The sequence below is a fragment of the Pinibacter soli genome, from assembly GCF_029961145.1.
Lineage (GTDB): Bacteria > Bacteroidota > Bacteroidia > Chitinophagales > Chitinophagaceae > Pinibacter > Pinibacter soli.
Window position 1 is genome coordinate 807,401 of the sequence record NZ_JASBRG010000001.1, and the last position, 49,287, is coordinate 856,687.

Below are 49,287 nucleotides of genomic sequence, written 5' to 3' on the forward strand. Positions count from 1 at the left end.
ATAGAGAGCCGACCAAACCCTATACATTAGACGAAATCAACATTTAAATGATGCTGCTCAAGTCTTAAAAAAAATGTTTCATCACTATTGCAAAATTGAAAAATTCTAGATAAAATTGTTTAGAGCTAACCCCGTTTCTGTACCCTAACCGTTTTGTAATGATTGACTTGTTGCAACCTCTTACCATATTGGTGGTTGAAGATTCTCAGACGGATTTTGTGATCCTTTCTGAGTATCTTTCCCTTGCTGCCTTGTCAGTCAGAACAATTGTTCAGGCTAAATCTCTGCACGAATCCGTTTCACTTTTACATAAAAAATCTTTTTCGGCCGACCTCATTTTTCTTGATCTCACTTTACCTGATAGTCAAGGGCTGGAATCTTTCATTCAAATCAATGCGAAGGCTCCCGGAATTCCTATTGTGGTGCTGTCGGAGCTTGCAGACATACAGGTTGCTCTTTCCACGATTGCACATGGAGCCCAGGATTATTTATTGAAAGGAGAGTTTGATGAAAAAGTTTTAACGAAGACGATTCAATACAGTATTGAAAGAAAAAGGATCGTTGATGAGTTTGCTGAAAATCGCCTCCATTCGCAAAAGCTTATTGCCCGGGCCACCATTCAAACACATGAACAGGAAAGAAAAGAGATTGGCGCCGAACTGCACGAAAATATTAACCAGGTGCTGGCTACTGCAAAGCTTTGCATCAACCTTGCGATGAATGAAAATGAAAAACGCAACGATCTTTTAGAAAAAAGTGGCGAATACATTTCACGGGCCATTGCAGAAATAGGCAACCTTTCACAATCGCTCGTGCCCTCCGCATTGTTTGATATTGGTTTGAATGAAGCGCTTGAAGAAATGGTCGAAAAAATACACAAGCGCCACGGCCTGCAAATAAAACTAACAATAAGAAACGTCGCTTTTGACAAACTCGGTAACAGCGAGAAGCTAACTATATACAGAATAGTACAGGAACAGCTTAACAATATCCTGAAACACTCGCGGGCCAATAAAGCAGAGATTGAATTGCGAACAAGCAAAAACAATTTTTATCTTACCATTAAGGATAATGGCATTGGTTTTAACACTGAGAATAAATACCAGGGGCAAGGTTTGGGAAACATTGAAACACGCTTACAAATGCACGAGGGTAAGCTTTACATAACAACTGCACCGCAACAAGGCTATACATTGAACATTGAAATCCCTTTTGCGTAAAAATATTTATCACAGGATGATCTGGATTTGGTTTTTCTTGCTCACACAGTCGTTTTTTGAACGCCACAGTGACTCGGTTCATTGTGGCTATTTTTTATTTGCATCAATTTGATGGTGGCGTTGCGGGAAAGCTACATTTAACAGACCCGGTTACAAAATGTATGGAAGGCAGGAGGAAAGGCACCCCCCGCTGGCATGACAATCGAGAAAAAAATGTTTCATAAAGAATTCCGAATTCATCTCCGTTTTCTTTATCCTGATGTGTGACACTTTCTATTATGAAAGGTTGCACTACACTAAACATTGTTGAACATTCGCCCTGAATAGCTAGAATAGATTTCCATGAAATGTTGCTCGCGTTCTTGTTAATACAGTTTTCTACTGACTGCCGCAATAGTGTATCTATTATATCCCTGTAGTCAACCATCATTAAAGAGTCGCCTTTAACGATATACTCAACGTAATAGATTACAGAATTATTCCGAGTTGTTATTTTGCAATCTTTTACCAGATTGTTAATAAGTTGGCTAGCACTTTTTATTGTCCGGGCCTGGCTATAAACTGTGTAAAAAGTGATTAACAAGCATACGATGATGATAGCAGATTTTTTCATGACCTATTAACTTTCATTTTTGACAGTCGTGTTGTTTTCTTAAGCGACGCTCCCAAAAAGCAATTGAATTTTAGTACAAAACTTATTAACTAAAGCGACTTCGCTGCGAACATATAAATCCACGGTTGCATCATAATAAACGGAGCGCCTTTTCCATCACCTGAATTGAATATTTTTTTAGAAAATAGATTTACGAACTCAGGAAGTATATCGTCAGCTCCTAGCCTGACGCCCTTGTCATCTTCCACCAAAACAAATATGGGATGAACTACTCTCATTATTTTCGAGCAAGATCCATCCGTTTTAAGTATAGACTTCCATGAAATGTTAGAGGTGTTTTCTTCGTAAAATTCCAATATTTTCTCCTTGAACAAGGCATTGGTTATACTGCCCGCATCTATATCAATCAAAGAATCTCCTTGTATCCGATATTCCAAATAATAAATGGATGTGACAGACGGACTAGAGCGAACACAAAAATTAAGTAGTTTTTTGTTAAGCAATTCAGTTGTTGTAATAGTTTGACTGTGCAATGACTGCATTGCGAATAGAACGCATAGCACAGTTATGATTTTTTTATACATAATATGTAAGGTTGATACTCATCGAAACCATGAGGTTTTTTATTAGAAATTTTATAAAACGCCGCTTTGAAAGCGGCGCCTATAATATGAATTGGTCTGAAAAAGCTGTCACTTTTGAATCGTAGGAATATGTACAACCAACGGCTCCATCATTATCACAGTTCCTTTTGCATTAAAAACCTTATCAAAAAACATTTTTTTCACATCAAGAAAACATTGGTCACTACTGTAAGATGTATCGCCGCAACAATCAGTCAAAACAAATACGGGATGGATCACCTTGACTTTTTGCTTGCCAAATGCTTGCGCGTCGACAATAGACTTCCAGGAAATATGAGCCGCATTTGTTTTGTAAAATGCCAGTATATCTACTGTGAACAAACCATGTATCATGTTCGTAGTGTCCACTGCCTCCAGCGAATTACCTCTTATTGTGTACTCCATAAAGTAAGCAGCAGTTGAGCCCGGCCACACCCTACTACACTGGAGTAATTTATCGTTGAGGCTCTTTGCTGTTGTAATATTTTGGCTATATATGGACTGTGTTGCAACCAGTACGGATAACGCAAAGAGAATTTTTTTATTCATAATATTTTTAATGACATGTTATACCCTTCTGTCCGCTAGAATGTTCATAGTTTACTTGCTTGATATAATTCTGATCAGCGATCGGAAGTGCAAGGAATGCGCTTGTCTTTTCTAATCCTCCCCATGCAATTGCCCATGCTTCTCTGTCCGAAAGATAAGGGAATAATTGTTTCATGGCATCTTTCATCCAACCGATCATGTCATAAAACGAATAGGTTTCATGACCACCTGATACGCCTGGATAATCAAGAGTGAAACTAAATGTCCCATCGTTTTGTGTATAGTTACCAAATTCCGAGAAGTCGTGAAACTTCGCGCCCTTTATTTCTGTCAGGTACGCATGTATGACCTCGTGCATAATGGTAGAAGTTACATATTCATAAGATGAATGTGGTAATGTATTAATATTAAGCCCAATCTTAAAGGTAGCGGCATTAAGTGCCCCGCGAAACGTGCCAGTTCTTGCATCTGTTTGTCCGGCGATGGTGCTTTTCAATGTTGAATCTTCAAAAACAACAACGTCGTATTTATCGTCCACACTCCAACGTTCCATTATTCCTCTGAAAACATTTTTACAATCCTGATCATTTACAAATGCCATCGCATTAACCAAACAAAGATTTTTCAATTCTACTTTCATACTATCAGGTGCATAATCAGTATGATTGCCAAAACCAGCACCGCTTCCGGTAGGAATACCGCCTCCGATTTTGCTGCATAAGTCCCCCCAATCTTCTAAGCGCCTATCACAACCTATTGTCCTCGTGCCATACACAAACGTGCAAGTTGAACTTTCATCACATCCTTTCATAGCAACAAAAGGAACTGTTATAGTACCGGCACAAGTGCTACTGATAGGAGATTCGGGCCTGTTTGGTGAAAGCAAATCTAAATACTCATATTGCCCCATTCTATTTTTGCGCCACGCTTCAAGCAGGTTTCCGTTAAGATCATAGTAGTACTCATACGTTACAGGCTCTTGCATAACCGTTCCTGGCACGAGTCCTTCACCTGTCTTTTCATATACTGTTGTACTGATCTTTCTCGCAACCTGGTAATTGTCATCCCCACTGTCTTTTAAAATCAGAGTAACGTCGATTGGCAAGCTGCCTTTATACCCTGTTAATGTAGTTCTGTCTATTTTGTACGGTACGGCCAGCATTGGCTTGCAGCCGTTAGTTTTAAGCGTTGGGGCATCCCATATTATCACTGCATCAATTGGTGCGGGTGGTCTGGCTGTTAAAGGCGCGTCCGGCGTTATCGGAGTGGGCGTAATTGGCGTAGAAGGCGTGCCGGGCCGCTGTATCAAACCTATTGAGTTGGTACTAATTTTCCCTGGTGTTGATGCACTGTTATTAAAGTCTGTAGCCACATTAATATTATCAATTTTAACGCTGCTAACTTTTTCCAATAAGTTATTTTTTTTGAGCCAGTCCTGCGCCTTTTGTACAGCTTGTTCCTCCGGGGTTAATTGTTGCTGTACTGCGTCTACTGTTGAATGATCTTTGTTGCAAGAGATTGCAACAACTATGGAGGCAACGAATAATACAAGCGTTACCAATTGAAATCTTAATGAATGTTTTCCTTTCATTTTAATACGGTTTTTTAGTGTGTAAATTGTAATGCTGGTCAGGTCCGAGTAATAGCATTACTCAGCTAGTCACTTGTTGCTAAATCATTAAAAAATGGAGCGTTACTAACGAAAGGAGAACTGCGCAGTTAATATTTGGTTAGATTGAAGATAAACTTAATGTCACTGTTTCGCTTATACGAAATGACATATTTATTGCAAGAAAGGCCAAGTTGCTCTTTCACATTCTCAATTGCATTTACTTTGACTTTCAATTAAGTTTTTATTGAATTACAACAGCCATGTCTATGGCCATTTTTCATTTTAAGGTCTCTGATTTTCCTTCTTATTTACACACACGATTTTCTTTATCCAGTTTTGCATATAAATAAAAATCCCCGGATTACACCGGGGATCTGCGATTCACACCTCATAGAAATGAAATGGCTCTATTGCTTCGCCTCCCTTAAGGGAAAATGCTTAAAAATATTTCTACCAGGAGTCAAATGTAATTCCGTTGAACCTTTTGCGCTTCTAAGAAAGGATTTATTAATATCATGAAATGACAAAAACAAATAAAGTGTTTCAGAAAAACTGTTGCTGCATTGCCAAAGTTTATGCTTTTGGAAATGAGTTTACAGTTTTAACTGAAACACTTTTTAGATGTTTGTAAACACAATAAAATTGGGAAATCTGTTGCGCGGATGCGCGGTGTAAGTAAAGCGAGTGGCCGGTTGCGATCATGTATGGAAAGATCAAGCTTGATTTGCTTTGTTATCTTTTAATGAACCAGCTCAGTATTTTTAAGAACCATTTTTTGCGGCTGCTTTTTCGCCGCTTGTTTGTATCAGTTTTCTCTTGGAGAAACTGATACACTTTCTTCAACGGATCGGATAAAAATCGCAACGTTTTATTGTTGCCTCGCTCTGCTTATCTTACAGGCACTTGTGTTTGCAACGCAGCAAAATACTCTTTCAAAGTGATTTTACCGTTCATAAGTTCCATGTACAGAATGTCTGGATCAACTTGTGTAGTTTTCAAAGTAGCTACCAGTTCTTTGTCGAATAATAATTCTTTAATAAATGACATAATATTTAAATTTTGTTCAGTACTCAATACAGGAATCGAACCTATATATGAATGTTACTTCATCGTCCCCAGGACCAAAGAGTTAAATATGCAATTTGAAAATCGTTAAGTTAATTTGCAGGCTGCAAGTCGCTGAATATTCGCGTAAGACAATCATCTAAAGAAATTCGCAAGCTTTTTAAGAGTTTTAAAAAAGGGGCCGGCTGTAGAAACAGCAGCCCTCTAACGATTGCTTGCCATATGAAAAAATCTTCAAAAATCTCTTTAATGCGGTGAAGTCATTTTCAGTACTTCTCCTTTTTATCAAACCCTCTTTTTCTTTCTCTTCGTTTTCCGTTCGCTTTGTTTGATGATGTAAAAGTAGTGTGAGGAAAGTCGTGTTTAAAACCAAGTTTATTACTCTTTCATGACGCCAAATCTGGTAGATAATTTTTAGAACCCTTTACAGACGGGCGTTTTAACAAAAAAAACGCATGAAGCCCAACGGAATTTTTCGGCAGTTTTTAGTTGACTATTGTTAGTTTTTTAGCCTTTTAATACAAATTTTCGCCCCTTTTTACAACAATCAATAACTGCAACGATCACTTATTGGCCTGCGCCGTCTATTGATTTGCGTTTACGAGCAGTTGTCTGAATGGATCAGGCGTAAAGCCGATTGTTTTTTGAATAGCGCAGATAATGTGCAACACTGCTGTGGCCAATTTAAAGGCAATTCCACTTAAAGCTAATTCGTTGCACACGAGCAATTCTTTTACCTCTTCTATTTTTTTCAGCATAAAGTATTGCTCAATGGTTGTATCCCGATGGCCTTCAACTATGAAAGTCGCATCGTCATTGCGAGGCCTGAGGAGAAAGAATGTCTGCATTAAACAACCAAAGTCAGTGCAGTAGCGAGCGGCCGAAGCAATCTCTGGCAACGACTCATACGAGATTGCTTCGGCCACTCGCTGCTGTTCGATATTAATTATGTAAGGCAACCAGCCTTTCTCCGCAGGCCTCGCAATGACGATGCAGCCTTGTCTAATCTAACGAAACAAGAGAATTATTGAAGGCTTAAATAAGAAAAGAATATTACACTCAACCCACTCAGTTCTTTAATTACTTCTTCATTCCTTCTAATTGCTTTTGCATATTAAACATTTCATCACGCAATCTTGCAGCTTCCATGAAGTCGAGATCGCGGGCAGCTTTTTCCATTTCCTTTTTAATTTTTGCAATGGCTTTTTCCATTTGCGGAATGGTTTTGTATTGCTCCTGTTCTTCCGCAGCAACCGGCACCAGATCCTGGTCCCTCTGAATAGCATAAGGATCCATTGGATCATAGCCTTTAATGTCGAGCACCGACGTTTGTGCAAACACTTGTTCTTTGCTCTTTATAACTGTTCGTGGTGTAATGCCATGTTCAATATTATAGGCAATTTGTTTTTCACGTCTGCGAGTCGTTTCATCAATGGTGCGCTGCATACTGTCAGTCATCTTATCTGCATAAAAGATTACAAGGCCATCGACGTTTCTCGCAGCGCGACCTGCCGTTTGCGTGAGCGACTTTTCATTACGCAGGAACCCTTCTTTGTCTGCATCTAAAATTGCTACCAGTGACACCTCCGGCAAATCAAGGCCTTCTCTCAACAAGTTTACACCTACCAACACATCAATTTCACCGAGCCTCAACTGTCGCAATATTTCAACACGCTCCAGCGTATCCACTTCGCTGTGTATGTATTTCGATTTAATGTTAATGCGATGCAGATATTTATCCATTTCCTCTGCCATGCGTTTAGTAAGCGTTGTTACCAACACGCGATCGCCTTTTGTAACGCGCTTATCAATTTCATCGAGCAAGTCATCAATTTGGTTCACGCTTGGCCTTATTTCAATGGGAGGATCAAGCAAACCCGTAGGCCTTACTACCTGCTCCACCACTATACCGCCCGTTTGCTCCAACTCAAAATCGCCGGGTGTAGCGGAAACAAATACGGTTTGATTCAACATGTTTTCGAACTCATAGAAATTCAATGGCCTGTTGTCCAATGCTGATGGTAAGCGGAAACCATAATCCACCAACACCAGCTTTCTGCTTCTGTCGCCACCATACATACCGCTGATTTGTGGAACGGTTTGGTGACTCTCATCTATCACACACAAAAAGTCGTTCGGAAAATAGTCGAGCAAACAGAAAGGTCTTGTTCCCGGCTGGCGCCTGTCGAAAAATCTTGAATAGTTTTCTACACCATTACAATAACCAAGTTCACGCATCATTTCCACGTCATAATTTACACGCTCACTTAATCGCTGCGCCTCAATGAATTTTCCCACGCCTTTGAAATATTCAACCTGTGCGTTGCTCTCATCTTGTATTTCATAGATGATCTGCTGCATCATGTCTTTCGGAGCGATGTATAAATTGGCAGGAAAGATCGCTGCGTTGTCAATTTTCGCAATACGCTTGCTGGTGTTTACATCAATGCTTTCTATTTCTTCGATATCATCGCCAAAGAAAGTGATGCGATAACCATAATCCACATAGGGAAGATTGATGTCGATGGTATCACCTTTTACACGAAAACTTCCGCGGCCAAATTCTCCCTGGCTGCGCACATACAACGAGTTTACAAGAGAGTGAAGGAATCCCTGCCGCGAAATGGTTTGGCCCTTATGTAATCTTACAATACCGTTTTCAAATTCGGTTGGATTACCGATACCATAAATACAACTGACAGAAGCAACAACGATGATATCGCGTCTTCCGCTAAGCAGCTCTGCAGTGGCTTGTAACCTAAGCTTGTCAAGCTCTTCATTTATGGAAAGGTCTTTTTCTATGTAGGTATCACTCACTGGCATATACGCTTCCGGCTGATAGTAATCATAGTAGGAAACGAAATACCCTACGGCGTTGTCCGGAAAGAATTGCTTGAACTCCCCGTACAATTGCGCCACGAGTGTTTTATTATGAGTCAGAACGAGCGTTGGCTTTTGCACATTTTGAATAACGTTGGCCATGGTAAATGTCTTACCGGAACCTGTTACCCCAAGTAGTGTCTGGTATTTTTCACCATCTAACAATCCTTGCGTGAGTTGTGCAATAGCACCCGGTTGGTCGCCTGATGGCTGATATGGTGCATGAAGTTTGAATGGCATCTTACGAAGTTAAGGAAAAGTCCTAGGTGGCAGGAGCCACAAGGCAATTTGAAAATTTGAGGATTTGAAAATTCTTTTTGTGAAGCTTTTCGATTTTCAGATTAGCTATCCCAAATTCCGGGAAGCAAATACTAAATTCAAAATGATGCGCCTAAAGCATTTTCAAATTTTCAAATCCTCAAATTTTCAAATTAATGCCCTATCACACGCTTAATATAGCTTGAGAAGTCTACGATTATGCAATCATAATCTTCATTCATTAAATGTGAGGCCATTAAAAAATCCGCAGTTGACCTTGTAGTGGCGATAGGAATGTTCCATACACTTGCCAGGCGCAAAAGAGCTTTGATATCCGGGTCGTGTGGTTGGGCTTCCATTGGATCCCAAAAGAATATCAGCATGTCCAGGCTGCCTTCAGCGATAGCGGCACCAATCTGCTGATCGCCGCCGAGAGGACCGCTTAAAAATTTATTTACAGATTGATCCAAAGCATTCTCAATCATGGTACCCGTGGTTCCTGTACCGTATAATCTATGTTTTGCAAGCGTGGTCTTGTTATGCAAGGCCCATTCGATTAATTCCTGTTTCTTGTTGTCATGAGCAACCAATGCTATCCTTTTGCGGGCTCCAAGTGTTCTAGTAGGCATATATATATATCGTTTATACAATTAAGTTAAAAATCTACCGTTTCATCTTATGTTGTTACTTGTCGGCACGGTGTTTGTTAACATGTTATTCACAACCCATTAAATGAAATTCTTACTACCCTTTCTTATAGCAGCATTCTGTGCGGTTAACGGATATGCTCAGACTGCGCCATTGCCGGTACAGCCATCAGACTCTGTAACGAATAACCCCGAACTGATCTTATCTGCACCTCTTCTGAAAGAGAACAATACCGTTATTTTACAATGGCAGCCACAACTCAACGGCAAAGAAACAAGTTTTTATACAATTGAAAGAAGCAGCAATGGTTTAACATTCGAAACGCTTGCGATAACAAGATCTGTTGCTAAGCAAGATTATTATGAGTTCGTTGACGAATCGCCATTGACAGGAAGCAATTATTATAGAATAAAATATACAATTGCTGACTCTGCACGTTACTCTTCGATCCAATCTATAAATGTAAAAGGAAGCTTCTCTTGTAAATTCTACCCGAATCCTGTCGACAACCTTTTAATCGTAAAATCCGACAAAAATGTTATGCTGTACATAGCAGACATGAATAGTAAGATTCGCATTTCTAAATCGATTGCACAAGGAATTCAGTTCGTCGACGTATCAAATCTTGAAAAAGGTTACTACATTCTTACATTGATACAAAAGGATGATAATAAATGGATTACGGACAAATTAATCAAAAATTAAGTCAAGTTTTTTATAGTATTTTTACTAATACCGCTTTGTGGTATTGTGTATGTAATTAATAAAGCATATTATTGCATTGGTTTTTCATAGGATATTGGATTTTAAAAACGGGGTTGAATGTCTATTCTGACCCCTTTTTTGTTTTTATAACTTTCCATGGTTTAAAAAATACTCGCTCCTACTTCAAATCCACTTCATCTTACTATTTTTATCGCCACTATTTATAAGTCTATGTTTTCAAAGTTTTTTACTGCGTTCTTACTGACAGGTTTCGTTGTCGCCAGTTGCCATAATACTCATAAAGAAAAAGAAGAGGATAAAAGCAAACTAGAAGAAAAAGAGTGGAAGCCTGCGGGTTCGTTAAAAAATTATAAATGTGTTTTAGGCGCGAGAAAAATCATTACACTTCCAGATGGCACAACGGTCACCCTTGGGTCTTCCTCAACAATTACCGTTCCTGACGACTTCAATAAATTATCCAGGGAAATTGGCCTGATAGGCAACGCACTCATTGAAGTAGTGAAAGACAGCTCCAAACCTTTTATCATACATACGAGGCATTTGCAGAACACCACAACAGGCGGCACGTATTGGATCATTGCGCCAGCCTCGAGCGAAGGAGAAACCGTCGAAGTCGTGAGCGGCACCTTGCATGCAAATAAAGCCTATCCTTCTCAATTTAATGAACCAGAAATATTAAAAGCCGGTGAGATGGTAATGATTAATCACACAATAGATTTGATGGAGAAGGAAACATTTGACACAACAGAAATTAATAAATGGAAATCGAATGTTCTTGTGTTTAATAATGCCACGGTTTCCGAGTTTGCGAAAGAATTGGAAAATTGGTTCGGTATTTCTGTAACGCTAAATGGCGATTTCTCGAAGTTGCCTCCAATTACCTACACTTTTACTCAAGCAACCCTGCAACAAATCCTTGAAACCATCAACAAGAGCCATAACATTAAATATTCGTTGGAAGAAGAGAGTTTGGTGCTGAAGAAATAGAGAGCACACAGATGACACAGATTAGACTGATTAACACAGATTTAAATGAACGATTCGTGAATTTATAAAACAGTTGACTGAAGGCAAGATCACATTTCTTGAAGACTCCATTATAACCAATCAGCGTAAATCTGTCCAATCCGTGTCATCTGTGTGCGCCGTCAAAAAAATAATCCCACCTGGAAAGGCGGGATCTTTTACTAACTAACCCATCATTCAAAAACTTATTATGCAGACTGCATTTCTTTAACTTTTTCTCTGATTTTGCCTTCGATCTCGTTGGAAAGTTCTGGATTGTCTCGCAGCAAATTTTTAACTGCGTCACGACCTTGTCCCAACTTATCAGTATTATAGCTGAACCAGCTTCCGCTTTTCTGCACGATTCCAAGTTCAACGCCCATGTCGATAATCTCACCTACTTTGGAAATACCTTCACCAAACACGATATCGAATTCTGCAGCGCGGAAAGGAGGAGCTACTTTGTTTTTTACCACTTTCACTTTTACGCGGTTACCAATCGCTTCATCGCCGTCTTTAATCTGAGCGGCACGACGAATATCTAAACGAACGGATGCATAGAATTTAAGAGCGTTACCGCCGGTTGTTGTTTCAGGGTTACCGAACATCACACCGATCTTTTCACGCAACTGGTTAATAAATATGCAAATGGTATTTGTTTTAGAAATGGTTGCCGTTAATTTTCTCAGCGCCTGGCTCATCAATCTCGCCTGAAGACCCATTTTGCTGTCTCCCATTTCACCTTCCAACTCGCCTTTTGGAACAAGCGCGGCAACTGAGTCAATTACTACCACATCTAATGCTCCAGACAGAATCAATCTGTCAGCAATTTCAAGAGCCTGCTCACCGTAATCCGGTTGAGATATTAATAAATTATCTACGTCTACGCCTAATTTTTGAGCATAAGAGCTATCAAACGCGTGTTCCGCATCTATAATGGCACACATACCGCCTTTTTTCTGAGCTTCAGCAATTATATGCGTCGCAACCGTTGTTTTACCTGAAGATTCCGGCCCGTAAATCTCAACGATACGGCCCTTTGGCAAACCGCCTATTCCCAGCGCCACATCCAGTCCAATTGAACCTGTGGAAATCACCTCCTGAGGTCCTGTCGCCTTTTCGTTCATCATCATCACAGATCCTTTCCCGAAGTCCTTATCGATCTTTTCCATCGTAAGCTTCAGCGCCTTAAATTTTTCTGCATTTTCTGCGTTTGCCATATAATCTAGTATTTAGAGATCAAAATTATTGATTAGGTAAAGTTAGCACAAGATTTTTATTAACACTAATTTATTTAGCATTTCTCGCTAAAATATTTGGCCTGGCTTTTATCATAATCGGCCCAAACTTCACCTAATCCAATACGGTCAATACTTTCGCCTCAAAACGCACTGCCGAAATTTTCTATAAATAAAAATGATATTAATCACTTCTTATTAAAATAAACGCCACCTCGTAGCCCGCTGCAGTTTAATAATTTAGCGGCGTCATTTCTTTTACTAATTTTTATACGGCTATCAACTTTACATAGACATTATATGTATTGTATTTAATATAAATCCTGAAAAAAATTTCTGAAATGGGTCTTCATATCCTTGTTATTAATAGCGGAAGCTCCTCTATCAAATTTTCACTTATTGAGGTTAATACCCAGAAAACAATTATTTCCGGTCTCGCGGAAAAGCTGGGTCTTGAAAAAGCAATTCTCCATACAAAATACAATGGCGAAACCCAAACCATTGATCTTGAAAAGAACAATCATGAGACTGCCATGCAGGCGATTTTAAAAACACTGGGCGAAAAAGGCCTGGGCAAGGAGATCACAGCCGTCGGCCACCGAGTGGTGCACGGAGGAGAATATTTTTCTTCTTCCACGATCATCACTCCCGAAGTGCTAAAGGCTATTGAAAAGTGTGTGCCTTATGCTCCATTACACAACCCTGCTAACCTCATAGGAATTACAGGTGCATTGCAAGCCGTTCCCGAATTACCGCAGGTTGCAGTTTTTGACACGGCTTTCCACCAATCGCTTCCTCAACATGCTTATTTGTATGCTGTTCCGATGGAGTGGTACAAAGAGCATGGTGTGCGTCGCTACGGATTTCACGGAATAAGTTACCGCTTCGTGATGCAGGAGGCTGCGAAATCTTTACAAATTCCGCTTGAGAATAGCGCCTTTGTTTGTGCGCACCTGGGCAACGGCGCCAGTATAACGGCCATTCTTAACGGCAAAAGTGTTGACACCTCCATGGGCTTTACGCCTCTCGAGGGTCTTGTAATGGGAACCCGCTCCGGCGACCTTGATCCGGCGCTGATCGGCTACTTATCAGACGTATTGAAAAAAGACGCTCACGAAATAGTCGATATGTTAAATAAAAAAAGCGGATTGCTAGGTCTGTCAGGTCTCAGCAATGATATGCGCGAACTGGAAGCTGCTTCGGCAAAAGGCGACGAACACGCAAAAATGGCGATCGAAATATTTGTTTTCCGCCTTGCAAAATACATTGCTGCCATGTCTGTTTCACTGCCAAGGGTAGACGCTTTAATTTTTACCGGAGGTATAGGTGAAAATTCTGCTTCACTTAGGAAAAAGGTCTTGGAAAGATTGGCCGTGCTTGGATATTTTGTTGATGAAGCAGCCAACAACGAAACGACCCGTGGCAAGTCTGGCCTCATTTCCAACCAACAAAGCAAAAAAGCAATTGTTATCAATACGAACGAAGAGTTGATGATTGCTATGGATACGGCGGCACTGGTGAAGTCGTAGAGATTAGCACACGGATTGGACTGATTTACACGGATTCTTTTAATAACTGAATAATAGAATAAATGAAGTCTTCAGCCAAGCCCGAAAATAATTTCGCAGTTTGATTGGCAGAAAAAAAATCTGTGTAAATCAGTCGAATCCGTGTCATCCATGTGCAAAAAGAAACACAAACATTAAAACATTTTCTTCATGCGAACATATTATATAGCTCCGGTAGGCCCAAGTGCAGCACTCACTTCCGTTTCTTTAGGATTGGTAAGGGCGTTGGAGCGTCTTGGAGTCAAATCCGGATTTATTAAACCAATAGCAGATTCTTTGCTGTTGGGGAAAGATGCTGAGCGATCCGGCTTTTTTGCGGAAATATTGTACAACATTCCATTTACGCATCCTTTAACTATCGAACACGTTGAAAGATTACTGAGTGAAGGCAGCAAGGAAGGCCTGATGGAAGAGATCGTTTCGCTGTTTCAGCAATCTGCAGAAGGGAATGATGTAGTGATTGTCGAGGGGCTGGCCCAGGACTTCAACAAGCCGGTACTTACGGCTCTTAACACTGATATTGCCCGCAACCTGAGAGCAAGTGTAATACTGGTTGTTTCAGCAGATCAGATACAAATATCTTCCATAGCCGAGCAACTGGAAATTGCCGCACAGCAGTATGGCACTGACAAAACAAGTTTTGCCGGATTCGTGATCACCAAAGCAGATCCTTCATTAAACATCAACGCGATCATGCAGGAGCTGCAGGCGCACAGCAAAAGTATCAGATCGGGAAAATTGCCTTTGCTTGGTGTAATTCCGTTTGATAATACATTGCTTGCTCCGCGCATACTCGACATTGCGAATCATCTTAAATGTAAGGTTTTATCAGGTACTGCGGCATTAAGTACATCCCGTGTGACGAGATCAATGGTGGTTTCGAGATCAGTGGAATACATTGTTGATTTGCTAAAACCGGGCGTTCTCGTTATTACTGCAGGCGACCGTGATGATGTTTTGATGGCAACAACCCTCGCTGTTCTTCGCGGCGTGCCGATCGCGGGAATTTTGCTTACAAGTAATTTCGCTCCCAAAGAAGCAATCAGAAATTTATGTGCACCAGCGCTTGCGCAAAATATTCCCGTGCTGATCACGGAACATAATTCCATTGACACTGTGAATATTTTAGCCAAACTGGATACGCATATTCCAATAGACGATACGGAAAGAATTACCCGGCTGGTCGATCACGTGGCAGAATATTTAAACATCGATTCTTTAAAGGAAAAAGTGGGGGATCTTTCCGAAAAACGTATGCCGCCTGCCGCTTTCCGCTATCAGCTTATACAAGCGGCGCGTAAAGCAGGCAAGAAAATTGTTTTGCCGGAGGGCGAAGAACCACGTACGATCCAGGCTGCTGTTATTTGCCACGAAAAATCCATAGCGAAATGTGTGTTGCTCGGCAAAAGAGAAAATGTGCTTGAAATAGCCAATGCGCAAGGAGTTCAATTACCTTCTGATCTTGAAATTATTGATCCTGATATTGTACGGGCAAAATATATCAATGGTTATGCGGAGTTAAGAAAAGAAAAAGGAGTGACGCCCCAACAAGCAGAGGACCAACTGGGCGATAATGTTGTTCTTGGCACCATGATGGTGGTGATGAACGAGGTGGACGGATTGGTTTCAGGAGCCATTCATACGACCGCTAACACCATCAGACCTGCTTTACAATTGATCAAAACTGCGCCGGGCACGAAGCTGGTTTCATCTATCTTCTTTATGCTGATGCCCGACCAGGTATATGTGTATGGCGACTGCGCTGTGAACCCAGATCCGTCCGCTGAAGAGCTGGCTGACATTGCTATACAAAGTGCCGATTCCGCCAAAGCTTTTGGCCTCGATCCTAAAGTAGCGATGATCTCTTATTCTACGGGAAGTTCAGGAACCGGCGCTGATGTGGAAAAGGTAAAAACGGCTACGTTGATAGCTCAGGAAAAACGGCCGGATATTTTGATAGATGGCCCGTTGCAATATGATGCCGCAACTGTAGAAAGCGTAGGCAAACAAAAATCCCCGGATAGCCTTGTTGCGGGCCAGGCGAACGTATTCGTTTTCCCTGATCTTAACACAGGTAATACAACCTATAAAGCTGTTCAAAGAAGCGCCAATGTAGTAAGTGTGGGACCAATGTTACAAGGTCTTAAAAAGCCTGTAAACGACCTTTCCCGTGGTGCATTGGTCGATGACATTGTGTACACCATCGCATTGACAGCCATCCAGGCAACACAGTCTTAGGAAGTGGGCACACAGATGACACGGATTAGACTGATTTACACGGATCTTTTGCTAAATCTGGTTTTGGGTTGGGGGCAATAAAAAATTAAAACGGTCTATAAAGTTTGAATTGTCAAACTTTATAGACCGTTTTAATTAAAAGCTTATTGATTTCCGACCTGATTGAATAGAAAAAAATCCGTGTAAATCAGTCTAATCCGTGTCATCTGTGCGCCAATTATTTCGCTAAATTTGTCAGCATGAAAAGATCTGGTGCTGCTGATTTACCTCTTCACTATGGCTATGTGCCTCAATGGCTCGCCGAACGTATGGCCAGGCTGGGTTTGGCCATTACAGAATCCATTATTACAGAATACGGAAAAGCGGCAATGCTGAGTCGGCTAAGTGATCCATTCTGGTTCCAAAGTTTAGGAGCGGTAATGGGTATGGATTGGCATTCTTCCGGCATCACGACTTCTGTAATGGGTGCTTTGAAAAGAGCAATCAATCCACATGCAAAAGATCTTGGTTTTTACATCTGCGGCGGCAAAGGAAAATATTCGAGGGAAACGCCAGCCGAGCTTTTTAAACTTGCCAACACACATGGTCTTAATGGAAACGAATTGGTGCGTTGCAGCAAACTCTCCGCTAAAGTTGACAACACGGCCGTGCAGGATGGCTTTCAACTATACACCCATAACTTCATTGTAAGCACCGAGGGCGATTGGACGGTAATACAGCAGGGAATGAATCCTGCGGATAAAACGGCCCGCCGCTATCACTGGCACTCTGCCAATATCAAATCATTTGTCGAAGAACCACATACGGGTGTTTGTGGAATAAACCAGGGACAGATTTTAAACATGACCGCTGTAGAAGCGGCACCTTCGCGTTCCGGAGTGTTGCAGCTTACCCACGAAAAACCCGAATTGATGATGAAGGAAATCCAGCAACTGATCATGCCGGGCCACCATGATGTACGGGCAGAGGATGTTGATTTGAAACGGTTGGGTTCTGTGTTGTGGCTGGCGCATGAAAACAACCCAAAAAATTTTGAAGAGATGCTATTGCTGGAAGGAGTTGGTCCACGAACATTACAATCTTTAACGCTTGTAAGCGAGGTCATTTATGGAACACCCTCACGGTTTAAAGATCCCGCACGCTTCTCGTTTGCGCATGGCGGTAAGGATGGCCATCCATTTCCCGTTCCCATAAAGGTTTACGACGAAACAATCCATACTTTGCAAACTGCCGTATATAAGGCAAAGATTGGGCAAAGCGATAAACAGGAAGCAATAAAAAAACTTACTGAAATTGCCCAACGTGCTGAAAAAGATTTCATACCCAACGACAACTTCAACGAATTAATAGAAAAAGAAAGAGCCGATTCCTGGAAATATGACGGCCGCACCGTGTTCGACAAATCCAAAAAGCCACGCAATATTCAAATGAGATTATTCTAAGCCTCTCAAATTAAGATCGTTTTGTTCTTTGAAAGCTACCGTCTTTTTTCTACTTTGTACTCGCCCTTTCACTAAGAGACCTCTTTTTTTCATTATTCAACACCTTAAACATTTTAAAATGAAACACTCATTTGGTGCGCTTATGCTCTTCACATGTTTGTATGCGGTTACTGCCTGCAACAACAATCCGCAAAAGCCTCAGGTAACAGATCCAACCATGCCAGTCGTCGAACACATTGACAGCTCTGCGAAAAAAGCAGAAAAGAACAAAGCAACAGCACTCGCTTCTATGGAGGCTTTCAACGGCCACAATGTTGATGTGATATTAAAGGATGTCGCCGCTGATGTAACAGACTACGGGGACGGATCAGGAATGGTGGTTAAAAGTAAGGACACCATAAAAGCGATGATGAGCCAGTATTTCAAAGCCTTTCCGGATGCGAAGGGAGAAAATTTCAGTGCAATGGCAGATGGAAATAAAGTGGCCGTGTTCGGCACTTGGAGCGGAAAATTCACTAATGAATTCATGGGTATGAAGCCAACGGGTAAAAGTTTCAAATACGACGATGTTGACATTTTCACATTCAACGATGGCGGTCAGATAACTTCTCACCGGAATGTACAGTCATCGAAGGTTATGTGGATGCAGCTTGGAGTGAATATGAAATAACTGAGTAACTGAATAATTGAATAATTGAATAACTGGGTGTATCAAGTGTAAGAACGAAAGTTACATTTAAACCACTCAGTTATTCAGTTATTCAATTATTTTCTAATGCGCTTCCAGCCAATTATCCCCAACACCCACTTCTGCAATTACCGGAACGCCATTCGGCAGCGGCATTGCGTCTTGCATGCATTCAAGGATCACAGGCTTAATGATCTCTACTTCGTCTTTTACAGCATCAAATACCAACTCATCATGCACTTGCAGGATCATTTTTGATCTAAAGTTTTTCTCTTTAAACGCCGAATGCACTTTCTTCATTGCCATTTTGATCATGTCGGCGGCAGTTCCCTGGATAGGTGAGTTGATGGCGTTTCGCTCGGCAAAAGCGCGAACTGTAAAATTGGAGGAGCCGATATCACGCAACCACCGCTTGCGTCCCATCAGCGTTTCCACATAACCTTTTTCGCGTGCAAACTTTACGGTCTCATCCATGTATTTCGTAATGCCGTTGAATTCTTTTTTATAATTATCAATGATCTCTTTCGCCTCTGTTCTGCTGATGCCAAGATTATCCGCAAGGCCGAATGCGCCTTGCCCGTAAATGATGCCGAAGTTTACGCTCTTGGCTTTGTAACGCATTTCTTTGGTAACGTCTGCTGCATCAACGCCATAAACTTTTGAGGCAGTAGCTGTGTGAATATCTATGCCGGACCTGAATGCTTCACACATGTTCTTGTCACCGCTTATGGCGGCAACAATGCGCAGTTCTATTTGCGAATAATCTGCACTGATCAGTACATGTTCTTCATTGCGTGGAATAAATGCTTTTCTTATTTCGCGACCTCTGTCCGTGCGGATCGGAATGTTCTGAAGGTTGGGATTGGTGCTTGCCAATCTTCCCGTAACGGCAACGGCCTGCGCATATGAAGTGTGCACGCGACCTGTTTTGCGATTGATCATTTCAGGAAGGGCGTCTACATACGTCGATTTCAATTTTGTCAATTCGCGGTAGGCGAGAATGTCGTCTACAATTTTATTTTGCGAAGCAAGTTTCAACAAAACGTCCTCGCCTGTTGCGTATTGGCCGGTACGTGTTTTCTTCGCTTTAGGATCAAGTTTTAATTTTTCAAATAACACTTCACCCAATTGTTTTGGAGAAGATAAATTGAAACGAACGCCTGCCTGCTTATAAACGTTTTCTTCTGCTTCTTTGGCGAATTTGTCGAGCTCTTTGGAATATTCATTGAGGAAGTCAACGTCTATTTTCACGCCTTCAAACTCCATGTCAGTAAGCACTTTCACAAGCGGACTTTCTACTTCGCGGAAAACTTTCTCCACTTCTTTTTCTTTTAACAGTGGAACAAATGCATTTTTAAGTTGCAAAGTGATGTCTGCATCTTCACCTGCATACTCTTTGATTTTATCGAGCTCCACATCGCGCATATTGGTTTGGCCTCTTCCCTTTTTACCAATGAGTTCTTCAATATGCACAGGTTCATAACCGAGATATTGCGCACTTAGCTGATCCATGCTGCGTTTTCCATCCGGTTCAATTACATAGTGCGCCAGCATGGTATCGAAAATTTCGCCTTTCAGCTCATGGCCATACCATTTCAATACTAGCAAATCATATTTTATATTTTGACCCACCCATTTTTTTGATGCATCGTTGAACAGTGGTGCAAACTGTTGTAATATGGCTTTAGTTTGTTCCTGGTCTTTGGGGCATGCAACGTAGTATGCCTCGGTTGGATTTATCGAAAAGCTTAATCCCACAAGCTCTACGTCATTTGCATCGAGTCCCGTAGTCTCTGAATCAAAACAAACCTCTTCTGCCGCGAGTAGCTTTTTTACCAACTCATCAATTTCGTTTGTGCCCTGCACTGCAATATATTCATGAGGCGTATTAAGAATATTTTTCCCAACGATAACTTCCGTTTCTTTCTCTACCACTACCACTTCAGGTTTTGATACAGCATTGCCAAACAAATCGGTTTGCACACCAACAGTTGTTTTAGAAATAACAGTTGTTTCTTCATTAACAGCTACAGAAATTTCTTCACCCAAAATCCTTTTCATCACTGTCTTAAATTCAAGCTCACCAAACACTTCACGCAACGCATCTTTGTTCCACTCTTTCAACTTGAAATCTTCTTCATGAAATTCAACAGGAACATTCGTGATAATGGTCGCCAGCTTTTTGCTCAAGATCGCATTCTCTTTTCCGTTGCGCACTTTTTCACCGAGAGCGCCTTTTATCTTGTCTGCATTCTCTAATACATTTTCCAGCGTACCATATTCTGCCAATAATTTCGCTGCTGTTTTTTCTCCCACGCCCGCAATGCCCGGAATGTTATCCACCGCATCGCCCATTAAACCAAGTATGTCAATTACCTGGCTCACATCTTTAATGTTCCATTTTTCGCACACTTGCTCAGGCCCCATTATTTCCACATCGCCGCCCTGGTAGCCCGGTTTGTAGATCTTAATCTTTTCGCTTACGAGTTGCCCGTAATCTTTATCCGGTGTAACCATGAAGACTTCGTAACCGGCGGCCGCAGCTTGCTTGCTTAATGTTCCTACAACATCATCAGCCTCAAAACCATCTACTTCAATGCAGGGAATATTGAATCCTTTGATAATTCTTTTGATATCGGGAATGGCAATTATCAGGTCTTCCGGCGCTTCTTGCCTGTTCGCCTTATAGTCTGTAAAATCAGTATGCCTTTCGGTAGGCGCTTCGGTGTCGAAACACACGGCCATATGTGATGGCTTCTGATTGTTAATAAGTTCAAGTAATGTATTGGTGAAACCAAATTGTGCGTTGGTATTTTTTCCAGTTGATGTGATGCGCGGATTGCGGATCAATGCATAATAGGCACGAAAAATAAGTGCCATTGCGTCCAATAAAAAAACTTTCTTTTCCATTTCGCTAAGGTAGAGAAAGAACGCAGATTGTCAAGATTAGTTAAGATTTTGATTGTGGTACAACGCCAGATGTACAGTGTACTTTGGTCAATACAGGCGCTAAAATTTAAAAATCTTATCAATCATGATAATCTTGACAATCTGCGCTCTCTCTACTATATTTACCCGCTTTTTAATTAAAACCCTTTTCAACCCTTCTAAAATGAAAAAGATTATCCTTTCCTTATGTACTGCATTTATTGCAGTTAGTTCTTTCGCGCAAGATGCAGATCGCACTTACAAACCATTTAAAGTTGATGTTACTACCGGCGTTTCCATATTGCAAGGTTCCGGAACGAATATTGGTTTTCCATTTGCCATTGAGCCCAAATACGCTGTACTGGAGCAACTGGCTGTAGGTATCCGTTGGGAGGGACTTATGGGCCTCCACAACATTTATTCAGATGTTGACAACAGTTCCGAAGCCGATGTAACGTTTGGCTCATCTTACATTGCGACGGCTGATTATTATTTAAACAATAACACGTTCAGACCATATGTAGGTGCTGGTCTGGGAATGTACAAAACAGGCAAGATCACCTACAAAGACCCCGAAGATAACACCCACGACTATAATGCACCTAAACCAAGCAGCTTTGGAGGCATGCTACGTGCCGGGTTTGAAGTAACGCATTTCAGAATGGGCCTGGAATACAATTTTGTGAACAACACATTCGTGAGCCCATACACTAACAAAGACATAAAAAGCGGCTACTTCTCTATCAAAGTAGGTGTGCATATTGGTGGCGGCAAATACTAGAGAGACGGAACGCAGATTATCATGATTGATCAAGATTTTTATCTAGTCATAAGAGTCTTAACGATCATGAAAATCTGCGTTCCTTTTCTTACAGAACCGCGTTCAGTATCAGCACTCCAACCAACCCCAGCACGCTTACAATTGTTTCCATCAGCGACCATGAAGCGAATGTTTGTTTTAGGCTAAGATTAAAATACTCTTTGAACATCCAGAAGCCGGTGTCATTTACGTGAGAAAACATTAAACTGCCTGCGCCAACTGATAAGACCATTAACTCCGGTTTTGCCTGACCATGTAAAACCAACGGCGCTACAATACCTGCAGCTGTGAGACCGGCAACGGTTGCCGAGCCTAGCGTTATTCGTATCAAAGCGGCAACGAGCCATCCGGCAATGAGCGGCGAGAAATTATATTGTGACGCGATTTTGGTTATGTAATCTCCAGCGCCGCTTGTAGTAAGCACTTCTTTAAAGGCTCCGCCAGCAGCGATGATCATCATGATTATGGCAATCCCCGCAATAGCGTCTGTAAACAATTGCATGGTGGATTGCATGTTCCTTCCCCGCTTAATGCCCAACCAGTAACCGCTGGCAACCGATGCAATCAACAACGCAAACACAGGATCACTTATAGCTTTACATACTTTGAAAAAACTAGTTTCAGGTGCCACAAATGTTAGCAACAACGATGGCATGGCAATTAACAAGACAGGCAACAACGCGATGATAAAACTGGTGGAAACCGGAGGAATGTCGCCCGGCGTTTGCCAATTTGTTTTTGCATCTTCCTTTAAAACAATCTGAAGATTTTTAAACCTGCTGCCGAAAATAGGACCAGCAATGGCAACGATGGGCACGGCGAGTATTAAACCATAGAGCATTGTTTTACCAACGTCTGCCTTAAAAATGGAAGCCAGTCCAACAGGCCCGGGATGCGGAGGTAAGAACCCATGTGTAACTGATAGCGAGGCCGCCATTGGTATCGCAATAAATAACAAATTTTTCCTCGCAGCTTTTGCGATCGAGAAAACAAGCGGTACCAAAATCACAAAGCCGGCATTGTAAAAGAGTGTAATACCAACGAGAAACCCGGTTGATAAAACGGCCCACTGAATATAGCGTTCGCCAAAAACTTTTATAAGCGTGTTGCTTATTTGTTGCGCCGCGCCGCTTACTTCCAGCATTTTTCCCAATATCGCGCCGAGACAAAGCACGAGTGCCATGCCTCCTAATGTACTGCCAACGCCGTTTTGCAAAGCCAGCAATACTTTATCAAACGGCATTTTTAATGCAAGCCCAACCAATATTGCCACAATCAGCAATGCTATGAACGGACTTATTTTTTTAAGGGTGAGAAACAGTAGTAAAATGATTCCGAGGAATATGATGAGTAATGGCATAGATCCAATTTGAAAATTTGAGGATTTGAAAATTTGAAAATGCCTGAGTGTTGCGGTTCGTGAAGACACGAACCACGGCAACCGGCAACTGCTCCCGGATATTTGAGGAGTATATTAAAAAATAAAAAGTAGCACAGATTGATTTTCAAATCCTCAGATTTTCAAATTATCATATAGCTTATCGAAAATCAAAAACTGTTTCGCATACACCTCCGCTGCGCTTGCATCCGGCAAATACTCTTTGTCGTCTGCAGGAAGAAGCTTCTTTACGTCTTCGATGTTGTTGATCGTTTCTGTGGCGAGCATGGCCATGCAAACAGCACCGAACGCCGAGGCATCGGCAGCAGCGTTTACTGTTATTTTTTTCTGTAAAATATTGGCCATCATCTGCATCCACACACTACTTTGAATAAAGCCACCAGAGGCATGAATTCTACTGATGGCTCCAAAGTTTTCTTCGAGAATTTTCACCAGCTGTGCAAAGGCAAAACAAATACCCTCCGCAACCGCACGCATGAAATGTGCCTGCGAGTGTTTGGCCGTCACGCCAACAAACGCTCCTTTCGCGTCTGCATCCCACACAGGAGCCCGCTCACCATAAAAGTAGGGCAAACAAACAAGTCCCTCTGCACCGGCAGGAATTTTGCCAACCGCTTCGAAGAACTTATTAAAATCGTTTTCTTGAATGTCTTTATCCTGCAGCATTTGCTCCATCCACCATTTTAAAACGATACCGCCATTGTTGATGGCCCCGCCGCTCACATAGTAGTCGTCATTCAAAATATAAGTGAATAGCCTTTCTTTATCATCTGTTGTAGACGAGCGCACTGTCTGCCGAATGGCGCCACTGGTTCCTATTGTAAGTGCAACTTCTCCTTGCGCAATGGCTCCGCTTCCAAGATTCGCCAGGCACCCGTCGCTGGCACCGGGAACGAACGGCGTTTGAGCATCTATATCCCATTGTTGGCAAAACTTTTGCTGCAAGCCCTTTACAATAAGCAAAGGTGAAACCGGTTCTGATAATTTTGTTTCATCTATACCTGCAAACTTCAATGCCTCCCTGCTCCAGGTAAGCGTGTGAATATTGAACAGACCGGTTGCCGAAGCGATGGAATGATCGATGATAAACCTGCCGAACAATTTATAAAAAATATATTCTTTTATGGAAATGAATTTGTGTGCCGCCGCGAACAGCGCAGGATCGTTATCCCTTATCCAGCTTATTTTACAGAGCGGCGTCATTGGGTGCAGCGGTGTGCCTGTTTGTTCAAATATTGTTTTGCCTTCGGGCGACTGCTGAAGCTTTTTCGCGTAGGCAAGGCTTCTGTTATCGGCCCATGTCCACAGGGTTGATAAAGCATTTCCCTGTTCATCCACCACCACGAGGCTATGCATTGCCGAGCTGAAACTTACTGCGGCCAAAGTTCCTTTGCCTTTCATAAACTCCGTTACCTGCTGCATTAGCCGGCACATAGCCTGAAAAATTTCATCGGCATCTTGTTCGACCCCTTCAATTTTTTCTTTTTTATACCCTTCTTTATAAGTGATAATTACTTTGCCAGAAGCTTCGCAAGCAATTGCTTTCGTGTGTGTTGTGCCAATGTCTATGCCTATAAAGTATTGCATATGTGATAAGATGTGCTTTCCGAAAATACGGAACATTTCCCCAAAAATGACTATGGCACAGGGATTGCGAATATCATTGGCAACAATAGTTTTTTAAGCCAAATACAATATCTGCAGGGAAAAACGTTATTAAACAAACGTATTAAATGAAAATTATATGAAACATGCACACAAGCCATTCATAGCCTGGCTTTTCATCTCGCTCGCGGTTTTGTATGTGGTGATGGCTCTTTTAATGAGTTAGGCTCATTAAATCTGAACTGATCCGCAGCTATATCTTTCCCGCCATAACAGAAGCTTCAATAAAAGAAGTCAAAAGGAAAAATTCAAAATTCAAAAAAGGGTATTCAATACCTCTAAGCCTTTTTTTGACTTTTTCCTATTTATTTTTTATTTCTGGTTTCCCAATACTTTTGTGAAAACACAATCAATGAAACCTGTTGTCTCAATAGAATATTGCCCTAAATGCGGATGGCTTATGCGAAGCGCCTATATGGCGCAGGAACTGTTGACTACTTTTAACGATGACCTGAAAGGTGTGCTGCTGGCGCCTTCGGAAATTAGCGGCCGATTCATCATTTCTATCAACGATGAAAAAATATTTGACAGAAAAGAACAGGGACGTTTTCCCGAAATAAAAGAACTCAAGCAGCTGGTTCGCGATGTTGTAAATCCCGATAAGAGTTTGGGGCATTCGGATAGGAAAATAACTGAGTAACTGAATGACTGAATAACTGAGTGTTTGACAATGTGAGTTCCTTCGCATATGAAACATTCAGTTATTCGGCATTGTCTCTTCGGTTATTGGCCTTATTAATTATTCTTTATTAATTATTAATTACCCTACGCTGCCTTATCTCTCGTGCTGCGTATAAGAGCTATTCCGGAGAAAAAGAAAACAACTCCTAAAATAGAATAGGTAAATATTTCCTTCACATTATGTGTATTGGAGCCACCGTTCATGAAATTCATCGCGGCCATAATTAAACCAATGATACCCAGTACAGTGAGTATGATTCCGAAGACTCTCTTTTCCATGGTTTTATTTTAGATGAATGACAGCAAAGGATGTGCCTCGGGGAAAGATGTTGCTGGTATTGCTTTTTATAAATCGCTATAACGATTAAGAACATCGAAAGATAAAGCTACCTTCGCCCTTTCCAAGTCGTTACCCTTACTCTTCCCATGTTGCCTGTGACGTTTGTAAAAACACACAATGCAAAAACACATAATTTTAGGATTGCTCCTGACAATTAAATTGGTTTCCTGCTTCGCGCAAAGCGATCTACATGCACCTCCTTTTATCAGAGTCTGTTTAAATAGAATAAAAAATCCCAAGGCGCTGGATTCATTCTTTTTGAAATTGAACGGACTTGAAAAAGAAAGAAGAGACCAAATCAATATTGTTCATATTGGTGATTCACATTTGCAGGCGGGCTTCATAAGCAAAGAAATAAGGCAAGGCCTTCAACAAAGATTCGGCAATGCTGGCCGCGGTTTGATCTTTCCTTACGCAATGGCTAAAAGCAACGGCCCCGATGATATAGCAAGCGCTTCAACTATTCAATGGAACTACAATCGACTTGCACATCCTGAAATTCCGTTAGCAACCGGGATCTCAGGATTTTGTATATCTACAGAAAATGCACAGGGAACGTTGTCCGTTTCCGTGAAGAATACCACATTTTCTAATCTTCAGTTGTTTTTCATTAGAGATAACTCTACAAAAAATGCCTTGTATTCAACAAATAACGGCAACGGAGGTATAGTAGATATTGCATCTGATACTTTTACAACCGCTCCAATCAAAATAAAACTATACCAACCTGCCAATAAATTCACATTTATATTTCCCCCTGAAGTGAATAGAAATACATCAACATATTTCCATGGCTTATCTGTAACGTTGGACTCGCCCGGAATTATTTATCATAACATTGGTGTAAATGGTGCCCGTTTTAATAGCTATGTACAGAGTAAATATTTCTTCGACGAACTGTCATATTTATCCGGCGACCTTTATATCGTTTCCCTTGGTACAAATGAGGCGCAAAATCCTTCTTTATCTCCAGAAGAGTTTGAACGTGACTTAACGGCATTCTATGACCAAATAAAAAAAATTGATCCTAATGCGATTGTTTTGCTCACAACACCTGCAAGTTCTTTTTATAAAAATACTTCTGTAAATACCAAGATTGAAATGATAAGAAATTGCATCATTTCATTTGCAGAAAAACACACGCTTCCATATTGGGACCTTTTTGAAATTTCATGTGGAAATTCAGCCCGGTATTGGCGAACTGCTGATCTTATGGCTGCCGACGGCGTACACTACAACAACAAAGGATATGCTTTACAGGGGCAGTTATTTCTCCAGGCATTATTGAAAAGTTATTACGATTTCCGCGGTGCCATTTCTGCGACCAACAAATGACATCTGGAAGCCCAGCCCATGTAGTAAAGTAATTCGAATTTTAAAATATTATTGTCCTCGCCCGCTGTCCCGCAACGGGCAAAGCCACCAACATTTAACTAATAACGCTGGGTTCTAAAACTGCAAATAAATTGGCATTACCGGTTCTGCGGATTTGAACTGCATATAAATAAATACGCTTAACACAAATATTATAATGTATGTCGTAAGCTTCGCGGTCTGCAAGCGAATACAAAGTTTATCTATAAGCGATGCCGGTGTACTATGCATTGCAACACCAAGAAGCGTTATGGCCAGCACATTTTTATAATGCGAAAAAAACACAGGAAATACGGAGACATCGAACTTTGTAAAAATCTGTTTAATAAAAGCAAATGATTGGTCGATTGTTGCCGACTTAAAAAAGATCCAGCAGAAACAAACCCAGTTCAATGTTATAAAGATCCAGAGCGCATTTTGCAAATAGCCTATTGGTTTTTTCGATGGAAACAGTTGTTGCCATTGCTTATGAAATGCCAATGCTCCGCCATGTAATGCACCCCAAATAATGAAGTTCCAGCTGGCACCGTGCCAGAAACCTCCGATAAGCATGGTAGCAAATTGATTACTATAGGCTCTGATTTTCCCTTTTCTGTTTCCGCCCAGCGGTATGTAAATATAGTCTCTTAACCAGTTCGATAGAGAGATATGCCATCGCCTCCAGAACTCGGTAATGTTTTTACTTTGATACGGCAGGTTGAAATTTGACGGAATCCGTATTCCCAGCCAACGTGCCATACCTATCGCTACATCTGAGTATCCACTGAAGTCGCAATAGATCACTATTGCATATCCATACATTGCGAATAAACATTCCAATCCTGTATATCTTGACGGGTCATCAAAAATATAGTTCACAAAATTCAGTGTGATGTAATCTGAAATCACCAACTTCTTGAAAAGCCCAACCACTATCAAATAAAATCCCTTACTAAAATCTTCAGTACTTACATAATATGGTTTGCTTAATTGTGGAATAAAATCTTTTGCTCTAACAATGGGCCCCATAACCAGTTTGGGGAAAAAAGACAGAAACAATAAGTATTCATCAAACCGTCGTATCGGCTTGAACTCTCCTTTATAAACATCAATTGTATAGCTTAAATTTTCAAATGTGTAAAAGGAAATACCAACAGGCAGCAAAATATTTAAAGGATTAAAATGAGCCTTAAAAAGATCATTGCAAACGCCAATAAAAAAATTGGTGTATTTGAAATAAAACAGCAATCCTACATTTACTACTATACTCAAAATAAGCAACGCTTTTTTCTTCGATTGTGATCTTTGCCGGTAGATGAGATTGGAAAGCACGTAATCAAAAATCGCTGAAAATATTACAAGCACTACAAAGTAGCCACTTGCTTTGTAAAAAAAATAAAGCGAAAATAAACACGCCACATAAGTTCTTGCCTTTACGTTTTCTCTGAAACAATAATACAATAACAGGAACGACGCAAAAAAGAAAACAAAAAACCCGTTATTAAATAGCAACGGATTTTGTGGATCATATAAGAACTGATCAAGTAATTTGGACGTGTCAACCATGTTTTATTCTCTATTTATTTGAGTCTATTTTGTTCGCTTCATGCATAATCGCATCTGAAAGAAATGCGGCAACTTTCTTTGCCCCTGAATGGTTGGGATGTACATAATCTTTATTTGCTAAAGGAGGATTGCTATTTGCCCAATCAACAATACTGTTTTTACCGCCCATTGTTTCATACAAATTGAAGAACGAAACGTGATTCTCAAAAGCCATTAACGCTTGCGCTTTTACAAGATTAGGAACGCCAATGCCAGACTCCCATTTGTCGCCTTTTCTAAAGGCTCTGTCGCCTGTACTGATCATCAGTATATCTGCTTCGGGAAATGCTTTTTTGATTTTTGTCAAAGAAGGCACCATTTTCTTACAGTACCAATCGAAGTTTGTATCATTTGGGCGAAACAAAACGTTTACCCCATATTCAAGTATGATTAAATCATAGGGGCGCTTGATGTTTATTTGAGCAAGCAGATCATCATTTAGCTTGTTAATCTCCACGCCGCTTATTCCTCTAAAAGAAAAATTATCAACGATCACGCCAGATGACGATTCGAACGAAGTTCCAAATACACGCATTCCCGGTGTTTGAATTTTCACTTCTACACTATTGGCAATTTTCAGTTTTTTTATATTGAATTCATCGCCTTTTGGAATCTGAATAATATTGTTATCAAGCATAATATCACCCGACCCTTTTCCATATAAAAGACTTATTTCCACAGCATCTTTTGCTGTGTTATCTTTCACGGACAACCATGATCCCGTAGCAGAGCTAAACACATTTCCGGAAATAAAAAGTCCATCAGTGTTCTCTGATTTATAATTCCTTTTTATCCAATCGTTACTGCTTTTGCTGTTTACTGTAATGCGTAAAGACGCGGATATGTCGTTTACGGGAACGAAGCCAACACCACTGCCGCCAAATGTTTGCTGTAAGGTAGAGCGAAGATCCTGGGTAATAAGATCGGCTTCAATCATAGAGTCGCCGAAAAAAGCAATCCGCACTTTACCTTTTCTTTCCTTTTTTACCTTCACCAATTTTTTAATAAACCCTGCCAGTGCTGGTTGAGTGGTCTTTGCAGAAAAATTGATAATCTGCCCTGGTACTGAGTAGGTGTCGAATTTTTTTTCCTCTTGTTTGTCAATGGGAACTATTGCTGATGGCTGACTTGTTGCGCTTTTCTCTGTATCCTTTTTGATGTCACTAAAAAGGTCTATTTTCTTTATTGTGTAATCCCGCGTTTTAATATTCGGCAATAAGGAAAACACTGAAAGGGAAAGGCTGGCTAAAATAGTAAAAAGCAATACTTTTTTGGCATTATTCATAAACGGTAGAGTCAAGATTTTGAAGTCGATATTTGCCTATTGTTTTATCAACGCGGTTCTTCCAGGTTCGGGGCATTGATGTGTATCCACATCTACTTATCTGTGACGTCCACTTTTTATAATCACCGTCGCCTTTTAATTGCTTATAAAATTTCTTGTGTGAGATCACCTTGCAAAAATCGCGATACGAGGCAGCAACTTCTGCGTATTGCTTATATCTTGATTTAACAGGGGGATGAAGCTTTCTGAGGTTATTTTTTCCTATTACGCCAAAATGGTTATTAAGAAGTTTTGCATTTCTGCTTCTCCCTGATCCGGATTCTAAAATAGCAACCCCCAAAATTACGCTTGCAGGTATGCCATATTGTTTCGATAATTCCAGCGTTTGACCTTTATGCTCCTTGATATAACGTTTTGCCTGCGCCCTGCTGTCATTAAAATGCAGTATCGATATCAACAAGAAAAAGAGCAGTCTTAATAATTTAACATTCACGCCAATTAGTTTAAATAAATTGGCAGGTATTTGAGGTAGGACTACAATTCTGTCGTTACAGCGGGAAAACAAAAATATGGCTATTATTAGAAATGTCCTTTTCAAAAAAGACATTCAAAAGCGATAACTAGACTAGTTTTTCTATTTTTAACCTGTTAAACACCATAATGCATTATGATCAACCTAAACAACGAAATCGTTTCTGTAAAAATTCATCCAAAAGGAGCAGAGCTTCAAAGTGTTGAATATAACGGTCTGGAGTACATGTGGAGCGGCGATGCTGCTTTTTGGGGTAAATATAGTCCCGTGCTATTTCCTATTGTAGGCACCTTAAAAAACGATACGTATTGTTATAAAGGAAAAGAATATCATTTACCACGTCATGGTTTTGCAAGGGAGAAAGAATTTGATGTAACCATTGAAAGCAGCTCAAAAGCCATATTTACTTTGGTGAGTAGTGAAGAGACTTTAAAGATTTATCCGTTTACATTTGAATTGAGCTTGGTATATGAGCTCATTGGCAACAAAGTAAGTTGCACTTATATGGTGAAAAATAACGGCAACGAACAAATGCTTTTTTCTGTTGGCGGCCATCCGGCATTTGCAGTGCCGCTTGAAGCGGAGCTAGCTTATGCAGACTACTATCTTAAGTTCAACAAAGAAAATGAATTGATGAGATATAAGCTGGACAATGGGTTGATAGGAAAAGACACTCAAACAACCACACTGGCAGATCACAAACTTCCTTTAAGCAATTCACTTTTTTATGAAGATGCGATTGTATTAAAGCATTTGCAGAGCAACGCTATTTCTCTTGCTTCGCAAAAAAGTGAGCATGGCTTACATTTCCTTTTTGAAGGATTTCCATTCTTTGGCATCTGGGCAGCGAAAGATGCGCCCTTCGTGTGTATAGAACCGTGGTGTGGCATTGCAGACAGCGTTGATCACAACCAGGAATTAGCAGAGAAAGAAGGTATTGAAAAATTGGAAGCTGGCGGAAGCTGGCAGAGAAGCTGGCAGGTAGAACTGTTTTAATAACTGAATAACTGAGTGTTTAATTGTTAGACATTCGGCAAATCCCGACCCCCTTTTAAATGAAATCACTAACAATTTTTGCATTTTGCCTTTTTATGGTTTTCAACGGATCTGCCCAGGAAAAGAAAGAACTGGCAGACACAACAATTGAAAAATACTTTACGAAAGTTGAAGTTGAATCAGAATTTCCTGGAGGTGTTTCTTCCTGGGCCAAATTCTTAAATGAAAATTTAAACTACCCCAGGGCTGCAGTAAAGAAAAATATTGAAGGGACCGTAGTTGTCCAATTTATTGTCGATAAAGAAGGAAATGTAACTGATATAAAAGCAATTTCTGGCCCGGACGAGCTAAAGCCAGAAGCGGAACGAGTGATGAGAAAATCACCCAAATGGACACCGGCGCAACAAAGTGGCAGGAAGGTAAAAAGTTATAAAAGACAGCCTATTACTTTCAGGTTGCGCTAATGGTTGAGTAATGGAGAAGCATGACTGTTTAGGCTGATCTTTATCAAGACCACGCATACCAATATTCCGACCACTAATATGAATTGAATAACTGAGCAGGTTATTACACCAAATGCTCAGTTATTCAATTATTCAGTAATTCAATTATTTTATTTGTTCATCACCTGCTTAGCTTCGATGCTCAAAGTAGCATGTGGCACAGCACGTAAACGGGCTTTATCAATCAATTTTCCGGTTACACGACAAATACCATATGTTTTATTCTCGATGCGCATCAACGCTTTTTCGAGGTGATCAATAAAAGTGATCTGACGACTCGCCATTTGAGAAAGCTGTTCTCTTTCCATGCTTACACCACCGTCTTCCATTGTCATGTAACGGTTTTCACTTTCATCACCGCCCATTTCGTCTTTGCGGGTAATCAGGCCCTGCAGGTAAGACAACTCTTTTTTGGCTGCGTCCAGTTTCTTGTTGATGAGTTCTTTGAACTCTCCCAATTCTGCGTCACTGTATCTCATAGTTGGAACGGTTTGTTGCTGTGCAGGTGTATCCAGCACACTTTTAGTAAAATCTGGTTCGTATTTTTTTACCGACTTGGTTTTAATATCCGGCATTACCACTTTTGTGGGTCTTGCTTCTACCACAGGCGCCTTTTTAAATGGCGGCGGTGGGATGGTGGATTTAGGTTCTGGTTTGGGCGTTTCAACAGGAACTGGTGACTTCTTAATGGTTTTTATTGTCGCTGCCGGAGCAGGCTTTACAGTTGATTTTGATGCTGCCGCCTGCGCTTTGGCCGGAGCCGCTGGTTTTACAGGAGCAACAGGTTTCGCAGGAACATCGTTCTTAACTGCAGTTTTTGTTGTTTTCTCAGCAGGTTTTACTGCTTTCTTCGGTTCCGGAGTTTTGGCAACAGGTTTAGCAGCAACTTTTTTTGCTACCGGCTTTGGCGCTGGCGTTGCTTTTTTTGCAACAGGCTTTGCCGCCGCTTTTTTAGCAGGCGCTGCTTTGGGAGCAGGTTTCGCCACTTTCTTAGGGGCCGCTTTCTTAGCAGCTGGCTGCGGTTTTTTCTTCGCAGGCACCGCTTTGGCAGCAGGTTTTACTGCTTTTTTTGCCGGTGCGGCCTTTTTCTTTGTTGCCATAACTGTTTTCCTTTTTCCGGTTAATCAAATTATTGGGCCCCGCAAGCGGGGTTTTTGAATTAATAATTAATAATTGATATCGGTTTATCAAACTTTTATCTTTCTGACAGGAAGCAGCAACCTTTAATGACTGCGACCTTAATTATTCATTATTAATTACCCTTAAGGCTTAGTTTATCAATTAATGGATTTTGTTACCTGGATTTTTAATGAAATATCGTTCACTTCAATTTCAGTGCCATCGATCAGTCCATCAACAAGTTCTAACTTGTCTGCGAGGATTTCGGTGCGAATATATTCATCAAATTGGCTAACTGATTGTTTTACGAATTCACTATCAGCAAGCCTTACCATAATACGGTCCGTGAGTTCGTAGCCATTGTCCTTCCGTATCTTTTGTATTCTGTTGACAAGCTCCCTTGCATTTCCTTCGCTTTCCAGTTCTGGGGTGAGTGTAACATCCAGGGCTACTGTTAATATACCTTTGTTGGCAACCATCCAGCCGGGAATGTCCTCGCTGGTGATTTCCACCTCATTAAGTTGTAATATTAATGGTTCGTTATCAATTAACAAAGAATAAGTACCTTCTTTTTCTAATAAAGCGATGTCTTCTTGTGTAAATTGACCGATCGCAACTCCTGCCGCTTTCATTTTGCCCCCCAGCTTCTTACCAAGTGCCTGGAAGTTTGGTTTGATCTTCTTCTTAATAAAGCCTTCAGTATCGGTTAAATACTGTATCTCCTTCACATTTACTTCCGTTTTGATCAAATCTTCCACTTTTTGGAGCTGTCCTTTCATGGAAGAATTGAAAACAGGGATAAGTACTTTTTGAAGCGGCTGACGAACCTTAATGTTTACTTTTTTCCTCAGCGACAGGATCAAAGAAGAGGCGTCCTGTGCCAATTGCATTCTTTCTTCCAGCCCCAGATCTATAAATTCTTCTTTTGCTTTCGGATACAATACGTGGTGAACAGAAGTTTCGTCTACTTTTCCGGTTACGGCGTTCAGGTTGCTGAACAGCCAGTCGGAGAAGAACGGCGAAACCGGCGCCATTAATCGGGCAATGGTTTCAAGGCACTCATATAACGTTTGGTATGCGCTTATTTTGTCGTGCTCGTATTCTCCTTTCCAGAAACGGCGACGGCAAAGGCGCACGTACCAGTTGCTAAGTTGTTCATCCACAAAGTCTTCTATCAAACGGCCAGCCAATGTTGGCTCGTACTGGTTGAAGTTTTCCGTTACATTCTTCACCAAAGATTGAAGGGATGACAGTATCCATTTGTCGATTTCAGGTCTTTGATCTATAGGTATGTAGGCTTCTTTGAATGCGAAACCATCTACGTTGGCATACAATGCAAAGAACTGATATGTATTATAAAGTGTACCAAAGAATTTACGTTGTACTTCTTTGATACCTTCTATATCAAATTTCAAACTATCCCATGGAGAGGCGTTGGTGATCAGGTACCAGCGGGTGGCGTCTGCACCAAACGTGCCGATGGTTTCAAATGGATTCACCACGTTACCGAGGCGCTTACTCATTTTATTACCATTTTTATCTAGCACCAATCCGTTGGAAACTACTGTTTTATAAGCAACATTGTCAAATAGCATTACGCCCAATGCGTGAAGCGTATAGAACCAACCACGAGTCTGGTCAACGCCTTCTGCGATAAAATCTGCAGGGAAAGCTGTACCTTTTTCAATTGCGTCTTTGTTTTCGAACGGATAGTGCCACTGCGCATAAGGCATTGCACCACTGTCGAACCAAACGTCGATCAAGTCCGGTTCGCGGTGCATTGGTTTGCCATCTTTGCTTACCAAGACAACTTCGTCTACATATGGTTTGTGCAAATCAAGGATGCCGTCGTGCAAATAATGCTTATTTACATCGCCACCCAACACTTCGTTTGCTTTTCTTATTTCTGTGTTCAGTTCTTCAATTGAACCGATACATTTTTCTTCGCTGCCATCTGCTGTTCTCCAAACAGGAAGCGGTGTACCCCAATAACGGCTACGGCTTAGGTTCCAGTCCACCATGTTTTCCAGCCAGTTGCCAAAACGGCCCTCGCCGGTAGCTTTTGGCTTCCAGTTGATGGTTTTGTTCAGTTCCACCATTCTGTCTTTGACAGCCGTGGTTTTGATGAACCAAGCATCCAGCGGATAGTAAAGAACGGGTTTGTCAGTTCTCCAGCAATGCGGGTAGCTGTGTTCGTATTTTTCTACTTTGAAAGCCCGGTTTTCTTTTTTCAGTTTTACGCTGATGTCAACATTTACGTCAACGTAGTTCTGTTCGTCCTTGTAATTTTTTACATAGCGATGACTGAATTCACCCAGGCCGTCCACGAATTTTCCCTCGCGGTCAACGAGGGTCAGAATGCCGATGCCATATTTTTTGCCCACCTTATAGTCATCCGCACCAAAAGCGGGAGCGGTGTGAACTATACCGGTACCATCTTCTGTAGTTACAAAGCTGTCCACCAACACACGGAACGGATCGCCTCCGGATTTTTCCGGGGTGTTTGCTTCGTAAGGAAGCAATTGCTCGTAGCGTAAGCCTTCGAGTTGCTTTCCTTTGAACTCAGCGAGTATTTGCCAAGGCAACAATTTTGTTTCTGCAGTATAACCCGCGAAATCTCCGTTTTCGCCTTCTGGTTTGAAATATTTGCCAATGAGGTTTTTCGCCAGCACAACATTTACCGGCAGGTGTGTGTACGGGTTAAATGTTTTAACCAAAACGTAATCTATGTTACCGCCAACTGTAAGACCAAGGTTTGAAGGAAGCGTCCATGGAGTAGTCGTCCACGCAAGGAAAAAAACTTCGTCGTTTCCAGCTGCGTCGAACAAAAATTGAGAATCTCCGTTTTTCGCAGTCTTAAACATTGCCACCGCACTGGTATCCTTTACATCCTTGTACGTTCCCGGCTGGTTCAATTCATGAGAACTTAAACCTGTACCTGCTGCGGGAGAGTACGGTTGGATGGAAACGCTTTTGTACAAAAGCCCTTTCTCATATAGCCGCTTTAAGCACCACCAAAGCGTTTCAATGTATTCATTTTCAAAGGTTACATAAGGATTTTTCAGGTCAACCCAGTAACCCATTTTTGTAGTCAGTTCGTCCCATTTGTCTTTATAACGCAAAACTGCTTCGCGGCACTTTTGGTTATACTCAACAATGGATATTTTTTTGCCGATATCTTCTTTTGTGATGCCTAGTTCTTTTTCAACCCCTAACTCCACCGGCAAACCATGTGTATCCCAGCCGCCTTTACGCTTAACCTGGAAACCCTGCATGGTTTTATAGCGACAAACAAGGTCCTTTAATGTTCTTGAAATAACGTGGTGAATTCCGGGCATACCATTCGCACTTGGGGGACCTTCATAAAACACGAACGGTTCCGCTCCCTCTCTTAATGACACACTTTTTTCAAAAGCCTGATTTTCAGCCCATTTTGCCAATATTTCCTGCTCTATTGTTGGTAGATTCAGTTGGTTAAACTCACGATATTTTGTTGTAGACATAGTCAAATCTCCAATATATATAAAAATAGCTTGCAAAGGTATTGAAAAGAATGACTGAATAACTGAAGGCTCGAAATAGTTGAATAATGGAATAATGGAATTATTGAGCAGTCGAGTCAATTTGCAACCACACTCAGTTATTCAATTATTCAGTCATTCAGTTAATAAAAAAGACGCCCTTTCGGGCGTCTCTACTTGATCATGATATATTAAAACTAAAACCAACTTTTATTCCAGGTCACATCGGATCCGGGAACATTACGCCTTGAACGTCTTGCAACATCTATTGCGTGACGGATCATCGCGTAGAATATCATTAAAATAAATATGATTGTCAACGGTGGAATTCCCATCATAGAAACCCATTTACCACCAAAGTATCTGCGCATCGGGCGTTTCAATCTTTCTGCGATCAGGTACATACTTGGAACCATTACGAGCGTCATGAAGAACGCGAATGCCAAACCGAAGATAATGGTCCATGACAACGGCTTCCAGAACGACACGTTGTCTCCACCAAAGAAAATGCGTGGGTTCAGGTCCGAGAACAGTGTTACGAAGTTGATATTGAACCCAACCGCCAGCGGTATCAGTGCCAGGATCGCGGCCATCGCAGTAAGCATTACAGGAATGATACGCGTTTTACCAGCCTGTACAACAGCCTCTCTTGTTTTCAAACCACGTGATCTTAATTCGTCGGCAAATTCGATCACAAGGATACCATTCTTCACTACGATACCCGCAAGCCCCACGATACCAATACCCGTCATTACAACTGATACCTGCATTCTCGTGAATGCAAACCCAAGCATTACACCAATTACACTGAATATAATTTCCGTGAGAATGATTACCGGCTTGCTCACTGAGTTAAATTGCAATACCAATATTATCAGGATCAGCATCAGTGCCAGTACCAAGGCTTTTAAAAGGAATGCGCCTGTTTCAGCCTGTTGTTCGCCTTCACCGGTTTGCTTAATGGTTACGCCATCCGCTTTGCCTTTAAACTTATCGATATACTTGGTGATATCCTGGTTCACCGCAGTTGGTGTGTAGCCTTGTGACGTGAGCACGTTTGAACGGACCGTGATCATACGTTTCTGGTTCTTACGTTTCACACTACCTAACGTGCTGGTGTAATCAATTTTAACCAATGAACTGATCGGAACGCTTTTCACTCGTCCTGTTGCCATGTCGCGGAAAACAACGTTCATGTTCAGCAACTCTACAAGATTCTTCCTTTGTACCTCATTGTTTCTAAGCTGGATCTTATATTCTTCTTTTCCTTCCTTAATTTTTGACACTTCTTTACCAAACAGTGCGGTTCTTAACTGGCCGCCAACCTGCGCTGAAGACACGCCTTCTATTAACGCCCTCTCACGGTCAACGGTAAGCGAAATTTCAGGATTGTTCAGGTCAATATCCATTTTCAACTCTTCCACGCCGGGCACCTGGATGGAGTCAAGGTAGTTCTTTAGAGAAACCGCCGTTTTGATCAGATTATCAAAGTCTTCACTGGCTACCTCGATGTTAACCGGAGGCTCTGTAGGAGGCCCACCCTGCTCCTGGTCAACAGATATTTCCGCACCCGGAATACCTTTCATCGCAGCGCGAATGCTGTCCAGGTAAGGTCTTGAGGAAACGCCGTGACGTTTCTCAAACTCCACAAAGGAAACCTGGATTCTGCCCAATTCACTTCTCGTACTTCTGTCACCGCTGCTAGGATCACTTGCGCCCACGGCAACGTTAGAAATAACGCTTTCTACCATTGGGTTCTTTTTACCATTTTCCATTCCCAGCACCCTGTACACTTTCGTTTCCAGTGTACGGGTAACGGAGTCTGTGTAGTCTACAGATGTTCCTACCGGTAATTTCAGGTAAACGAAGATCTGATTAGGATCACTTTGCGGGAAGAATACAACCGGTACATTTCTCGCACCAAAGAATACGAATGAGAAAACAAGCAAGACTACGGTGCTAAGCAACAACCATACTGGCCTCCAGCCTTTCAGTGCCCATCTCAGCAACGTTTCATAATGACTCATTATCCACGGCAATGCCTTGTTCTGGAATGAGTGTATAATACTATCCAGGAAAAACTTATTGAGCAATACCAATATGGTGATGAACAATAACAGGTTGCCCCAGAAAGTGTACATATTGATAACCGCTTCATCAGTTGCAGATTTTGCTGCACTTGGCGCTGCCATACCGACAAGGTCTAGCAGGATGCCGAGACCCACAGCGAGCCACAGGCCCGGTTTTTTGAAGATGGCAAATTTCGATTCTTTGTGGCCGTTTTCCGGATGGTTCATAAAGTCAACCGCAAATACAGGGTTCATGATGAACGCTACGATCAAAGACGCCGTTAAGGTAAATATCAACATCGTTGGCAGATAGATCATGAATTTACCAATGATACCAGGCCAGAACATGAGCGGAATGAAAGGAGCCAATGTAGTCAGTGTACCTGCCAACACGGGCACGAACACTTCGCCCGCTGCGGCCATCGCAGATCTCTCGGTAGTGATCTTTCCTTTGTTCTCCATGAAAATGCGGTGCGTATTTTCGATTACCACAATCGCATCATCCACTATGATTCCCAAGCCAAACAGCAATGCAAACAACACCATGAAGTTCAGCGTTACGTGCGTTCCAATGATCCAGTCTGCCGCCGGAAGAAACATAAATGCCAGGAACATACTAAGCGGTACAGACAAGGCCACGAAAAACGCATTCACAACGCCCATGAAGAACATGAGGATCACCAACACCAGTATAAACCCGATTACGATTGAGTTTACAAGATCGTTAAATGATGTTTTCGTTTTGGTGCTGCTATCGCCCGTTACTGTAATGTTCAGGTCCTTTGGAAATGCTCCGCGCATTTCTTCTACTGACTTCTTCACATCGTCGCTCGTTTCAATGAGGTTTTCACCAGAACGTTTGATGATGTTTAAGGTAACAACGTTCTTGCCATCAAGGCGGGCATAGCTTTCTCTTTCTTTAATTGTATCCTTGATAGTGGCAATATCTTTTAGATAGATCGGTTTACCTGACTGGTTTCTTATCACTACTTTTTCAATATCTGCGGCGGTTTTGAACTGACCCTTCAACTGAAGGTTGCGTTTCATTGTGCCCACATCCAGCAACCCGCCGGAAATATCCATGTTTTCTCTTGCTACTGCGCCATCAATATCATCGAAGGTTATACCGGCGCTTCGCATTTTATAATTGTCCACATTGATCTGAAACTCTCTTTCCGGCGCACCTACGATGTCTACACGGTTTATTTGCGGAAGCTCTTCCAGCTTATCCTTCATGTCATCAGCATATTTTTTCAAACGCTGCTGATTATAGTCTCCACTTATGTTTACATACATAATAGGGAAGTCGCTGAAGTTCACTTCCAATGCAGTTGGTTCTTGTGTAAGATCAGTTGGCAAATCCTGTTTTGCCTTGTCGACTGCATCCTTTACTTTCTGTAAACCGTCCTGCACGTTTACATCTGTTTCAAACTCTACTACGATGGCAGAATAATCCTGCACAGATGTACTGGTGAATTTTTTGATCTTGGCACCGGTAATACTTTTGATCTGTTTTTCGATTGGTCTTGTTACCAGATTCTCGATATCCTTTGGTGAGTTACCAACATAAATTGTTTGCACATAAATAGTAGGGATAACGATATCTGGGAACTGCTCTTTGGGCAGCGTTACGAACTGAAAAATTCCGATAATGCTCAGGAAGATCATGAGCAGGTATATGGAAGTTTTATTTTTAATACTCCACGTTGTTACGACGAAGTCTTTAAATTTTCCGGAAAAGTTTTCTAATGCACTCATGGTTTGAGTTGTAAGTTGTAAGTAATAAGTTTTAAGTTGTGGGTAGTATGTGGCAAATCATAAGGCATGGCCGCATAGGCGCACTTATAAATTACTACTTACTACTTATAACTTTTCTTAGCTCGTAGTGATCAACTGTCCGTCATACAAGCTTTGGAAACCTTCTGTGATCAGTTGGTCGCCTTGTTGCAGACCCGTTTTGATTTCTACTTTGTCTCCATAAGTTTGTCCTATGGTAATAGGTCTCTTCTTGGCAACCAGTTTTCCTTTATCCTGTGTAGCCACAAGCACATACTTGCCTTTATCGTCGGTCTGCAAAGTATTAATAGGAATAGTGATCACATTTGGAGTTGAGTAATCCTGAATTTGTGCCAATGCAATTTGGTTCGGCCGCAAATCTTTATCCGAAGGCAGTTGCACTTCTATATAGAAAGTTCTTGTGTCCGGATCGATCAATCGGCCCGCTACATGCACTTTACCCATTACAACTTTGTTGTTGACTTCGGGCAATGAGATTCTAACCGGCGATCCAATTTTTACGTTTGCCTGGTATGCTTCAGGAACCTGCACAACCGCTTTTAATGTGCTTGTGTTAACCAATTTCAATTGTGGCGAATTACCCGCCATTCCCGCAAAGGTTTCACCTACTCTCACGTTCACTTCATCCATTATACCATTCATATCAGCATAAACATTTGTGAAGCCGAGTTGCTCATTCAGCAATTTGATCTGGTTTTCTGCCTGGTCAACATTGTTTTTTGCATTGATCAAATCCACCTCTGCTCCAATTTTTTCATCCCAAAGATTCTTGCGACGCTGATAAAGATCTTTTGCAAATGTCAATTGCGTTTGAGCGTTCGCAAGTTGTTGTTTAATAACGGCATCGTCAAGTTTTAAGAGCAACTGTCCTTTCCTGACTGCGTCTCCCTTTTTTACATAGATCGCTCTTACAACACCAGGAGTGCCACGGGGAGCCACATACGAAATGTTATCTGCATCCACTTTACCCTGAAGGTCCACATAGTGTGTAAATGGAGTTGGGGCCAACGAGGTAATGCCTACGAGCTTTGGCTTTTCTGCTTTTACAGAAGCGGGGTCAAGCTTTGCTATTTCTGCCTCAAGAGATGTTATTTTTTTATTTATTGCCTCCTCGTCCTGTTTCAATTTTGCCAGTTCTTCTTTTTTTGCGTCTACAGGTTTTTTAGAGGTGTTGCTGCTTCCGCACGAAACCATTAGCGTGGTGCTTAAAGCAATTAGTGTTATGTTGAAAATGCGTTGCATAAATATGTTGTTTGTGGTAGAGACAAGGGAGTGACTTGTCTGTACAGTGTTGAAAAATTTTTTAAGGTAGTTTGCCAGTTGCTTTCACATAGTCGATCTTAGCAATTACAGCATCGTATAAACTGCTTGTATAGTTGCTTTGTGCGGTGATCAAATCTGCCTGTGCATTGGTAATCTCAAGATTTGACGACAGGCCCATTTCATACTTCTTCTTTGTTTGATTATACACTTGCTCTGCCAGATCCATATTCTTCTTTTGATAATCCAGGGTTATAATAGCAGCTTTAAAATTGTTCTGCGCCACGGCCACGTCATTATCAATTGACAGTTTCAAATTATCCATTTGATTGTTTGCCTGCTCCAATTGCAATTTTGCTTTTTTGATATTGGCATCTTTTGCAAACCCGTCAAATATCGGAACGGCAATGTTTACGCCAATGTTCCATCCTGTGTACCAATCTCCTTTTTTAAAAATGTTGAACTGGTCCCTGTAAGCGTTTTTCGAAAAAGTACTTGAAAGGCTTGCTGTTGGGAAATAAGCGTATTTATATCTTTTAATGTTGAATTCGTTTAATTCCTTTTCCAGCTCCAGTGCCTGGTATTCTTTCCTGTCTTCATATTTGTAGGTGCTTCCTTCCAGTACGCCACTTCTTAGTTTTTCATCAGTAAGATCATCTGTTAAAATGAGGCTATCACGAATAGGCATGCCAATTAAAAACTTAAGCCCTGTATAGCCATTATCAATGGATCTTTCGACTTTCAATTTTTGCGTTTGCAGATTTGCAAGCTGGACTGTTGCTTTATCTACATCCAGTTGTTCTACAAATCCATTATTGAACATTGCCTTTGAATCGCTCAGTAGTTTTGATGTCCTTTCTATGTTAGCGTCTATCTGAGCTATCTGCGTTTTGCTTACGATCAACTGATAGTACACTTTGTAGATGTTTACTTTGATGTTCTCTGTTGTAACTTCCGCATTTTTTATCTGATAGTCCAAAGATGCTTGCCTGGCTTGCAACCCAACAAATACCTGTCCGTCAAATAAAATCTGGTTGAGTGTTGCAGCTGCGGAGGCGGACCATTTCGTCCCAAAAGCGGCTTGTATAACTCCATAGTCACCCTTCTCTTGAATTACGTCACCTGCACCGTTCTTAACTCCTTCATCTGCCAGCACGTGGTAGGTACCGGCAGCAATAAAGTTTGGGAAAACCTGCACTGGAACATGCGGGAAATAAGTGCTTCCCAATGATCCGTTCAATTGCGGATATGCTGCAGCTGTAATTTGCCTGTTGGTTTGTTCCTGGATCTTGTACTCCAGTAAAGCGTTCTTTACTATTGCATTGTTTTTTGTGGCATAATCTATCGCCTCCTTAACGGAAAAGCTGTGTATCTGCGGTGGTTGTACCGGCTGCTGGGCCATTGCACCAATACACAACATCAACATCAAAGATGTGATAAGGTTAATTTTTCTAACTTCCCTCATGGTGTTGTTTTTTACGATCAAATAAATATTTCTCGATTTGTTTATATCCTTCCGGTGTACTTAAGCCAAATAAGAAGTGCACCATCAGCTCCATATGTACGTCTGCCGGGGTGTGCTTTTCTGGCGAAAATGTGTTGGGGTTAAAAGAAAAGTAAACCGACTCTACTCTGAACTTCGAAAGAATTTCAATGTTGATCTCATGTCTGTACAGCCCTTCTTCGATGCCGCGTTTCAAATTGTCCTCAATGCCCTTGTACAAAAACTCGTCTTTAAACGTTTGAAATTTCCTGAAAGCTTCATAGTGAAATTTGTGCAGATCAAAAACCATTGCAGGGTGCATGTCTCTTAAATGTGCAATCACACGGTCCATTGCAAGAAACACTTCATGTACCGCATTCTCCGCATCAAGCTTGCACGACAGGCAATCTTGTTCAGATGATTCGAGGTGATCTTTCACTACCTCACTTACAATATCATCTTTGTCGGTAAAGGATTGATAGATGGTTTTTTTTGAAATACCGAGTTGCGTTGCAATCTCATCCATAGTCACGGAGCGGATCCCGTAGCGCTTAAAAAGCTCGTTGGCTTTTGACTTAATCCGATCTTTCATTTCCATATTCCAATAAATTCTGGAACAAAACTATGGAAACTTTTCGTGTAACAAAAGTTTCCATAAACTTTTTTTACCATTCATAATATTTTCGGGCAAATGAAGTTATCTTGATTAAACCGTTTGAACTTCAATGTTTAAGCGGGGAAATGGCGAATCTTGAGTCGTGAAAATCTGCTAAATCAGATCGTTTGCTTATGGAATTTAATGCAATTTGCGTCCTTGCTATCCATCGGTTTAGCCGAAGCTTTTTCGATTTATTTTTAATGATTTCTCTATGAAAAAATTTGCCGCCGTCGCTTTCCTTTTATTCGTTTTCCACTTTTCATTTTCTCAAGGTCATAAGTTTGAAAAAACACCTCTTTGTAATTTTTTGCGGCAAAATTTCGACAGCACGATTGTGTTGAATTATGCGCACAATGGCAACGATTTTCAAATGATTTCTAAATGGGATAGTTTCACCGCCTACTTTTCATATTATGATCCTTTTAAGTGGTCCGCGGGTTATACATTTCCTTTAGCATTAAAATATAAATTCCTGACAGAAGACGACGTGTTTAGAAATACGGATCCCGACACTAACAGGTATTTTATACCGCACAAAGTTGATTATAGACTAAGGAATCAAAACTGGATCAACATTGATCAATTCAATTTATGGAATTTGAAGGACGACAAATCCGACACCTGCCACAAGAAATGCACAGTAATGGATGGCTCGGTATATGAATTGTATTTGATCACGAAAACAGAGATCAAAAAACTGTATTTTGACAATCCCGACTTCTACGAAGAATGCTGTCCTGGTAATAAGGACAGGCAGACCGTTTTAGCTGTACTAAAAATATTTGAATCAACTTTTCCGTCTCGTGTTAATGGAGTTAGCGCAACACTAACTGTTCAATAACGTTTACTATTAAGCGTTAAGCAACTTCAAAAACAACCACACAAACGGCGTTGCTACAAGGAGAGAGTCGAAGCGATCCAGAAAGCCTCCATGACCGGGCATGATGCTGCCGCTGTCTTTTACGTTGGCCATGCGTTTTAGTTTGCTTTCCAGCAAATCGCCAAGCGTTCCCATAATGGCGGCAATGGAAGAAATACCAATCAATTCAGTTGTAGATGACACGCCAATTGCTCTTCCCACAAGCGTAACCGTTACAACCGCCAGTACCATTCCACCTATCGTTCCTTCCCATGTTTTTTTGGGAGAGATTTTAGAAAATGGTGTTTTGCCAATCAGCGAGCCGACAATGTAGGCCATTGTATCATTTATCCAAATGGAGCAAATAATAATCAACGGCGTGACCCACTGAAAATCGAATTTCACCGGATTCCTTATGTCGATCATAGCTGCCAAACTCAATGATATATATAGTATCCCGAGAAATGAATAGCCGATATTTTTAGAATTGATATTTTTTGAAAACAACAATTCAGAAATAGGTAAAATAAAAAGGGCGATCAAACCAACCCACCATCCAATGGCATGTAAAAGAAACCCGCCTACATGAAAATAATCATTAGTGGCAAATAACATCAGGCACCATCCGGCAATCACGATAGCATATCTGTGGAAAGGATTGATGTTATTGTATTCACTGTCGGTTAGTCCAATGAGTTTTTGATACTCTATCCAGCAGCCGAAATGTATGATGGAAAATAAAATAAAGAAACTCCAATAGTTCCATAGAAGGCCGGTAAGCATCACGGCTACAAATAGCACAGCTGTTAATGTCCGGGTTTTAAAGGTTTGCCAGTTAAATGCCATTGTATATTTTTATTTGTGCGAATCGGGTATTGAATTGGGGGTTTCTGTTATGCCAATTAACAATTAATAATTACCATTGTCATTCTTTCTATCAATAGGTTCTATCGTAAAATCGTCCGTATCATATATCTCGCTGTAATGGGTATGCGAAATGCGTTTCATCCAGATGAGAACTAAAACTATTGCAACACAACTTGTCAATACCAGCCAAACACTGAAATGAGTGTCTTCCACCATTGTTGACGGATAATAATACAATACTATAATTTGCATCGCATTGTTTAAAAAATGCATCAATATTCCCGGCCAAAGACTGCCGCTGTACCAATACAACGCTCCCAACAAAGCTCCTAAAACAAAGCGAACCAGAAACCCGCTAAACTCCATATGAGCGGCAGAGAAAATAAATGCGGTGACAATAATTCCTATAACCGGACTTTTAAACAATTTGATAAAAATCCTTTGCAATGCGCCTCTGAAAAAAATCTCCTCCATCATCGCCGGAATTATTCCAAATATGATGACGTTCATGAAAAGATCCTTTACGGACGGCATAACCAGCATTTTCTTCATCATTTCCCTGTTCAGTTCGTCGAACTTTTCGAATGTTTGATGCAGACCGGAAGGCAGGTGTATTTGTTTGTTGATAATTGCGAACCAGCTAAGGGCCGGAAGGGAGGCAAGTAAAACTATTACTGCTATTGACATAAATATCTGTGGCGCGGGTTTTCTAAACCCGAGATATTTAAACGGATGATGATCAGACATATAGCTGAATAAAAAGCCTGACAAGCCAAAGACGAATATCGAACTGATGGCCAGGTTCACCTTTGAAGCGGCGACCGCAGCAGGGCCCACCGGATTCATCAGTTCATCAAGGCTAATATGGTAGGCTCCGGCAATGGAATAAGCGGCCGCTGAGCCCAAAACGGCACTTGTAACGAAGAAAAGACCGCCTAAAATTATAAATTGAAGCCAAACAGGCTTGTATTTTAGATAAGTGTTCATAAATGGTTCGGTAAAATGCTCGTAAATTTGCAGCTCAAAATTAGTTTTCCGTCAGCAGATTGAAGCAATTATAATGAATAATTAATACGATGGCGGCCTTTTAGAAGGCAATCTGTTCAAAATTAGAGCACTCGATTCTATTACGAATGCCAATCCATTAATTATTAATTAGTTCTACAGCTTTTTCGGAAAGCGCCTAAAAATTATGGTTACAATCGGCAACTTACAACTTCCTGATTTTCCTTTGCTACTCGCTCCAATGGAGGACGTGAGTGATCCGCCGTTCCGTGCGGTGTGTAAAGACAATGGCGCCGACCTTATGTATACCGAATTCATCAGCAGTGAGGGATTGATTCGTGATGCGATTAAAAGCCGCCGAAAGCTCGATATATTTGATTATGAACGCCCTGTGGGCATCCAGATATTTGGTGGAGATGAGGAAAGTCTTTCTCTTGCGGCAAAAATTGTGGATGTTACGAATCCGGATCTACTGGATATTAACTTCGGTTGCCCGGTAAAAAAAGTGGCCATGAAAGGCGCAGGAGCCGGCGTGTTGAAAGATATCGACCTGATGGTGCGCCTGACCGATGCTGTTGTTAAAAGCTCAAAATTACCCGTTACGGTGAAAACGCGCCTTGGCTGGGATGACAATACCAGAAATATTGAAGAAGTCGCGGAGCGTTTGCAAGACGTTGGCATCAAAGCACTTGCGATCCACGGCAGAACGCGTACGCAAATGTATAAAGGTGAAGCAGACTGGACGCTTATCGGTAAGGTGAAAAACAACCCTCGCATCAAAATTCCCATCTTTGGTAACGGAGACATTGATTCTCCGGAAAAAGCGCTTGAATATCAGAATCGCTATGGCGTTGATGGTATCATGATCGGTCGTGCGGCGATTGGTTATCCATGGATCTTTAATGAAATAAAACATTTTGCAAAAACAGGTACTCATTTGGCTCCGCCAACGGTGGAAGAAAGAGTGGCGGTTTGCAAAAAGCATTTGCAAAAATCTGTGGAGTGGAAAGGACCAATTGTAGGCATTTTCGAGATGCGCCGTCATTATGCGAATTACTTGAAAGGTTTGCCAAACATTAAAGAGTTTAGGGGAAAACTTGTTACGCTGACAACAGAACCAGAAATTAATGAAGTGCTGGATGCAGTTACTTCTTACTATACAGGTTTCGAGTTTCCTAAAACAGAAATAGAATTAATCAACTATCACGAGAAATGCCCGATTGACTAGTCTGGCATTCGATTTTAATCTTGTGTCTCTATAAAAATTAAAATATATCTATGAAAATTTGGGCTCTGGCCATTCCAGCAATGGCACTATTCAGTTCTTGCGAAACTTTGCAATTACCACAAACTTCAACAGGTACAGGCACAACAACCACGAAGTCGTCTGGCGCAGTTACAGAAAATGATGCTGCGCAGGGTATCCGTGAAGCACTTACACAAGGCATAACCAAAGCTGTTTCAACCCTCAACGTGACGAACGGATTTCTGGGAAACCAGGCTTACAAGGTACTGTTACCACCTGATGCAGTTAAAGTAGAAAACACATTGCGCACTTTAGGTATGGGCGCGCAAGTAGACAAAGCGATCACACAAATCAACCGTGCAGCGGAAGATGCAGTGGGTCAGGCAACTCCCATCTTTGTGAACGCTATTAAACAAATGAGCATTACCGATGCATTGAACATTGTGAAAGGCGGAAACAATTCAGTAACCAATTATTTCAAGGACAAAACAAGTTCTCAATTACTGGCGGCGTTTGCACCGAATATAAAACAGTCACTGGATAAAGTAAGTGCTACAAAATACTACGCTGACATTGTAAATGTCTACAATAAACTGCCAACTACTGTTCAAAAAATAAACCCTGATTTGCAAAACTATGTTGCGGGAAAAGCAACTGACGCATTGTTTGATCAGATTGCCAAAGAAGAAGTTGCTATCCGTACTGATCCTATGGGCCAGGCTTCAGCTATTTTGCAAAAGGTTTTCGGGAAGTAGTGAGCACGCACATGACGATGATTTAGCAGATTTGCACTGATTTTTTTTGTTAAATCTTCAGACATTGTATAGTCCTAAAATAAGTTGACAGATTTTTAAATTGTCCCGGTTGCCTCAGGTGACCGGGATTTTTGTTTGATATACCTGTTCGGGTGTTTGCATGTGTAA

At 41.2% G+C, this 49,287-nt stretch carries 37 protein-coding genes and 1 pseudogene; 15 read left to right on the forward strand and 23 right to left on the reverse strand.

Annotation, left to right across the window (positions count from 1 at the left end):
• Positions 1-158 precede the first annotated feature (158 nt).
• A complete protein-coding gene (locus QJ048_RS03240; RefSeq protein WP_282332892.1) occupies positions 159-1,220 on the forward strand; it encodes a hybrid sensor histidine kinase/response regulator in 1,062 nt (353 codons plus the stop codon).
• 702 nt (positions 1,221-1,922) lie between these two features.
• Here the strand turns inward: QJ048_RS03240 and QJ048_RS03245 are convergent.
• The 7 genes from QJ048_RS03245 to QJ048_RS03275 all read right to left on the reverse strand — a co-directional run bounded on the left by QJ048_RS03245 (position 1,923) and on the right by QJ048_RS03275 (position 9,449).
• Entirely contained in the window at positions 1,923-2,417 is a 495-nt protein-coding gene (locus QJ048_RS03245) for a hypothetical protein (RefSeq protein WP_282332893.1), read from the reverse strand.
• 108 nt (positions 2,418-2,525) lie between these two features.
• Positions 2,526-3,005 (reverse strand): hypothetical protein, encoded by a 480-nt coding sequence (locus tag QJ048_RS03250; protein ID WP_282332894.1) that lies wholly within the window; start codon positions 3,003-3,005, stop codon positions 2,526-2,528.
• Positions 3,006-3,012: 7 nt separating this feature from the next.
• A complete protein-coding gene (locus QJ048_RS03255) occupies positions 3,013-4,596 on the reverse strand; it encodes a hypothetical protein (RefSeq protein ID WP_282332895.1) in 1,584 nt (527 codons plus the stop codon).
• A 909-nt stretch (positions 4,597-5,505) separates the two neighbouring features.
• Positions 5,506-5,664 carry a hypothetical protein gene (locus tag QJ048_RS03260; protein ID WP_217791061.1) on the reverse strand — a complete coding sequence of 53 codons (159 nt, stop codon included), beginning with the start codon at positions 5,662-5,664 and terminating at the stop codon, positions 5,506-5,508.
• A 602-nt stretch (positions 5,665-6,266) separates the two neighbouring features.
• On the reverse strand, positions 6,267-6,608 hold the full coding sequence (locus tag QJ048_RS03265; RefSeq protein WP_282332896.1) for a hypothetical protein: 342 nt from the start codon (positions 6,606-6,608) through the stop codon (positions 6,267-6,269).
• A gap of 154 nt (positions 6,609-6,762) precedes the next feature.
• Positions 6,763-8,802: an excinuclease ABC subunit UvrB gene (uvrB, locus tag QJ048_RS03270; protein WP_282332897.1), complete on the reverse strand. Its 2,040-nt coding sequence runs from the start codon at positions 8,800-8,802 to the stop codon at positions 6,763-6,765.
• Positions 8,803-8,993: 191 nt separating this feature from the next.
• Complete coding sequence (locus tag QJ048_RS03275; RefSeq protein ID WP_282332898.1) at positions 8,994-9,449, reverse strand: methylglyoxal synthase; 456 nt, start codon at positions 9,447-9,449, stop codon at positions 8,994-8,996.
• A 103-nt stretch (positions 9,450-9,552) separates the two neighbouring features.
• On the opposite strand from QJ048_RS03275, the gene QJ048_RS03280 reads away from it, so the two are divergent.
• Together QJ048_RS03280 and QJ048_RS03285 are read left to right on the forward strand one after the other, a co-directional pair.
• The gene (locus QJ048_RS03280) at positions 9,553-10,173 is read left to right on the forward strand and encodes a T9SS type A sorting domain-containing protein (RefSeq protein ID WP_282332899.1); all 621 of its coding nucleotides are present in this window, start codon (positions 9,553-9,555) and stop codon (positions 10,171-10,173) included.
• Between the two features lie 231 nt (positions 10,174-10,404).
• Complete coding sequence (locus QJ048_RS03285) at positions 10,405-11,181, forward strand: FecR family protein (protein WP_282332900.1); 777 nt, start codon at positions 10,405-10,407, stop codon at positions 11,179-11,181.
• A gap of 227 nt (positions 11,182-11,408) precedes the next feature.
• On the opposite strand, the gene recA is transcribed toward QJ048_RS03285, so the two are convergent.
• On the reverse strand, positions 11,409-12,419 hold the full coding sequence (recA, locus tag QJ048_RS03290) for a recombinase RecA (protein ID WP_282332901.1): 1,011 nt from the start codon (positions 12,417-12,419) through the stop codon (positions 11,409-11,411).
• Between the two features lie 359 nt (positions 12,420-12,778).
• Between recA and QJ048_RS03295 the strand changes: the two genes are divergently transcribed.
• The 4 genes from QJ048_RS03295 (at position 12,779) to QJ048_RS03310 (ending at position 18,355) form a co-directional block, all read left to right on the forward strand.
• Positions 12,779-13,966, forward strand: coding sequence for an acetate kinase (locus QJ048_RS03295; protein ID WP_282332902.1), 1,188 nt, complete (start codon positions 12,779-12,781; stop codon positions 13,964-13,966).
• Positions 13,967-14,155: 189 nt separating this feature from the next.
• A complete protein-coding gene (gene pta, locus QJ048_RS03300; protein WP_282332903.1) occupies positions 14,156-16,243 on the forward strand; it encodes a phosphate acetyltransferase in 2,088 nt (695 codons plus the stop codon).
• 239 nt (positions 16,244-16,482) lie between these two features.
• Complete coding sequence (locus QJ048_RS03305; protein ID WP_282332904.1) at positions 16,483-17,685, forward strand: DUF763 domain-containing protein; 1,203 nt, start codon at positions 16,483-16,485, stop codon at positions 17,683-17,685.
• A gap of 118 nt (positions 17,686-17,803) precedes the next feature.
• The gene (locus QJ048_RS03310) at positions 17,804-18,355 is read left to right on the forward strand and encodes an ester cyclase (RefSeq protein WP_282332905.1); all 552 of its coding nucleotides are present in this window, start codon (positions 17,804-17,806) and stop codon (positions 18,353-18,355) included.
• A gap of 102 nt (positions 18,356-18,457) precedes the next feature.
• On the opposite strand, the gene polA is transcribed toward QJ048_RS03310, so the two are convergent.
• Entirely contained in the window at positions 18,458-21,283 is a 2,826-nt protein-coding gene (gene polA / locus QJ048_RS03315) for a DNA polymerase I (RefSeq protein WP_282332906.1), read from the reverse strand.
• 202 nt (positions 21,284-21,485) lie between these two features.
• Here polA and QJ048_RS03320 point away from each other — a divergent pair, with 202 nt between their 5' ends.
• Positions 21,486-22,082, forward strand: coding sequence for an outer membrane beta-barrel protein (locus QJ048_RS03320; protein WP_282332907.1), 597 nt, complete (start codon positions 21,486-21,488; stop codon positions 22,080-22,082).
• Between the two features lie 88 nt (positions 22,083-22,170).
• Here QJ048_RS03320 and QJ048_RS03325 read toward each other — a convergent pair whose 3' ends face one another.
• Both QJ048_RS03325 and QJ048_RS03330 read right to left on the reverse strand, forming a co-directional pair.
• Complete coding sequence (locus QJ048_RS03325) at positions 22,171-23,481, reverse strand: GntT/GntP/DsdX family permease (protein WP_282332908.1); 1,311 nt, start codon at positions 23,479-23,481, stop codon at positions 22,171-22,173.
• A gap of 153 nt (positions 23,482-23,634) precedes the next feature.
• A complete protein-coding gene (locus QJ048_RS03330) occupies positions 23,635-25,107 on the reverse strand; it encodes a gluconokinase (RefSeq protein WP_282332909.1) in 1,473 nt (490 codons plus the stop codon).
• A 430-nt stretch (positions 25,108-25,537) separates the two neighbouring features.
• Here QJ048_RS03330 and QJ048_RS03335 point away from each other — a divergent pair, with 430 nt between their 5' ends.
• The gene (locus tag QJ048_RS03335) at positions 25,538-25,825 is read left to right on the forward strand and encodes an Rdx family protein (RefSeq protein WP_282332910.1); all 288 of its coding nucleotides are present in this window, start codon (positions 25,538-25,540) and stop codon (positions 25,823-25,825) included.
• Positions 25,826-25,950: 125 nt separating this feature from the next.
• Here QJ048_RS03335 and QJ048_RS03340 read toward each other — a convergent pair whose 3' ends face one another.
• Positions 25,951-26,145 (reverse strand): hypothetical protein, encoded by a 195-nt coding sequence (locus QJ048_RS03340; protein WP_217791042.1) that lies wholly within the window; start codon positions 26,143-26,145, stop codon positions 25,951-25,953.
• 178 nt (positions 26,146-26,323) lie between these two features.
• Between QJ048_RS03340 and QJ048_RS03345 the strand changes: the two genes are divergently transcribed.
• Complete coding sequence (locus QJ048_RS03345; protein WP_282332911.1) at positions 26,324-27,541, forward strand: SGNH/GDSL hydrolase family protein; 1,218 nt, start codon at positions 26,324-26,326, stop codon at positions 27,539-27,541.
• Between the two features lie 417 nt (positions 27,542-27,958).
• On the opposite strand, the pseudogene QJ048_RS03350 reads toward QJ048_RS03345, so the two are convergent.
• The 3 genes and pseudogenes from QJ048_RS03350 to QJ048_RS03360 all read right to left on the reverse strand — a co-directional run.
• Positions 27,959-29,125 (reverse strand): annotated as a pseudogene (locus QJ048_RS03350) (MBOAT family O-acyltransferase); the annotation flags it as partial.
• Between the two features lie 10 nt (positions 29,126-29,135).
• A complete protein-coding gene (locus QJ048_RS03355; protein ID WP_282332913.1) occupies positions 29,136-30,449 on the reverse strand; it encodes a hypothetical protein in 1,314 nt (437 codons plus the stop codon).
• Positions 30,442-30,942, reverse strand: coding sequence for a glucosaminidase domain-containing protein (locus QJ048_RS03360; RefSeq protein ID WP_282332914.1), 501 nt, complete (start codon positions 30,940-30,942; stop codon positions 30,442-30,444). Before QJ048_RS03360 ends, QJ048_RS03355 begins: the two co-directional genes overlap by 8 nt.
• Before the next feature lie 174 nt (positions 30,943-31,116).
• Here QJ048_RS03360 and QJ048_RS03365 point away from each other — a divergent pair, with 174 nt between their 5' ends.
• Both QJ048_RS03365 and QJ048_RS03370 read left to right on the forward strand, forming a co-directional pair.
• Positions 31,117-31,977, forward strand: a complete 861-nt coding sequence (locus QJ048_RS03365) for an aldose 1-epimerase family protein (RefSeq protein WP_282332915.1) — start codon at positions 31,117-31,119, stop codon at positions 31,975-31,977.
• Between the two features lie 59 nt (positions 31,978-32,036).
• On the forward strand, positions 32,037-32,441 hold the full coding sequence (locus QJ048_RS03370) for an energy transducer TonB (protein WP_282332916.1): 405 nt from the start codon (positions 32,037-32,039) through the stop codon (positions 32,439-32,441).
• 149 nt (positions 32,442-32,590) lie between these two features.
• Here the strand turns inward: QJ048_RS03370 and QJ048_RS03375 are convergent, their stop codons facing one another.
• The 6 genes from QJ048_RS03375 to QJ048_RS03400 all read right to left on the reverse strand — a co-directional run bounded on the left by QJ048_RS03375 (position 32,591) and on the right by QJ048_RS03400 (position 44,321).
• Complete coding sequence (locus QJ048_RS03375) at positions 32,591-33,580, reverse strand: TraR/DksA family transcriptional regulator (RefSeq protein WP_282332917.1); 990 nt, start codon at positions 33,578-33,580, stop codon at positions 32,591-32,593.
• 177 nt (positions 33,581-33,757) lie between these two features.
• Entirely contained in the window at positions 33,758-37,102 is a 3,345-nt protein-coding gene (gene ileS / locus QJ048_RS03380) for an isoleucine--tRNA ligase (RefSeq protein WP_282332918.1), read from the reverse strand.
• 215 nt (positions 37,103-37,317) lie between these two features.
• The gene (locus QJ048_RS03385; RefSeq protein ID WP_282332919.1) at positions 37,318-40,947 is read right to left on the reverse strand and encodes an efflux RND transporter permease subunit; all 3,630 of its coding nucleotides are present in this window, start codon (positions 40,945-40,947) and stop codon (positions 37,318-37,320) included.
• 117 nt (positions 40,948-41,064) lie between these two features.
• On the reverse strand, positions 41,065-42,228 hold the full coding sequence (locus QJ048_RS03390) for an efflux RND transporter periplasmic adaptor subunit (protein ID WP_282332920.1): 1,164 nt from the start codon (positions 42,226-42,228) through the stop codon (positions 41,065-41,067).
• 61 nt (positions 42,229-42,289) lie between these two features.
• Entirely contained in the window at positions 42,290-43,711 is a 1,422-nt protein-coding gene (locus QJ048_RS03395; protein ID WP_282332921.1) for a TolC family protein, read from the reverse strand.
• Positions 43,698-44,321, reverse strand: coding sequence for a TetR/AcrR family transcriptional regulator (locus QJ048_RS03400; RefSeq protein ID WP_282332922.1), 624 nt, complete (start codon positions 44,319-44,321; stop codon positions 43,698-43,700). The genes QJ048_RS03395 and QJ048_RS03400 overlap by 14 nt, the downstream gene beginning before the upstream one ends.
• Before the next feature lie 277 nt (positions 44,322-44,598).
• Here QJ048_RS03400 and QJ048_RS03405 point away from each other — a divergent pair, with 277 nt between their 5' ends.
• Entirely contained in the window at positions 44,599-45,228 is a 630-nt protein-coding gene (locus tag QJ048_RS03405) for a hypothetical protein (protein WP_282332923.1), read from the forward strand.
• A gap of 9 nt (positions 45,229-45,237) precedes the next feature.
• Here the strand turns inward: QJ048_RS03405 and QJ048_RS03410 are convergent, their stop codons facing one another.
• Together QJ048_RS03410 and QJ048_RS03415 are read right to left on the reverse strand one after the other, a co-directional pair.
• Positions 45,238-46,092, reverse strand: coding sequence for a phosphatidate cytidylyltransferase (locus QJ048_RS03410; protein WP_282332924.1), 855 nt, complete (start codon positions 46,090-46,092; stop codon positions 45,238-45,240).
• 63 nt (positions 46,093-46,155) lie between these two features.
• Positions 46,156-47,100, reverse strand: coding sequence for a CPBP family intramembrane glutamic endopeptidase (locus QJ048_RS03415; protein ID WP_282332925.1), 945 nt, complete (start codon positions 47,098-47,100; stop codon positions 46,156-46,158).
• A 205-nt stretch (positions 47,101-47,305) separates the two neighbouring features.
• On the opposite strand from QJ048_RS03415, the gene dusB reads away from it, so the two are divergent.
• Together dusB and QJ048_RS03425 are read left to right on the forward strand one after the other, a co-directional pair.
• Entirely contained in the window at positions 47,306-48,346 is a 1,041-nt protein-coding gene (gene dusB / locus QJ048_RS03420) for a tRNA dihydrouridine synthase DusB (RefSeq protein ID WP_282332926.1), read from the forward strand.
• Positions 48,347-48,396: 50 nt separating this feature from the next.
• Entirely contained in the window at positions 48,397-49,119 is a 723-nt protein-coding gene (locus QJ048_RS03425; protein ID WP_282332927.1) for a DUF4197 domain-containing protein, read from the forward strand.
• Positions 49,120-49,287 lie beyond the last annotated feature (168 nt).

Bases quoted from the DNA above. Each gene is read 5' to 3' on its own strand.
- QJ048_RS03240 (WP_282332892.1), top strand. From the start codon at position 159: ATGATTGACTTGTTGCAACCTCTTACCATATTGGTGGTTGAAGATTCT.
- QJ048_RS03245 (WP_282332893.1), bottom strand. From the start codon at position 2,417: ATGTATAAAAAAATCATAACTGTGCTATGCGTTCTATTCGCAATGCAG.
- QJ048_RS03250 (WP_282332894.1), bottom strand. From the start codon at position 3,005: ATGAATAAAAAAATTCTCTTTGCGTTATCCGTACTGGTTGCAACACAG.
- QJ048_RS03255 (WP_282332895.1), bottom strand. From the start codon at position 4,596: ATGAAAGGAAAACATTCATTAAGATTTCAATTGGTAACGCTTGTATTA.
- QJ048_RS03260 (WP_217791061.1), bottom strand. From the start codon at position 5,664: ATGTCATTTATTAAAGAATTATTATTCGACAAAGAACTGGTAGCTACT.
- uvrB (WP_282332897.1), bottom strand. From the start codon at position 8,802: ATGCCATTCAAACTTCATGCACCATATCAGCCATCAGGCGACCAACCG.
- QJ048_RS03275 (WP_282332898.1), bottom strand. From the start codon at position 9,449: ATGCCTACTAGAACACTTGGAGCCCGCAAAAGGATAGCATTGGTTGCT.
- QJ048_RS03280 (WP_282332899.1), top strand. From the start codon at position 9,553: ATGAAATTCTTACTACCCTTTCTTATAGCAGCATTCTGTGCGGTTAAC.
- QJ048_RS03285 (WP_282332900.1), top strand. From the start codon at position 10,405: ATGTTTTCAAAGTTTTTTACTGCGTTCTTACTGACAGGTTTCGTTGTC.
- recA (WP_282332901.1), bottom strand. From the start codon at position 12,419: ATGGCAAACGCAGAAAATGCAGAAAAATTTAAGGCGCTGAAGCTTACG.
- QJ048_RS03295 (WP_282332902.1), top strand. From the start codon at position 12,779: ATGGGTCTTCATATCCTTGTTATTAATAGCGGAAGCTCCTCTATCAAA.
- pta (WP_282332903.1), top strand. From the start codon at position 14,156: ATGCGAACATATTATATAGCTCCGGTAGGCCCAAGTGCAGCACTCACT.
- QJ048_RS03305 (WP_282332904.1), top strand. From the start codon at position 16,483: ATGAAAAGATCTGGTGCTGCTGATTTACCTCTTCACTATGGCTATGTG.
- QJ048_RS03310 (WP_282332905.1), top strand. From the start codon at position 17,804: ATGAAACACTCATTTGGTGCGCTTATGCTCTTCACATGTTTGTATGCG.
- polA (WP_282332906.1), bottom strand. From the start codon at position 21,283: ATGGAAAAGAAAGTTTTTTTATTGGACGCAATGGCACTTATTTTTCGT.
- QJ048_RS03320 (WP_282332907.1), top strand. From the start codon at position 21,486: ATGAAAAAGATTATCCTTTCCTTATGTACTGCATTTATTGCAGTTAGT.
- QJ048_RS03325 (WP_282332908.1), bottom strand. From the start codon at position 23,481: ATGCCATTACTCATCATATTCCTCGGAATCATTTTACTACTGTTTCTC.
- QJ048_RS03330 (WP_282332909.1), bottom strand. From the start codon at position 25,107: ATGCAATACTTTATAGGCATAGACATTGGCACAACACACACGAAAGCA.
- QJ048_RS03335 (WP_282332910.1), top strand. From the start codon at position 25,538: ATGAAACCTGTTGTCTCAATAGAATATTGCCCTAAATGCGGATGGCTT.
- QJ048_RS03340 (WP_217791042.1), bottom strand. From the start codon at position 26,145: ATGGAAAAGAGAGTCTTCGGAATCATACTCACTGTACTGGGTATCATT.
- QJ048_RS03345 (WP_282332911.1), top strand. From the start codon at position 26,324: ATGCAAAAACACATAATTTTAGGATTGCTCCTGACAATTAAATTGGTT.
- QJ048_RS03355 (WP_282332913.1), bottom strand. From the start codon at position 30,449: ATGAATAATGCCAAAAAAGTATTGCTTTTTACTATTTTAGCCAGCCTT.
- QJ048_RS03365 (WP_282332915.1), top strand. From the start codon at position 31,117: ATGATCAACCTAAACAACGAAATCGTTTCTGTAAAAATTCATCCAAAA.
- QJ048_RS03370 (WP_282332916.1), top strand. From the start codon at position 32,037: ATGAAATCACTAACAATTTTTGCATTTTGCCTTTTTATGGTTTTCAAC.
- QJ048_RS03375 (WP_282332917.1), bottom strand. From the start codon at position 33,580: ATGGCAACAAAGAAAAAGGCCGCACCGGCAAAAAAAGCAGTAAAACCT.
- ileS (WP_282332918.1), bottom strand. From the start codon at position 37,102: ATGTCTACAACAAAATATCGTGAGTTTAACCAACTGAATCTACCAACA.
- QJ048_RS03385 (WP_282332919.1), bottom strand. From the start codon at position 40,947: ATGAGTGCATTAGAAAACTTTTCCGGAAAATTTAAAGACTTCGTCGTA.
- QJ048_RS03390 (WP_282332920.1), bottom strand. From the start codon at position 42,228: ATGCAACGCATTTTCAACATAACACTAATTGCTTTAAGCACCACGCTA.
- QJ048_RS03395 (WP_282332921.1), bottom strand. From the start codon at position 43,711: ATGAGGGAAGTTAGAAAAATTAACCTTATCACATCTTTGATGTTGATG.
- QJ048_RS03400 (WP_282332922.1), bottom strand. From the start codon at position 44,321: ATGAAAGATCGGATTAAGTCAAAAGCCAACGAGCTTTTTAAGCGCTAC.
- QJ048_RS03405 (WP_282332923.1), top strand. From the start codon at position 44,599: ATGAAAAAATTTGCCGCCGTCGCTTTCCTTTTATTCGTTTTCCACTTT.
- QJ048_RS03410 (WP_282332924.1), bottom strand. From the start codon at position 46,092: ATGGCATTTAACTGGCAAACCTTTAAAACCCGGACATTAACAGCTGTG.
- QJ048_RS03415 (WP_282332925.1), bottom strand. From the start codon at position 47,100: ATGAACACTTATCTAAAATACAAGCCTGTTTGGCTTCAATTTATAATT.
- dusB (WP_282332926.1), top strand. From the start codon at position 47,306: ATGGTTACAATCGGCAACTTACAACTTCCTGATTTTCCTTTGCTACTC.
- QJ048_RS03425 (WP_282332927.1), top strand. From the start codon at position 48,397: ATGAAAATTTGGGCTCTGGCCATTCCAGCAATGGCACTATTCAGTTCT.